51 protein-coding genes and 1 tRNA gene (2 of these 52 cut by a window edge) are annotated in these 56,212 nt (G+C 70.9%); 30 read left to right on the forward strand and 22 right to left on the reverse strand.

All coding sequences use genetic code 11. The annotated features are described in order from the left end of the window. A protein-coding gene (locus ACQPXS_RS24400) for a DUF5324 family protein (RefSeq protein WP_351802935.1) crosses the window boundary here: on the reverse strand, positions 1 to 276 show its 5' end (the start). 450 nt of this gene lie to the left of the window's left edge; 276 of the gene's 726 nt are visible here — the first part of the coding sequence; the start codon lies at positions 274 to 276; its stop codon lies off the left edge, out of view. Positions 277 to 558: 282 nt separating this feature from the next. On the opposite strand from ACQPXS_RS24400, the gene ACQPXS_RS24405 reads away from it, so the two are divergent. Next, the gene (locus ACQPXS_RS24405) at positions 559 to 1,089 is read left to right on the forward strand and encodes a peptidylprolyl isomerase (protein WP_351802937.1); all 531 of its coding nucleotides are present in this window, start codon (positions 559 to 561) and stop codon (positions 1,087 to 1,089) included. Positions 1,090 to 1,256: 167 nt separating this feature from the next. Next, positions 1,257 to 2,150, forward strand: a complete 894-nt coding sequence (locus ACQPXS_RS24410; RefSeq protein WP_433451383.1) for a rhomboid family intramembrane serine protease — start codon at positions 1,257 to 1,259, stop codon at positions 2,148 to 2,150. Between the two features lie 233 nt (positions 2,151 to 2,383). Here ACQPXS_RS24410 and crgA read toward each other — a convergent pair whose 3' ends face one another. Further along, positions 2,384 to 2,638: a cell division protein CrgA gene (gene crgA, locus ACQPXS_RS24415; protein ID WP_365720215.1), complete on the reverse strand. Its 255-nt coding sequence runs from the start codon at positions 2,636 to 2,638 to the stop codon at positions 2,384 to 2,386. Positions 2,639 to 2,789: 151 nt separating this feature from the next. On the opposite strand from crgA, the gene ACQPXS_RS24420 reads away from it, so the two are divergent. Genes ACQPXS_RS24420 through ACQPXS_RS24445 form a run of 6 tightly spaced genes read left to right on the forward strand, consistent with a single transcriptional unit; the run spans position 2,790 to position 7,183 of the window. Then, complete coding sequence (locus ACQPXS_RS24420; RefSeq protein WP_351802943.1) at positions 2,790 to 3,578, forward strand: DUF881 domain-containing protein; 789 nt, start codon at positions 2,790 to 2,792, stop codon at positions 3,576 to 3,578. Between the two features lie 43 nt (positions 3,579 to 3,621). Continuing rightward, positions 3,622 to 4,332: a class E sortase gene (locus ACQPXS_RS24425; RefSeq protein ID WP_433451384.1), complete on the forward strand. Its 711-nt coding sequence runs from the start codon at positions 3,622 to 3,624 to the stop codon at positions 4,330 to 4,332. A 52-nt stretch (positions 4,333 to 4,384) separates the two neighbouring features. Next, complete coding sequence (locus ACQPXS_RS24430; RefSeq protein ID WP_365324133.1) at positions 4,385 to 4,546, forward strand: hypothetical protein; 162 nt, start codon at positions 4,385 to 4,387, stop codon at positions 4,544 to 4,546. Then, a complete protein-coding gene (locus ACQPXS_RS24435; RefSeq protein ID WP_433451385.1) occupies positions 4,543 to 5,181 on the forward strand; it encodes an aminodeoxychorismate/anthranilate synthase component II in 639 nt (212 codons plus the stop codon). The genes ACQPXS_RS24430 and ACQPXS_RS24435 overlap by 4 nt, the downstream gene beginning before the upstream one ends. Continuing rightward, positions 5,178 to 6,395: a class E sortase gene (locus ACQPXS_RS24440; RefSeq protein WP_433451387.1), complete on the forward strand. Its 1,218-nt coding sequence runs from the start codon at positions 5,178 to 5,180 to the stop codon at positions 6,393 to 6,395. The genes ACQPXS_RS24435 and ACQPXS_RS24440 overlap by 4 nt, the downstream gene beginning before the upstream one ends. Before the next feature lie 29 nt (positions 6,396 to 6,424). Beyond that, the gene (locus ACQPXS_RS24445) at positions 6,425 to 7,183 is read left to right on the forward strand and encodes a class E sortase (protein ID WP_356300758.1); all 759 of its coding nucleotides are present in this window, start codon (positions 6,425 to 6,427) and stop codon (positions 7,181 to 7,183) included. A gap of 467 nt (positions 7,184 to 7,650) precedes the next feature. On the opposite strand, the gene pknB is transcribed toward ACQPXS_RS24445, so the two are convergent. The 6 genes from pknB to ACQPXS_RS24475 all read right to left on the reverse strand — a co-directional run bounded on the left by pknB (position 7,651) and on the right by ACQPXS_RS24475 (position 16,125). Then, positions 7,651 to 9,645: a Stk1 family PASTA domain-containing Ser/Thr kinase gene (pknB, locus tag ACQPXS_RS24450; RefSeq protein ID WP_433451388.1), complete on the reverse strand. Its 1,995-nt coding sequence runs from the start codon at positions 9,643 to 9,645 to the stop codon at positions 7,651 to 7,653. Between the two features lie 441 nt (positions 9,646 to 10,086). Then, the gene (locus ACQPXS_RS24455; protein ID WP_356300752.1) at positions 10,087 to 11,568 is read right to left on the reverse strand and encodes a peptidoglycan D,D-transpeptidase FtsI family protein; all 1,482 of its coding nucleotides are present in this window, start codon (positions 11,566 to 11,568) and stop codon (positions 10,087 to 10,089) included. Beyond that, positions 11,565 to 13,016: an FtsW/RodA/SpoVE family cell cycle protein gene (locus tag ACQPXS_RS24460; RefSeq protein WP_356300749.1), complete on the reverse strand. Its 1,452-nt coding sequence runs from the start codon at positions 13,014 to 13,016 to the stop codon at positions 11,565 to 11,567. The genes ACQPXS_RS24455 and ACQPXS_RS24460 overlap by 4 nt, the downstream gene beginning before the upstream one ends. Positions 13,017 to 13,043: 27 nt before the next feature. After that, positions 13,044 to 14,588: a Stp1/IreP family PP2C-type Ser/Thr phosphatase gene (locus ACQPXS_RS24465; RefSeq protein ID WP_433451390.1), complete on the reverse strand. Its 1,545-nt coding sequence runs from the start codon at positions 14,586 to 14,588 to the stop codon at positions 13,044 to 13,046. Between the two features lie 132 nt (positions 14,589 to 14,720). Next, a complete protein-coding gene (locus ACQPXS_RS24470; protein WP_351802965.1) occupies positions 14,721 to 15,251 on the reverse strand; it encodes an FHA domain-containing protein FhaB/FipA in 531 nt (176 codons plus the stop codon). A gap of 10 nt (positions 15,252 to 15,261) precedes the next feature. Beyond that, positions 15,262 to 16,125 (reverse strand): DUF3662 and FHA domain-containing protein, encoded by an 864-nt coding sequence (locus ACQPXS_RS24475; RefSeq protein ID WP_351802967.1) that lies wholly within the window; start codon positions 16,123 to 16,125, stop codon positions 15,262 to 15,264. A 618-nt stretch (positions 16,126 to 16,743) separates the two neighbouring features. On the opposite strand from ACQPXS_RS24475, the gene ACQPXS_RS24480 reads away from it, so the two are divergent. Next, positions 16,744 to 16,827 (forward strand) — tRNA-Leu (locus tag ACQPXS_RS24480). Positions 16,828 to 17,150: 323 nt separating this feature from the next. Here the strand turns inward: ACQPXS_RS24480 and ACQPXS_RS24485 are convergent. Next, a complete protein-coding gene (locus ACQPXS_RS24485) occupies positions 17,151 to 17,939 on the reverse strand; it encodes an Fpg/Nei family DNA glycosylase (protein ID WP_433451391.1) in 789 nt (262 codons plus the stop codon). Between the two features lie 521 nt (positions 17,940 to 18,460). Between ACQPXS_RS24485 and ACQPXS_RS24490 the strand changes: the two genes are divergently transcribed. The 3 genes from ACQPXS_RS24490 to ACQPXS_RS24500 all read left to right on the forward strand — a co-directional run bounded on the left by ACQPXS_RS24490 (position 18,461) and on the right by ACQPXS_RS24500 (position 21,247). Continuing rightward, a complete protein-coding gene (locus ACQPXS_RS24490) occupies positions 18,461 to 19,894 on the forward strand; it encodes a DUF2252 domain-containing protein (protein WP_433451392.1) in 1,434 nt (477 codons plus the stop codon). A 147-nt stretch (positions 19,895 to 20,041) separates the two neighbouring features. After that, entirely contained in the window at positions 20,042 to 20,848 is an 807-nt protein-coding gene (locus ACQPXS_RS24495) for a hypothetical protein (protein WP_365324151.1), read from the forward strand. 69 nt (positions 20,849 to 20,917) lie between these two features. Further along, positions 20,918 to 21,247: a rhodanese-like domain-containing protein gene (locus ACQPXS_RS24500; RefSeq protein ID WP_351803200.1), complete on the forward strand. Its 330-nt coding sequence runs from the start codon at positions 20,918 to 20,920 to the stop codon at positions 21,245 to 21,247. Positions 21,248 to 21,278: 31 nt separating this feature from the next. Here ACQPXS_RS24500 and ACQPXS_RS24505 read toward each other — a convergent pair whose 3' ends face one another. The 6 genes from ACQPXS_RS24505 to paaA form a co-directional block, all read right to left on the reverse strand. After that, positions 21,279 to 22,421 (reverse strand): acyl-CoA dehydrogenase family protein, encoded by a 1,143-nt coding sequence (locus tag ACQPXS_RS24505; protein ID WP_433451393.1) that lies wholly within the window; start codon positions 22,419 to 22,421, stop codon positions 21,279 to 21,281. A gap of 174 nt (positions 22,422 to 22,595) precedes the next feature. Further along, the gene (locus ACQPXS_RS24510) at positions 22,596 to 23,660 is read right to left on the reverse strand and encodes a 2Fe-2S iron-sulfur cluster-binding protein (protein WP_433451395.1); all 1,065 of its coding nucleotides are present in this window, start codon (positions 23,658 to 23,660) and stop codon (positions 22,596 to 22,598) included. Next, a complete protein-coding gene (gene paaD, locus ACQPXS_RS24515) occupies positions 23,660 to 24,202 on the reverse strand; it encodes a 1,2-phenylacetyl-CoA epoxidase subunit PaaD (protein WP_433451397.1) in 543 nt (180 codons plus the stop codon). The genes ACQPXS_RS24510 and paaD overlap by 1 nt, the downstream gene beginning before the upstream one ends. Further along, positions 24,196 to 24,927, reverse strand: coding sequence for a 1,2-phenylacetyl-CoA epoxidase subunit PaaC (gene paaC / locus ACQPXS_RS24520; RefSeq protein WP_433451398.1), 732 nt, complete (start codon positions 24,925 to 24,927; stop codon positions 24,196 to 24,198). The genes paaD and paaC overlap by 7 nt, the downstream gene beginning before the upstream one ends. Continuing rightward, a complete protein-coding gene (paaB, locus tag ACQPXS_RS24525; RefSeq protein WP_014673816.1) occupies positions 24,924 to 25,211 on the reverse strand; it encodes a 1,2-phenylacetyl-CoA epoxidase subunit PaaB in 288 nt (95 codons plus the stop codon). The genes paaC and paaB overlap by 4 nt, the downstream gene beginning before the upstream one ends. Further along, on the reverse strand, positions 25,208 to 26,248 hold the full coding sequence (gene paaA, locus ACQPXS_RS24530; RefSeq protein WP_365324163.1) for a 1,2-phenylacetyl-CoA epoxidase subunit PaaA: 1,041 nt from the start codon (positions 26,246 to 26,248) through the stop codon (positions 25,208 to 25,210). The genes paaB and paaA overlap by 4 nt, the downstream gene beginning before the upstream one ends. 357 nt (positions 26,249 to 26,605) lie before the next feature. Here paaA and ACQPXS_RS24535 point away from each other — a divergent pair, with 357 nt between their 5' ends. Genes ACQPXS_RS24535 through ACQPXS_RS24545 form a run of 3 tightly spaced genes read left to right on the forward strand, consistent with a single transcriptional unit; the run spans position 26,606 to position 29,543 of the window. Further along, complete coding sequence (locus ACQPXS_RS24535; RefSeq protein WP_433451400.1) at positions 26,606 to 27,571, forward strand: DUF5819 family protein; 966 nt, start codon at positions 26,606 to 26,608, stop codon at positions 27,569 to 27,571. Then, positions 27,568 to 28,791, forward strand: a complete 1,224-nt coding sequence (locus ACQPXS_RS24540) for an HTTM domain-containing protein (RefSeq protein ID WP_433451401.1) — start codon at positions 27,568 to 27,570, stop codon at positions 28,789 to 28,791. Before ACQPXS_RS24535 ends, ACQPXS_RS24540 begins: the two co-directional genes overlap by 4 nt. Next, entirely contained in the window at positions 28,788 to 29,543 is a 756-nt protein-coding gene (locus ACQPXS_RS24545; protein WP_433451402.1) for a TrmH family RNA methyltransferase, read from the forward strand. The genes ACQPXS_RS24540 and ACQPXS_RS24545 overlap by 4 nt, the downstream gene beginning before the upstream one ends. Here ACQPXS_RS24545 and paaN read toward each other — a convergent pair. Further along, entirely contained in the window at positions 29,540 to 31,231 is a 1,692-nt protein-coding gene (gene paaN, locus ACQPXS_RS24550; RefSeq protein WP_433451403.1) for a phenylacetic acid degradation protein PaaN, read from the reverse strand. The two genes, ACQPXS_RS24545 and paaN, sit on opposite strands and share 4 nt — an antisense overlap. Before the next feature lie 161 nt (positions 31,232 to 31,392). Between paaN and ACQPXS_RS24555 the strand changes: the two genes are divergently transcribed. Both ACQPXS_RS24555 and ACQPXS_RS24560 read left to right on the forward strand, forming a co-directional pair. After that, positions 31,393 to 32,910, forward strand: a complete 1,518-nt coding sequence (locus tag ACQPXS_RS24555; protein ID WP_433451404.1) for a 3-hydroxyacyl-CoA dehydrogenase — start codon at positions 31,393 to 31,395, stop codon at positions 32,908 to 32,910. Further along, entirely contained in the window at positions 32,907 to 33,494 is a 588-nt protein-coding gene (locus ACQPXS_RS24560) for a TetR/AcrR family transcriptional regulator (RefSeq protein ID WP_351802997.1), read from the forward strand. Before ACQPXS_RS24555 ends, ACQPXS_RS24560 begins: the two co-directional genes overlap by 4 nt. 36 nt (positions 33,495 to 33,530) lie before the next feature. Here ACQPXS_RS24560 and ACQPXS_RS24565 read toward each other — a convergent pair whose 3' ends face one another. Next, a complete protein-coding gene (locus ACQPXS_RS24565; protein ID WP_351803202.1) occupies positions 33,531 to 34,049 on the reverse strand; it encodes an Lrp/AsnC family transcriptional regulator in 519 nt (172 codons plus the stop codon). 190 nt (positions 34,050 to 34,239) lie between these two features. Between ACQPXS_RS24565 and pdhA (ACQPXS_RS24570) the strand changes: the two genes are divergently transcribed. From pdhA (ACQPXS_RS24570) to ACQPXS_RS24595, 6 genes are all read left to right on the forward strand, one after another. Next, positions 34,240 to 35,394: a pyruvate dehydrogenase (acetyl-transferring) E1 component subunit alpha gene (pdhA, locus tag ACQPXS_RS24570; protein ID WP_351802999.1), complete on the forward strand. Its 1,155-nt coding sequence runs from the start codon at positions 34,240 to 34,242 to the stop codon at positions 35,392 to 35,394. Further along, the gene (locus ACQPXS_RS24575; RefSeq protein ID WP_356300699.1) at positions 35,391 to 36,395 is read left to right on the forward strand and encodes an alpha-ketoacid dehydrogenase subunit beta; all 1,005 of its coding nucleotides are present in this window, start codon (positions 35,391 to 35,393) and stop codon (positions 36,393 to 36,395) included. The genes pdhA (ACQPXS_RS24570) and ACQPXS_RS24575 overlap by 4 nt, the downstream gene beginning before the upstream one ends. Beyond that, the gene (locus ACQPXS_RS24580; RefSeq protein WP_433451405.1) at positions 36,395 to 37,855 is read left to right on the forward strand and encodes a dihydrolipoamide acetyltransferase family protein; all 1,461 of its coding nucleotides are present in this window, start codon (positions 36,395 to 36,397) and stop codon (positions 37,853 to 37,855) included. The genes ACQPXS_RS24575 and ACQPXS_RS24580 overlap by 1 nt, the downstream gene beginning before the upstream one ends. Positions 37,856 to 37,967: 112 nt before the next feature. Next, entirely contained in the window at positions 37,968 to 38,858 is an 891-nt protein-coding gene (locus tag ACQPXS_RS24585; protein WP_433451406.1) for an NTP transferase domain-containing protein, read from the forward strand. Continuing rightward, complete coding sequence (locus tag ACQPXS_RS24590) at positions 38,855 to 40,204, forward strand: molybdopterin molybdotransferase MoeA (RefSeq protein ID WP_433451407.1); 1,350 nt, start codon at positions 38,855 to 38,857, stop codon at positions 40,202 to 40,204. Before ACQPXS_RS24585 ends, ACQPXS_RS24590 begins: the two co-directional genes overlap by 4 nt. Positions 40,205 to 40,304: 100 nt before the next feature. After that, on the forward strand, positions 40,305 to 41,285 hold the full coding sequence (locus ACQPXS_RS24595; RefSeq protein WP_433451408.1) for an NAD(P)H-quinone oxidoreductase: 981 nt from the start codon (positions 40,305 to 40,307) through the stop codon (positions 41,283 to 41,285). A gap of 284 nt (positions 41,286 to 41,569) precedes the next feature. Here ACQPXS_RS24595 and ACQPXS_RS24600 read toward each other — a convergent pair whose 3' ends face one another. Continuing rightward, complete coding sequence (locus ACQPXS_RS24600; RefSeq protein ID WP_433451409.1) at positions 41,570 to 42,319, reverse strand: hypothetical protein; 750 nt, start codon at positions 42,317 to 42,319, stop codon at positions 41,570 to 41,572. 230 nt (positions 42,320 to 42,549) lie between these two features. Here ACQPXS_RS24600 and ACQPXS_RS24605 point away from each other — a divergent pair, with 230 nt between their 5' ends. Further along, a complete protein-coding gene (locus tag ACQPXS_RS24605; RefSeq protein ID WP_433451410.1) occupies positions 42,550 to 43,095 on the forward strand; it encodes a bacterial proteasome activator family protein in 546 nt (181 codons plus the stop codon). 76 nt (positions 43,096 to 43,171) lie between these two features. Here ACQPXS_RS24605 and ACQPXS_RS24610 read toward each other — a convergent pair whose 3' ends face one another. Beyond that, positions 43,172 to 44,833 (reverse strand): protein kinase domain-containing protein, encoded by a 1,662-nt coding sequence (locus ACQPXS_RS24610; protein ID WP_433451411.1) that lies wholly within the window; start codon positions 44,831 to 44,833, stop codon positions 43,172 to 43,174. 343 nt (positions 44,834 to 45,176) lie between these two features. Here ACQPXS_RS24610 and ACQPXS_RS24615 point away from each other — a divergent pair, with 343 nt between their 5' ends. After that, on the forward strand, positions 45,177 to 46,826 hold the full coding sequence (locus ACQPXS_RS24615) for a protein kinase domain-containing protein (protein ID WP_433451413.1): 1,650 nt from the start codon (positions 45,177 to 45,179) through the stop codon (positions 46,824 to 46,826). 57 nt (positions 46,827 to 46,883) lie between these two features. Here the strand turns inward: ACQPXS_RS24615 and ACQPXS_RS24620 are convergent, their stop codons facing one another. Beyond that, positions 46,884 to 47,900 (reverse strand): phosphotransferase, encoded by a 1,017-nt coding sequence (locus ACQPXS_RS24620; RefSeq protein WP_433451414.1) that lies wholly within the window; start codon positions 47,898 to 47,900, stop codon positions 46,884 to 46,886. Positions 47,901 to 48,417: 517 nt separating this feature from the next. Between ACQPXS_RS24620 and pdhA (ACQPXS_RS24625) the strand changes: the two genes are divergently transcribed. From pdhA (ACQPXS_RS24625) to ACQPXS_RS24635, 3 genes are read left to right on the forward strand one after another with little or no spacing between them, the layout of a single operon-like run. After that, positions 48,418 to 49,653, forward strand: coding sequence for a pyruvate dehydrogenase (acetyl-transferring) E1 component subunit alpha (pdhA, locus tag ACQPXS_RS24625; protein ID WP_351803021.1), 1,236 nt, complete (start codon positions 48,418 to 48,420; stop codon positions 49,651 to 49,653). Position 49,654: 1 nt separating this feature from the next. Then, entirely contained in the window at positions 49,655 to 50,632 is a 978-nt protein-coding gene (locus ACQPXS_RS24630; RefSeq protein WP_433451415.1) for an alpha-ketoacid dehydrogenase subunit beta, read from the forward strand. Between the two features lie 10 nt (positions 50,633 to 50,642). Next, entirely contained in the window at positions 50,643 to 52,043 is a 1,401-nt protein-coding gene (locus ACQPXS_RS24635) for a dihydrolipoamide acetyltransferase family protein (RefSeq protein ID WP_433451417.1), read from the forward strand. A gap of 87 nt (positions 52,044 to 52,130) precedes the next feature. Here the strand turns inward: ACQPXS_RS24635 and ACQPXS_RS24640 are convergent, their stop codons facing one another. Further along, positions 52,131 to 53,129 (reverse strand): BRO-N domain-containing protein, encoded by a 999-nt coding sequence (locus ACQPXS_RS24640; RefSeq protein ID WP_433451418.1) that lies wholly within the window; start codon positions 53,127 to 53,129, stop codon positions 52,131 to 52,133. A gap of 179 nt (positions 53,130 to 53,308) precedes the next feature. After that, positions 53,309 to 54,220, reverse strand: coding sequence for a D-alanyl-D-alanine carboxypeptidase family protein (locus ACQPXS_RS24645; protein WP_351803030.1), 912 nt, complete (start codon positions 54,218 to 54,220; stop codon positions 53,309 to 53,311). 225 nt (positions 54,221 to 54,445) lie between these two features. On the opposite strand from ACQPXS_RS24645, the gene ACQPXS_RS24650 reads away from it, so the two are divergent. Both ACQPXS_RS24650 and ACQPXS_RS24655 read left to right on the forward strand, forming a co-directional pair. After that, entirely contained in the window at positions 54,446 to 55,120 is a 675-nt protein-coding gene (locus ACQPXS_RS24650; RefSeq protein WP_433451419.1) for a GntR family transcriptional regulator, read from the forward strand. Next, positions 55,117 to 56,212, forward strand: the 5' portion of a protein-coding gene (locus ACQPXS_RS24655) for an MFS transporter (protein WP_433451420.1). 215 nt of this gene lie beyond the right edge of the window; only the first 1,096 of its 1,311 coding nucleotides appear in the window; it begins with the start codon at positions 55,117 to 55,119; the stop codon falls past the right edge of the window. The genes ACQPXS_RS24650 and ACQPXS_RS24655 overlap by 4 nt, the downstream gene beginning before the upstream one ends.

The raw sequence follows: 56,212 nt of genomic DNA on the forward strand, positions 1-56,212 counted from the left end.
GGCGCGGACGGCGGCCTCCTGCGCCGCCAGGTCCACTTTCGGCGGCACATGCGCACGAGCCTGCTCCAGACGCGGGGCGAGCCGGGCGTCGTACTGCACGCGGGCTTGTTCGGCTGCCTGCGACACAACGGGGGCAAGCCGTACGCGTGCCTCCTGCGCGTAGAGCGCGGCACGCTCCTTGGCCGTGTCGGCGTAGGGCGCCACCACTTCCGCGGCGTGCAGCACGCTGTCCTTCGCCGAGCCGGTCGCGGCGCGCACGCTGTCGATGCGGGTCACGGGATCCTCCTCCTCGGTGGCGTACGGTATTTCGACTTTCCACCCTTTTACGGATCATGCCTGCCAACGGTCCGCGCGGCATGCGAGGGCAGGGCATATGGGTGCTGATTGCTCCCTTCGGAGCCACTCCGGCAATTCCCGGACAACCTGACCCTCCTCTCGACACTGCCACGAATCGCCGACGAGCGCTGCCTTCCGGGCGGAACTCGTGGCTGCCGGACGACGTACGCCCCCGACCGTGCGAGGATCGGGGAGTCACAGGAAGACAACGGAAGGCAGATCGTGGCTGAGCAGCTTTACGCCACCCTGAAGACCAACCACGGCGACATCGTGGTCCAGCTTTTCCCGAACCACGCGCCGGAAACGGTCAAGAACTTCGTCGAGCTGGCGCAGGGCGAGCGCGAGTGGACCCACCCCGGCACGGGTGAGAAGAGCAAGAAGCCGCTCTACAACGGCACGATCTTCCACCGTGTCATCAGTGGCTTCATGATTCAGGGCGGCGACCCGCTGGGCAGCGGCATCGGCGGCCCCGGATACAAGTTCGGGGACGAGTTCCACCCGGACCTGTCCTTCAACAAGCCCTACCTCCTCGCCATGGCCAACGCCGGCCCGGGCACCAACGGCTCGCAGTTCTTCATCACCGTCTCCCCCACGACGTGGCTGAACCGCAAGCACACCATCTTCGGCGAGGTCACCGACCCGGCCAGCCAGAAGGTCGTCGACGCCATCGCCGCCGTGCCCACCGGCCGCAACGACCGCCCGGCGAACGACGTGGTGATCAACGAGGTCGTCGTCGAGAAGCGCGAGGGCTGAGCCCACCGCTCCCCGCACCATCCCGCAGGAAAACGCCGGGACACCCCCACGGGAACACACCGGAACCCCCGCAGGGAACAAAACGCCCCGCTCGTCCGTACCAAGGATGAGCGGGGCGGGGCATTGCCGGGGCAGTCCAGTCCCACGACGACCGACAAGGGGAACCGATGGACCACGCCGAAGGCAGCACGCAGAACGCCGCCCACCGCGTGCCCGTGTGCTACCGACACCCGGACCGCGAGACGGGTGTGCGCTGCACCCGCTGCGAGCGCCCCATCTGCCCCGAGTGCATGGTCAGCGCCTCGGTGGGCTTCCAATGCCCCGAATGCGTACGCGGCAGCACCGGCACCGGACCCGCACCGGCGGCATCCCGGCCCCGCACGATCGCCGGCGGCTCCGTCACGGCCGACCCGCGACTGGTCACCAAGATCCTGATCGGCATCAACCTCGCCGTGTTCCTGGCGCAGCTCGCCGTCGGCAACAGCTTCACCGACCACTTCGAGCTGATCGGCCGAGCCCAGTTCTCCCTGTTCGGCCCGGTCGAAGGCGTCGCCGAAGGCCAGTACTACCGCCTGCTGACCTCGATGTTCCTCCACGGCGGCTACGCCCACATCCTCTTCAACATGCTCAGCCTGTGGTGGATCGGCGGCCCCCTGGAAGCGGCCCTCGGCCGCGCCCGCTACCTCGCGCTCTACTTCGTCTCGGGCCTCGCCGGCAGCGCCCTCACCTACCTGCTCGCCGACCCCACCCAGCAGTCCCTCGGCGCCTCCGGAGCGATCTTCGGCCTCTTCGGCGCGACCGGCGTGCTGATGCGCCGCCTCAACTACGACCTGCGCCCGCTCGTCGCCCTGCTGGTGATCAACCTGATCATCACCTTCACCCCGGCCATGCACATCGCCTGGGAGGCCCACATCGGCGGACTGGTCGCCGGTGTCGCCGTCGGCTATGCGATGGTCCACGCCCCGCGCCGGCGGCGGACGCTGGTCCAGTACGGCGCCTGTGCGGTCGTACTCGCCGTCGTGGTGGTTCTCACGCTGGTCAGGACCGGTCAGCTCACCTGATACCGAACCGTTGTCCACAGGCTGTGGCGGATCTTGTGCACGGTGTGCGGGCACAGCTGTGCCCCCTGTCGCTCGGATGTGTTTCCGCAGGTCGGACAGGGGGCCAACAGGTGTATGAGGGGTGGTGGGCCAGTCATACCGGCGTCAACGCCCGATGGGTTATCCACAGATCTTCTTTCTTTTCCCCATGTGGACAACCCTGTGGATAACTCAGTGGATAGCCCTGGGCAGAGCTACTTCCACTGGGTGGAGACACCGAAGCCGGCGGCGATGAAGCCGAAGCCGACCACGATGTTCCAGTTGTCCAGCGCATCGATGGGCAGCGAACCGTCGGTCACATAGAAGACGACGATCCAGGCCAGGCCGATGATGAACATGGCCAGCATGACAGGCGCGACCCAGCCGCGGCTGTTCAGCTTGATCGCCTGTGCCTGCTTCGCCGGCGGCGGCGTGTAGTCGGCCTTCTTGCGGATACGTGACTTCGGCACGAGGGTCTCTCCTGTCGATGCGCTGCGTGGCCGCGCAGGTAACCGGTTCGGGGCTCGGGCAGCGTACAAGGGGCCAACATGGCGACTCTGTGTGCTCCCCCGGCGTCCGTTAGCGTAGTGCTTCCGTGGCGCCGAAGGAGATAAGGGTACGTTGAGCAATTCTGCCGACTCCCCCGGGACGCAATCAACGGGCTCCGGCCCTGGCCGTCGCCTGCGTGTCCGCCCCGCGCGGATTCTGACGGCGGCCGTCTTCGCGCTCGCGGGACTGATCTTCTTCACCAGCTTCAACACGGCCAAGGGCACCGACATCCGTCAGGACGGCTCCCTGCTGAAGCTGTCCGACCTGATCCAGCAGCGCAGCCGCAAGAACAAGGGGCTGGACGAGTCCAACGCGGCCCTGCGCGGGAGCGTGGAGTCCCTCGCCGAGAGCGACGACGGCAGCAGCAAGGCCCAGGATCGCAGGCTCAGCGGGCTGGAGAAGAGCGCCGGCACGCAGAAGCTCACCGGGCACGCCATCACCGTCACCCTGAACGACGCCCCGCCCAACGCCACTGCCAAGCTGCCCGGCTATCCCGAGCCGCAGCCCGACTATCTGGTGATCCACCAGCAGGACCTGCAGGCCGTGGTGAACGCTCTGTGGCAGGGCGGCGCCCGGGGCATCAAGGTCATGGACCAGCGGTTGATCTCCACCAGTGCGGTGCGCTGTGTCGGCAACACGCTGATCCTTCAGGGCCGGGTCTACTCGCCGCCGTACAAGATCACGGCGGTCGGTGATCCGGACAGGCTGCAGCAGGCGTTGGCGGCGAGCAAGGCGATCCAGACCTACATGGTGTACGTCAATGTCTACGGCCTCGGCTGGAAAGTCACCGATGACGGGACGGTGACTCTTCCCGGCTACTCGGGCACAGTGGATCTGCACTACGCCAAGCCCGTGAAGTAGCCGGCAGTAGCCATTCGTCGGCCGTCCGTCAACGGAGGCGCCGGTGCGCGTGATCGTCCGGACCGTCAGCGAGTTGTGCATCACCGTCGGCGCCCTGATCGTGCTGTTCGTCGCTTATGTGCTGTTCTGGACGGGCGTGCGGGCCGACGGTGCCATGAGCGATCAGATCGACCAGTTGCACCGGCAGTGGTCGCAGGGGAGCGTGCGGCCGACGGCCGTGCCGGGCAGGAAGGCGGCCGCAACGGGCGAGCAGACGGTGGCCGTGGCGAAGCCGGCGCCGTACCGCTACGGCAAGGCCTTCGCGATCATGTACATCCCTCGGCTCGGTTTCACGTGGAACAAGCCGGTTCTGGAGGGCACCGGCCGGGATGTGCTGGCGAAGGGGCTCGCCCACTACGCGGGCACCGCGCAGCTCGGCCAGGAGGGGAACTTCGCGGTGGCCGGTCACCGGCGCACGTACGGCGACCCGTTCAAGGACTTCCCCAGGCTGCGGCCCGGGGACGCCGTCGTCCTCACGGACGGGACCACCTGGTTCACGTATCGGATCGACAAAGGGCCCTACAAAACCGTGCCGACGGACGTTGAGGTGATCGACCCTGTGCCACGTAAGTCCGGGTATACGCGTCCGGGCCGGTATCTGACGCTGACCACGTGCGATCCGGAATGGGGGCACAGTCACCGGTTGATCGTCTGGGCGCACCTGGACTCCGCACAGTCCGTGGAGGCAGGCGAACCGAGGGCTCTGCGCCGTTAGTCTGGTGGCGTACGGCGTGAGTCAGGTGCCGTGGGGATACGGAAGGAACGGCATGTACGGCTGGATCTGGCGGCATCTGCCGGGAAACGTGTGGATGAAGGCGCTGATCTCCCTCGCCCTGATCCTGGCCGTGATCTACATCCTCTTCCAGTACGTCTTCCCCTGGGCCGAACCGCTGCTGCCCTTCAACGATGTGACGGTGGACAACCAGTGAGTGCGCGGATTCTCGTCGTCGACAATTACGACAGCTTCGTCTTCAACCTCGTCCAGTACCTGTATCAGCTGGGGGCCGAGTGCGAGGTGCTGCGCAACGACGAGGTGTCGACGGCGCATGCCCAGGACGGCTTCGACGGGGTGCTGCTCTCGCCCGGGCCGGGGACGCCGGAGGAGGCGGGCGTCTGTGTGGACATGGTCCGCCACTGCGCGTCGACCGGTGTGCCGGTCTTCGGCGTCTGTCTGGGCATGCAGTCGATGCAGGTGGCGTACGGCGGTGTGGTGGACCGGGCGCCGGAGTTGCTGCACGGCAAGACGTCGCTGGTGGAGCATGAGGGCAAGGGGGTTTTCGCGGGCCTGCCCTCGCCTTTCACGGCGACCCGGTACCACTCCTTGGCCGCCGAGCCGGCGACGGTGCCGGCCGAGCTGGAAGTGACCGCCCGTACCCACGACGGCATCATCATGGGTCTGCGGCACCGTGAACTTCCGGTCGAGGGCGTGCAGTTCCACCCTGAGTCGGTACTGACCGAGCACGGGCACCGGATGCTGGCCAACTGGCTGGTGGAGTGCGGCGATCAGGGTGCCGTGGCGAGATCGACGGGGCTGGCCCCGGTGGTGGGCAGGGCCACGGCGTGACCGCGCTGCGCCCGGAGCGCGAGACCGATGCCTCGTACGGGGATCAGTCGTACGGGGCTTCCGGTGCGCTTGGGGACTGGGACGCGGCGGGCGCGGCGCACCAGGAGCAGTACGGTGCGCCGTACGGCGAGTCGCGCGGTGAGCCGTACGGTGGGGCCTACGAGGCGTCGTACAGCGATCAGTACGCCGATCAGTACGGGGATCGGGGTGAGGAGCGGTACGGCGATCGGTATGACGATCCGTACCGGCCTGTTCCGGATGACGAGACGATGGCGCTGCGGATCCCTGGTGATCCGCGGCCGGGCACCGACGGGAAGTCCGTGAGTGCCGCCTCTGCGGCCTCTGGGGGCTCTTCTGCCTCCTCCGCCACCGTTCCTGCGGGCGGTGGCCGTGCGGCCCGCAGAAAGGCCGCCAAGCGCCGTGGGGGGCGTCATGGCGGTGGACGGGAGGCGGTGGCCGAGGAGACGGCGGAGACCGGGGAGCCCGGCCGGCCGCTGTCCCGGATGGAGGCGCGGCGGCAGGCGCGGCTGCGCAAGCCGAGTCCGGGGGTCATCGCGAGCCGGGCGATCGGTGAGGTGTTCATCACCACCGGCGTGCTGATGCTGCTGTTCGTCACTTATCAGCTGTGGTGGACCAATGTCCGTGCCAACGCGCAGGCGGGCAGCGAGACGCACCAGCTGCAGAACGACTGGGCGAGCGGCAAGCGCAATCCGGGGGTCTTCGCACCCGGGCAGGGTTTCGCCATCCTGCACATTCCCAAGCTGGACGTGGTCGCGCCGATCGCGGAGGGTGTGAGCACCGAGAGGGTGCTCAACAAGGGCATGGTCGGGCACTATGGCGAGGCCCCGTTGAAGACGGCGATGCCCGATGCGAAGACCGGCAACTTCGGTCTCGCGGCCCATCGCAACACGCATGGCGAACCGTTCCGGTACATCAACAGGCTCAATCCGGGTGACGCGGTCGTGGTCGAGACGCAGGACTCGTACTTCGTGTACAAGGTGACCTCGACGTTGCCGGTGACCTCGCCGTCCAACACGAGCGTGCTGGATCCGATCCCGAAGGGTTCGGGCTTCACCAAGCCCGGCCGCTACATCACCCTCACCACGTGCACGCCGGAGTTCACGAGCAAGTACCGGCTGATCGTCTGGGGCAAGATGGTCGAGGAACGCCCGCGCAGCAAGGGCAAGCCGGACGCGCTCATCGAACAGGGCTGACGCGAGTAAGGGCAGAGGCAGAGGACACTGTGGCAGCGACCGCCGACGACACCGAAGAACACACGGACGCGTCCGATTCGAGTTCCGCCCGGCGGGGCCGGCGTCCGGGCCGTATTGCGACGGTGGTGAGCGTCCTCGGTGAACTGCTCATCACGGCCGGGCTGTTGCTCGCCCTGTTCGTCGTGTACTCGCTGTGGTGGACGAACGTGATAGCGGATCGCAAGGCGGACAAGCAGGCCGAGAAGGTGCGTCAGCACTGGGCGCACACCACCCCGGACTCCGGGCCGGGCGCACTGGACACCAAGGACGGCATCGGCTTCCTGCACGTGCCGGCCATGAAGAACGGCGAGGTCCTGGTCGAGAAGGGCACGGGCACGGACGTCCTGAACGACGGTGTGGCCGGCTACTACACGGACCCCGTCAAGGCGGCCCTGCCCATGACCGGCAAGGACGGCAACTTCACCCTCGCCGCCCACCGGGACGGGCACGGGGCGAAGTTCCACAACATCGACAAGCTGAAGAAGGGCGACCCGATCGTCTTCGAGACGCGGGACGACTGGTACGTCTACAAGGTCTACTCGATCCTGCCGGAGACCTCGAAGTACAACGTCAAGGTCATCGACCAGGTCCCGAAGCAGTCCGGCAAGAAGAAGCCGGGGCACTACATCACGCTGACGACCTGCACGCCGGTGTACACCTCGGAGTACCGGTATGTGGTGTGGGGCGAGCTGGTCCGGGTGGAGAAGGTGGACAGCGAGCGGACGCCGCCGGCGGAGTTGCGGGGCTGACAGGCGCCCTCGAATGCGCGGCCGTTCATGGCGTCCATGGAGGCCATGACTCCGACGGCGGATCGGTCGTCTCGCGTCCCTTCGAGTCGCTCCAGCCGGGCATGGTGTTGGTGGAGCCGTCGCCCGATGCGCTGAACTCCCACCCGCAGGGCGACCAGCTCCTTGCGGTGCTCGCCCGACGTTTCGATCAGGGCGTTGAACATCGGCACGACCGTCTTGCCGTGATGCGGATGATGCGCTGGTCGATGCGGTCGTCGAGGGACAGCGGCGCTGTGTGGGCCGGGTTTTCCACAGGCTGGGTACGGGCGAGTGCCTTGGAGCGGGACTGGCTTCCAGCTTGCTCCGGTGCTCCTCCACCTCGATCGGCAGGGGCACTGCACGCGGCAAGGTCCCGCGGCATCGCCCATACGCATACGGGTCAGCCCAGGAACCCGGTTCCTGGGCTGACCCGTATGTCGGTGGCGGGGTCAGCCGTTGATGCCGCCGAAGATGCCGCCGTTGTCGTTGCCGCCGTTTCCGCCGAAGTCCGCGGTGGTCAGGACGATCGGGGTGTTGCTCGGGTCGGCCGTGGTGCCCTGTGCCGGGTTCTGCTGGACGACCCGGGCCTTGTCGTCGCTCGGGCCGTTGGTCTGGATGTTCGTGAAGCCCTTCTGACGCAGGATGTCCTGGGCCTGCTTCAGGGGCTGGCCCGTGACGTTCGGCACCTGTGTCTGCTGTGGGCCTTGGAACTGGCCCACGTTGACCGTGACGGGTGTGTTCTTGTTTACCGACTGGCCCACCGGCGGGTTGGTCGAGAGGACCTTGCCGTCATCGTCCTGGTTGGGAGTGGGGGTCGGGGTGCAGGTGGAGCTGGGTGCCAGGCCCAGCTGCTGCAGCTTGGCCCTCGCGTCGTCGCAGGACATGCCGACGATGTCGTTGGGGATGGTGACCTTGTCCTCGGGCTTGGCGACCGTGAGGGTGATCACGGTGCCCTTCTGCTTGCTTGTGCCGCCCTCCGGGTCCTGGTCGATGACCACGTTGGGTGTCTGGGAGGACACCTGGGTCTTCTTCTCGACCTTGAAGCCCTTGTCCGTCAGCTGGGACTGGGCCTGGTCGAACTGGATGCCGCGGACGTCCGGCACGGTGACCTTCGGTGCGCCCGTGGACACCGTCAAGTTGACCGTGCTGCCCTTGTCCACTTCCGTCTTGGGCTGCGGGTCCTGGGTGCAGACGTTGCCCTTGGGCTGGTCGTCGCAGGGCTTCCGGGTGATGGACACCTTCAGGTCGACGTTCTCGGCCATCTTTCTGGCCGTGTCCGCCGACTGGCCGACGAACGTCGGCACCGGCACCTTGCCGTTGCCCGTGTTGCCGCCGCTGGCGACCCACTTTCCGATCAGGATCGCGCCGATCAGGACGAGGATGCCCGCGACCACGAGGAGGATCGTGGAGGTGTTGGACTTCTTCGGCTGCTGGCGGCGGCGGCCGGTGGGTTCGTCGTAGCCGTAGCCGCCGTCGTCCGGGTTCATGGGCGGGAGCATGCTGGTCGCTCCCGCGCCGGCGTCCGGGCGCAGGGCCGTCGTCGGCTGGTCGTCGGGGTAGCCGCCGTAGCCCACCGCGCCCAGCGCGGCCGTCGCGGCGACCGGCTGGCCGTCCAGGCAGGCCTCGATGTCGGCGCGCATCTCGTCGGCCGACTGGTAGCGGTAGTTCGGGTCCTTGACCAGCGCCTTCAGGACGATCGCGTCCATCTCGGGGGTGATCTCGGGGTCGAAGACCGACGGGGGCTGCGGTTCCTCGCGGACGTGCTGGTAGGCCACCGCGACGGGGGAGTCGCCCACGAAGGGGGGTCGTACCGTCAGCAGCTCGTACAGGAGGCAACCCGTCGAGTACAGGTCCGAGCGGGCGTCGACCTGCTCGCCCTTCGCCTGTTCCGGCGACAGGTACTGGGCCGTGCCGATCACCGCCGCCGTCTGGGTCATGGTCATGCCGGCGTCGCCCATGGCGCGGGCGATGCCGAAGTCCATCACCTTGACCTGGCCGTTGCGCGTGAGCATGACGTTGGCCGGCTTGATGTCGCGGTGGACGATGCCGTTGCGGTGGGCGTACTCCAGGCCCTGGAGGATGCCGATGGTCATCTCCATCGCGCGCTCCGGCAGCAGCTTGCGGCCACTGTGAAGAAGCTCACGCAGGGTGGAGCCGTCGACGTACTCCATCACGATGTACGGGATGGAGACCCCGTCGATGTAGTCCTCGCCCGTGTCGTAGACCGCGACGATCGCCGGGTGGTTGAGCGAGGCGGCCGACTGGGCCTCCCGGCGGAACCGAGCCTGGAAGGAAGGGTCGCGGGCCAGGTCGGCGCGCAGGGTCTTCACTGCCACGGTGCGGCCCAGGCGGGTGTCATGCGCGAGGTAGACCTCGGCCATGCCACCACGGCCGAGCACCTGGCCCAGCTCGTACCGGCCGCCGAGGCGACGCGGCTCTTCCATAGCTACCTACCAGCCCTCTCCGTCGGTCCCGACCACACCCACGTGTGGTCCGGCGGTGTGCTGTCCCCGGCATACGCTACCGGGCGTCACCCTCGTGCTTGGCACGGCAGGGAAAGCTGATACCGGACCGGTACAGCTCATTCGGCTGGTGGTCGTCGGGCAAAACGGTAGATGTCAGCGGATTTCCGAGTCAATCTCGGCGCTTTTGCAGGTCCACCTCAACTGTGTGCGATGTCTCGGCGTACAAGGACCACGGGCAGCCCGAGCTTGCGATGCGTGTCGGTCGTCGCGGAGCCGAACGTGTACGACGTCGTGAGGAGGACGACCAGGAAAGCGGGACCGTACTTCTTGTTCCTGAAAAAAGCCCCGCCCCGGAATCCGGGGCAGGGCATCGGTGGACATTCTCCCGCGGTCGGCCGGGAGGCGGGAACCGGCCGTATGTCAGGAACCCGACTTGCTCTTGATGACCGCCTGCATCACGTTCTTGGCGATGGGCGCGGCCAGGCCGCCGCCGGAGATGTCGTCGCGGTTGGCGCTCTCGTCCTCGATGACCACGGCCACGGCGACCGGCGAGCTGCCGTCGGGCAGCTTGGCGTAGGAGATGAACCACGCGTACGGGTTGGCGCTGTTCGCCACACCGTGCTGGGCGGTACCGGTCTTGCCGCCGACGGTGACACCGTTGATCTGCGCGTTCGTACCGGTGCCCTTCTCGACCACCGTCTGCATCATCGACTGCAGGATCTGCGCGTTGGCCGGCGACAGCGGCCGGCTCATCTCCTCCGGCTGGGTCTTCTCGACCGGGTCGAGGTTGGAGGACTGCAGCTCGTCGACCATGTACGGCTTCATCAGCTTGCCGTCGTTGGCGACCGCGGAGGCGACCATGGCCATCTGCAGCGGGGTCGCGGCGGTGTCGAACTGGCCGATCGAGCTGAGCGCCGTCTGGGGGCGGTCCATTTCCTTGGGGAAGACGGACGCGTTCGACCGCACCGGGGTGAACTGCTCGGCGTTGAAGCCGAACTTCTCGGCCTCCTTCAGCATCTTGTCCTTGCCGAGCTGGTCACCGATGTGACCGAAGACCGTGTTGCAGGAGATGCGCAGCGCCTCCCGCAGCGACACGTTCTTGCACTGGATGCTGCCCTCGTTCTTCAGCTCGCGCGTGGTGTTCGGCAGCGTGTAGGGCTGCGGGGAGTCGGTGGCCTGGTCCGCCGAGTTGTACAGCCCGTTCTCCAGCGCCGCCGCGGCGGTGACCACCTTGAACGTGGAGCCCGGCGGATAGGTCTCGCGCAGCGCGCGGTTGAGCATCGGGTCGGAGGGGTTGTTCTTCTTCTGGAGCTTGTTCCACGCCTTGGAGTCGCTGTCGCGGTCGCCCGCGAAGGACGAGGGGTCGTACGACGGGTAGGAGGCCAGCGCCAGGATCTTGCCGGTGGAGGGCTCCAGGGCGACGACCGCGCCCTTGCCGCCCTGCCGGGCCAGCCCGTTGTACGCCGCCTTCTGCGCGGCCGCGTTCAGCGTGGTGACGACGTTGCCGCCCTGCTTGGGCTTGCCGGTGATCATGTCGAGGGTGTTGCGGAAGAAGAGCCGGTCGTCGTTGCCGGTGAGGATGCCGTCGTCGAGCTTCTCCAGCTGGCTGCCGTCGAAGGCCTGGGAGGAGTAGCCGGTGACCGGCGCCCACATGGGCCCGTCCTTGTAGGTGCGCCGGTACTTGAACTGCCGGCCTTTGGACTCGGCGGAGCCGGTTATCGGGTTGCCGTCGACGATGATGTCGCCGCGCGGGTGGGAGTAGCGCTCGATGCGGACCCGGAGGTTGTCCTGGTCGCCGGCGAGCTGGTCGGCCTTGACGTACTGGAGGTAGTTGTCCCGGATCAGCAGGGCCAGCACGAGGAGGCCGCAGAAGATCGCGATCCGGCGCAGGGGCTTGTTCATGACGGGCGGACCACCTGGGTCATCTCGGCGTCGGGGTTCGTGGCGGGTGCGGGCGCCGGGCGGCGGGCGGTGTCGCTGATGCGGATCAGGATGCCGATCAGGGCCCAGTTGGCCAGCACGGAGGAACCACCGGAGGCCAGGAACGGCATGGTCATACCGGTCAGCGGGATGAGTCCCATCACACCGCCGGCCACCACGAAGACCTGGAGGGCGAACGCCCCGGACAGGCCGACGGCGAGCAGCTTGCCGAACGGGTCGCGGGCGGCGAGGGCGGTGCGCACGCCGCGCTCCACGATCAGGCCGTAGATCAGCAGGATCGCCATGATGCCGGCGAGCCCCAGCTCCTCGCCGAAGGTCGCGAGGACGAAGTCGGAGTTGGCGGCGAACTTGATCAGGTCCGAGTGGCCCTGGCCCCAGCCCGTGCCGAGGGTGCCGCCGGAGCCGAACGCCCACAGGGACTGCTGAAGCTGGTCGGAGTGGAGGATGCCGTCGTGGGTGACCTGGCGGCTGAGCTGGTACTCGCGCATCGGGTTGAGCCAGGCCTGCACACGCGTCTGGATGTGCGGTTCGAAGCTCGCCACGCCGACGGCGCCGACCGCGGACATCAGCAGACCGAAGACGATCCAGCTGGTCCGCTCGGTGGCGACGTACAGCATGATGACGAACATTCCGAAGAACAGCAGCGAGGTGCCGAGGTCGGTCTCGAAGACCAGGATGAGGATCGAGATCGCCCAGACGACCAGAATGGGGCCGAGGTCGCGGCCGCGCGGCAGGTACAGGCCCATGAAGCGGCGGCTGGCGAGGGCCAGGGCGTCGCGCTTGACCATCAGGTAGCCGGCGAAGAAGACCGCGAGGATGATCTTCGCGAACTCACCGGGCTGGAGGGAGCCCAGGCCGGGGATCCTGATCCAGATCTTGGCGCCGTAGATGTTGGCCCCGAGGCCCGGCACCAGCGGGAGGATGAGCAGGATCAGAGCGCAGAACATCGAGATGTAGGTGTAGCGCTGCAGGACCCGGTGATCCTTCAGGAAGATCAGCACCGCCGCGAACACGGCGATGGCCAGCGCCGTGTACAGCAGCTGACGGGGCGCGGCCGGGGAGAAGCCGCGCAGCGACTGCAGCAGCTTCGACTGGTCCAGCCGCCAGATGACGACGAGCCCGAGCCCGTTGAGCAGCGTGGCCAGCGGCAGCAGCAGCGGGTCGGCGTACGGGGCGAACTTCCGTACGGCGAGATGGGCGACGCCGGCCAGCAGACCGAGACCGAGGCCGTAGCTCAGCAGCCCGGCGGGCACCGAGTCGTTGATGGCCAGGCCCACGTTGGCGTAGGCGAACACCGGGATGGCCACGGCGAAGACCAGCAGGGCCAGCTCGGTGTTGCGGCGGCTCGGCGCGCCGATCGCGCCGATCGTGGACGTGTGGTGCGTCGGCGAGTTAGTCGTACTGCTCATCGTGTGACAGGGCCTCTCGCGGCTTCGCTACTGCTTGCCGCACTGATCGACGACCTTCTGCTCATCCTCGGAGAGGCTCGGGCCGGGGTTCGGAGTGGCGGATGCGGACGGGGGCTTCGAAGGGTTCTTCGTAGCGGGCGCCGAACCGGACGGGTGCGGTGTCGGTGATGCCTTGGACGTGAAGGCGGTACGGGTGGTTCCCGTGGTGCCTCCGGCCTCGCCCTGGCCCGTCTTCGCGTTCTGCTGCGACTCGGCGGCCGTGCGTTCCGCCTGCTTCTTGCACGCGGAGGCCTGCACCGACAGTGCCTCGATCTTCGCCTGGGCCTGCTGCAGACCGCCCGCCGCGATCGTGTTCTTGACCTGCTTCTGCTGGTAGGGCGGCAGGTACTTGAGTTCGATCTCGGGGTGGTCCTTCTCCACCTTCGACAGCGACACCCAGGCCAGGTCCTGGCTGATCCCGCGGTACAGCGCCACGTGCTCGCCCTTGGCGCCGACGTAGTACTGCGTCTGCGTCCACCGGTAGCCGCCGTACAGGCCGCCGCCGACGACGGCCAGGGCGAGGGCGCCGTAGAGGGATCTCTTCAGCCACTTGCGCCCGCCGCGCGGCTTGGTGAAGTCGCCGTCGGCGTAGTCGTCGAAGCTGCCCGCCGGGACGTACCCGGTGGTGTCGCCGGAGCCGGGCGGGCCGAACTCGCCGCCGCCGTGCCCGGGTCCCCGGCGGCCCAGGTGGGAGGCGCGGCCGGCCGGGGTCTGCATGATGCCGTTGTCGTGCAGATGGTGCTGGTTCTCGGCGACCGCGCCGACCACGACCGGCTGGTCGGACAGCTGCCCGGCGAGGGTGTCTCCGGTGTCCAGGTCCAGGACGTCGGCGACGATGACGGTGATGTTGTCGGGGCCGCCGCCGCGCAGCGCGAGCTGGATCAGGTCCTGCACGGTCTCCTGCGGGCCCTGGTAGCTGGCGAGGGTCTCCTCGATCGTCTGGTGGGAGACGACCGCGGACAGACCGTCGGAGCAGATCAGATAGCGGTCGCCGGCCCGGACCTCGCGGATCGACAGGTCGGGCTCGACGTGGTCGCCGCTGCCGAGGGCGCGCATCAGCAGGGAGCGCTGGGGGTGGGTTGTGGCCTCTTCCTCGGTGATCCGGCCCTCGTCGACGAGCCGCTGCACCCAGGTGTGGTCCTGGGTGATCTGGGTGAGGACTCCGTCCCGCAGCAGATAGGCGCGGGAGTCGCCGACGTGCACCAGGCCGAGCCGCTGGCCGGTCCACAGCAGGGCGGTGAGGGTCGTCCCCATGCCCTCCAGCTGGGGGTCCTCCTCGACCATGGCGCGCAGCTGGTCGTTGGCGCGCTGCACGGCCGCGCCGAGGGAGGTGAGGATGTCGGAGCCGGGCACGTCGTCGTCGAGCGTGACCAGGGTGGAGATCACTTCGGAGGAGGCGACCTCGCCGGCCGCCTGCCCGCCCATGCCGTCGGCGATCGCGAGCAGCCGCGGGCCGGCGTAACCCGAGTCCTCGTTGCCCTCCCGGATCATGCCTTTGTGCGATCCGGCGGCAAAGCGCAGTGACAGACTCATGCGCACCTCGCCCGTCGGCTCCGAATGCAGCCGGTCGTGTCGAGCCACACTGCCCACCCTCCGGTCGGGAGCGCGCCGGAGGCCGGGGTGCGGCCTGCTTCTGCGTGCTCGCTCCGCTCGCTCATTGTCGTACTACTTCCGCAGCTCGATGACGGTCTTGCCGATGCGGATCGGCGCGCCCAGCGGGATCGGCGTGGGGGTCGTCAGCCGGGACCGGTCCAGGTAGGTGCCGTTGGTGGAGCCGAGGTCCTCGACGATCCATTGGCCGTCGCGGTCCGGGTAGATCCTGGCATGACGACTGGAGGCGTAGTCGTCGTCCAGCACGATCGTCGAGTCGTGCGCCCGGCCCAGCGTGATCGTCTGGCCCTGCAGCGCGACCGTCGTGCCGGTCAGTGTGCCCTCGGTCACCACCAGCTTGGTGGGGGCGTTGCGGCCGCGCCGGCCGCCGCCCTGCTGGGCACGCTGCTGCGGGGGCGCGGACTGCTGCCGGGCCGCCTGCTGCCGGCCCGGCGCCTGCGCACGCCCGGCCTCCCTGCGCGCTCCGCGCTGGGTGACGCGCGTACCGAACAGGTCGCTCCGGATGACCTGCACGGCCACGATCACGAACAGCCACAGTACGGCCAGGAAACCCAGCCGCATGACCGTGAGGGTCAGCTCTGACATTGCCCCCGCTTCACCCTTCGGCTTGCCTATAGATAACGGTGGTGCTGCCCACGACGATCCGCGAGCCGTCGCGGAGCGTAGCGCGGGTGGTGTGCTGCCCGTCCACCACGATGCCGTTGGTGGAACCGAGATCCTGGATCGTCGAGGGCGTTCCGGTCCGGATCTCGCAGTGCCGGCGGGAGACGCCGGGATCGTCGATCCGCACGTCGGCGTCGGTGCTGCGGCCCAGCACCAGCGTCGCGCGGGAGATCTGGTGGCGGGTGCCGTTGATCTCGATCCAGTAGCGGGTGCGCCCGCCGCTCATCGGAGCGGCCGCGGGCCGCTGGGTGGCGGGCTGGGGGTAGCCGTAGCCGCCGGGGCGGGCGCCGGGCGGCGGCGCGGACGGCATCGGGGGCGCGCCTGCGGGCGCGGCGGGCGGGTAGCCGTAGCCGCCCTGGGCGCCCTGCCCGGGACGGCCGGGGGCCGGGGCCGCCGGGGCCTGCTGACCCTGCTGGCTGCTGGAGGAGGCGAGAGTGCGCGAGCGCACCCGGTACAGGCCGGTGTCGAGGTCGTCGGCCTTCTCCAGGTTGACCTTGATCGGACCCATGAAGGTGTAGCGCTGCTGCTTGGCGTAGTCACGCACCATGCCGGCCAGCTCGTCGCCGAGCTGCCCGGAGTAGGGGCTGAGGCGCTCGTAGTCCGGCGCGCTCAGCTCCACGATGAAGTCGTTCGGTACGACGGTCCGGTCGCGGTTCCAGATCGTGGCGTTGTTGTCGCACTCACGCTGGAGCGCGCCGGCGATCTCCACGGGCTGGACCTCGGACTTGAACACCTTGGCGAAGGTGCCGTTCACCAGACCTTCGAGACGCTGCTCGAACTTCTTCAGGACTCCCATGGGGCACCTCCTCCATCCTTGCCGTTGCCTTGCCCTGCTGTGTGGCCGTTGCCTTGCCTGTACTGCTGCTTCCGCTGGTACTGCTACTGATCGTATCTACGCGCCCGGCAATCAGCCGGTTCCCCCAGCGGCTCCCCTTCGAACTCGCGGCGCCCACTCCTGCTGCCATGGATCGTAGAGGGGGGCGTAGACCAGTGTCCCGCACCCGGCTGTGGACCCGGCCCGCCTCCTGGGGAGATGCCGGGGACCGGTACGAGGTTGATACGTGAAGCAGGTCTCCTTGAGACGTGGGGAGTGGAGGGGGTGGGTAGGAGGGGGCGGCTTTGGGGGGTTGAGTTTCCTTGGGCTTCGGCTTCGGCTTCGGCTTCGGCTTCGGCTTCGGCTTGGGCTTGGGCTTGGCCGCGGGTGCGGGTGCGGGTGCGGGTTGGGGGTGTGGTGGCGGTGGCGTGCCGGGGTCGGCGGGACTGGGGCGTCTCGGGTGTGGGGCGGTCTCCGGCTCGGGTTGGGCGGTCTCGGGCCGGGCGGAAGGGATGTGAACCCACCCCGTACGACGTGCTAATGTTCTGGGTGTCGGAAGGGGCCAGCCCGAAAGGGCCGGAACCGGAAGACACACCCAATGCGCGGGTGGCGGAATAGGCAGACGCGCTGGATTCAGGTTCCAGTGCCCGCAAGGGCGTGGGGGTTCAACTCCCCCCTCGCGCACAGAGACGAGACGGGTCTCTGCCGGTGACGGAAGTCACGGCAGGGGCCCGTTTCGCGTTTCACGCCGAGTCGTGAGGGATCGCACAGGCTGTGGACGGACGGACGGACGCACGGAGGGACGGACGAGCCGGGCCGTCGGTGAGCTATCTCACGGAAGGGGGCCGGCCGGGTCTCCGGGGCGGGCTGGGTGTTCGGGACCGGCTGGACGTTCGGGGTTGGCTGGATCTTCGGGGCTTGTGAACGCTGTGCGGAGCCGGCCCGGGTTGTACGGCGGGGGATGAGGTGGCGGCCGGTCGGGAGCGGATCCTCGGCTTTCACGAGGCTCAGGACTCGCTCGGCTGGCACCGCGGGCACCACACCGTGCCGCGGCCTCCCAGACGGGAGCGGCGCAGGTGGGTGTGGCAGCGGGGACATACCGGGTCGGGGTCGTCCCGGTGGCCGGTGAGCCAGGCATCGCGCGGTGGCACACAGCCGGCGGTGACCGCGGAACGCAGCGTGCGCCGCATCTGCGTGTACAGGTGCCGACGTTCGCTCTCGGTCAGCTCGCCGGCCCGGGTGCCGGGGTGCAACCCGGCACGCCACAGGACCTCGTCGGCGAGCAGATTGCCGAGACCGGCCAGGACGGACTGGTCGGTCAGCGCCGTCTTGATGTGACCGCGGCGGGCACCGAGCGCGGCCTCGAACTCCTCACGGTCCACCGCCAGTGCGTCGGGACCCTGACGGTCCAGCAGCCGTGCGACGCCGGAGTCGTCGTCGGCCAGCCACAGGCCCTGGAGCTTGCGCTGGTCGCGATAGCGGAGCTGGCGGTCGCCACTCAGGTCGAACAGGACGCGATCGTGGGCCTCGACGGCGTCGTCGGGACGGGCGCAGAGCAGCCGGCCGGTCATGCCGAAGTGCAGCAGGAGGGTGGGGCCGCCGGTGTGGGCGAGCAGCCACTTGCCGTGCCGCTCCGGCTCCGTGAACCGCCGCCCCTCCAGCGCGTCGCGCAGCCGCCGAGCGCTCATACCGTGCAGGACGCCCGCGTCGCGTACGTCGACGCGGCGGATGGTCCTGCCCTTCGCGCAGGACACGAGCACCCTGCGGAATCCCTCGACGTCCGGCAGTTCAGGCATGGCGGACGTCCCTGCGGAGGCTTACGACGCCTGGCGGGTGACAGGGGAGAAACGTCGGAGCGGGTGTGGATGTGGGTGTGGGTACGGGTGCGGGAGCCGGAGCGGGCGTGGTCGCGGACGCTCGTTCGTGCCTCAGGTCCATGGCAGCCTCCTCGCTGCGCTGGGCCGATGCCGATGCCGAAGGTGGGTGTGGATGTGCGGCGCGGCACGTGCTTCCGAGTGCCCGGCGCGTCGCCGTTCGTACCGTTCGCTTTCCCTGCCCCACCCGCCTCGTGCGACAGAGCCGGGCACCTGCCGCACGCGCACTGATGGGGCGAGAGCTTCCTCACATGCCGGTGGGAGCCTCGCTGCGCGGCGCGGGCTGCCCACGAGGACCATCCACAGGCCGCCATCCACAGACCGTTGTCCACAGACCGTCATCCACAGGGTCTGACGCGTCACGGGCGCCGGTTGTACGGTCTGCACGAGTTGATGTTCGTGCCGATGTTCGCGCCGAAGGGCGTTCGGGGGAGGCGGTCGCGGTGACCGGAACCGGTGGGGAAGTGCTGGCGGACGCGGTGGACCGGGAGACACGGCGGCTGCCGTGGGTGCGCGGGTTCGCCCAGTGGCCGCAGCAGGGCTCGCCCAAGGACGAGGGCAAGGCGCTGCGGACGAGCGTGCCGCGCGGCGCGCACCGCACGCTCGACCTGGACGGCTCCCGCCCCGACGCGGTGAGCGCGGTCATCGAGTCCAACGCCGGCCGTATAGAGGAGCTGACCCCCATCCGCGTCGGACGGATGGCCGCGAGCCCCTTCGCCTTCCTGCGCGGTTCGGCCGGACTCATGGCGTACGACCTGGCCCGCACCCCCATGACCAGGATCGGCACCCAGATATGCGGAGACGCGCACGCGGCCAACTTCGGCCTGTACGGCGACCACCGCGGCGACCTCGTCATCGACCTCAACGACTTCGACGAGACCGTGCACGGCCCCTGGGAGTGGGACCTGAAGCGGCTCGCCGCGTCGCTGGTGCTCGCCGGGCGCGAAGCCGGCGCCGACGAGGACACCTGCCGCGCGGCCGCACGGGACGCGGCCGGCGCCTACCGCCGCACCATGCGCCTGCTCGCCAAGCTGCCGGTGCTGGACGCGTGGAACGCCATCGCGGACGAGGAACTGGTCTCCCACACCGACGCCCACGATCTGCTCGGCACCCTGCAGCGGGTCTCGGAGAAGGCCCGCGCCAACACCAGCGGCCGGTTCGCGGCGAAGTCGACCGAGGCGGCGGCGGACGGCGGACGCCGCTTCGTGGACGCCTCACCGGTCCTGCGCCGCATCCCGGACGCCGAGGCGGCGGCGGTCGCGGCGTCCCTGGAGGAGTACCTGACGACGCTGTCCGAGGACCGGCACCCTCTGCTCGCCCGGCACGCCGTGCACGACGTGGCCTTCCGGGTGGTCGGCACCGGCAGCGTCGGCACCCGGTCCTACGTCGTCCTGCTCCTCGACCACCGTGAGCAGCCGCTGGTCCTCCAGGTGAAGGAGGCCCGCCCCTCGGCGCTCGTCCCGCATCTGGCCACGGCCGGCTTCGAGGCGCCGCCGGTGGAACACGAGGGCCGCCGGGTCGTCCTCGGCCAGAAGCGGATGCAGGTGGTCAGCGACATCCTCCTCGGCTGGACCACGGTCTGTGGCCGTCCCTTCCAGGTCCGCCAGTTCCGCAACCGCAAGGGCAGCGTCGACCCCGCCGCCCTCGCCGCCGACCAGATCGACGACTACGCCCGCATGACCGGCGCGCTGCTCGCCCGCGCCCACTCCCACAGCGCCGACCCCCGTCTGATCGCCGGCTACTGCGGCAAGAACGAGGAGCTGGACGAGGCGATAGCCGCCTTCGCCGTCACCTACGCCGACCGCACCGAGGCCGACCACGCCGACCTGGTCACGGGGATACGGGCGGGACGGATCGCGGCGGAGCTGGGCGTGTGAGACAGGGGCGGGGCCCTTCCAAGGCGGAACCACAGGGCCCCGTCGTGGGCGCGGGGAGCTGCCCGGGAAGCCACGACGGCTCGCGCCCGGCGGACGACCGGTAGCCCTCCGGCGCCCTGCCGCGTCCGTACCGCCTACCCTGTTCGCGTGACGACCCCGGATGCCGAACAGTCCCCGCGCCCCGAGGAGCGGCTCGAACAGGCCGTACGGGCCGCCGAGCAGGCGTTGATCGAGTACGAGATCGCCGTGGAGACGTTCCGCGTCGAGGTCGAGAACTTCTCCCGGCTGCACGAACAGCGGCTCGGCCCGCTCTACGCCCGCATCGAGGTGCTGGACGCCGAGATCGCCGAGGCCAGGGCCGCCCGCACCGGGGACCCGGAGGACCTCCGCCGTGCCGAGGAGGCCCGCGCACGGATCCTGCCGATCCCAGGGGTGGAAGAGCTGCTGCACGGCTGGATGGACGGCCACGGCCTGTTCCCCGAAGCCGCCGCCATGCTCACCGACCAGGCCGTACGGCCCCCGGAGCGGGTGCGGCCCAGCGAGGAGGCCCGCAAGCTCTACCGGGAGCTGGCCCGCAAGGCGCACCCCGACCTCGTCCAGGAGGAAGAGGAGCGGCAACGGCGTGAGGAGTTCCTCACCCGCCTCAACGCCGCCTACGCCCGTGGCGACGAGACGCTGCTGAAGGAGCTGGCCGAGGAGTGGGCGGCCGGCCCGGTGCCGCCCGAGCGGCGCCCGAGCCCGGCCGAGGAGCTGTACGCCCGCCTCGAATGGCTCGCCGAGCGCAAGGAACTGCTCACCCTCGTCGCCCGTGAACTGGAGGAGGGCGCGATCGCCGGCATGCTCCGGCTCGCCCCGGACGACCCCGACGGGCTGCTCGAGGAGATCGCCGCCCAGCTGCGCTCCGACATCGCCCAGCGGGAGGCGGAGCTGGCGGCCCTGCAGGAGCAGGGCTGAGCCGAGGCTCGCTTCGGCAGACTTCGGGGGCCTTCGGGTAGCGTCGGAGACATGAGTTTCGGAGCTGGTGTGCCCACGGTCGAGGTCACGGACCTCAAGGACGGCGACTTCCTGCTGGACGTCCGCGAGGACGACGAGTGGCAGGCGGGCCACGCCGAGGGAGCGCTGCACATCCCCATCAGCGAGTTCGTGGCCCGCTACGGCGAGCTGACCGAGGCCGCCCCGCAGGACGGCCGCGTTCACGTCATCTGCCGCTCCGGTGGCCGCTCGGCGCAGGTCACCATGTACCTGGTCCAGCAGGGCATCGACGCGGTGAACGTCGACGGCGGCATGCAGGTCTGGCAGGCCGCGGGCCGCCCCGTGGTCGCCGACGACGGTCGGCCCGGCTTCGTCCTGTAGCCCGACTTCCCGCAGCCCCGGGGCAGCGCGGTCAGCCCAGCGGATGGGCGGCCAGCAGGTCCCCGAGCCTCTCCTCGTACGCCGCCGCCGGGCCGAGCGCCAGCTCCAGGTGCTTGGCCCAGGCGTGATAGCGGTGCAGCGGGTAGTCGGTGTCGGCGCCGAACCCGCCGTGCAGATGCTGTGCCGTCTGCACCACCCGGCGCACCCCCTCCGCCGCCCAGATCTTCGCCACCGCGACATCGCCGGCGGCGGGCAGCGCCCCCGGTGCTCCCGAAGCGATCCGCCAGGCGGCCTGCCAGAGGGTGGCCTCCATGGCGCGCAGATCGATGTACCGGTCCGCGGCCTGCACGGCCACCGCCTGGAATGTCGCGATCGGATGCCCGAACTGCTCGCGCTTTCCGGTGTACTCGGCGGTCATCCGCAGCACCCGTTCGCCCAGTCCGAGCGCCAGCGCGCAGCTGCCGGTGACGAGCAGGGCGTGCAGCCACTCCCAGGCGCCGTCGGCCTCGATGACGTCGTCCGCGTCGATCCGCGCGGACGCGAGCCGCAGCTCGGCCAGCCGCTCCCCGCTGGTGGACACCTGCTCGGCGAGCACCACCCCGTCCTGCTCACGCGGTACCAGCGCGAGCACGGTCCGCTCGGCGCCCGTGCCCTCGAGGTGCGCCGGTACGACGACGAAGTCCGCGTCGTACGCCCACGGCACCGCCGTCTGCACCCCGTCCAGCATCCACACCGGGCCGTCCCGCCGTGCTCCGACGGCCAGTTCGGCCGCGTCATGGCCACTGCGGCCGTTCGCCGCGACGGTCAGCACCAGCTCACCCCGCCCGGCCCGCGCGAGCACGCGGTCCGCGAGCCGCGCGCCGCCATAGGCCTGCACGGTCGCTGCCGCCGCGCTGTGCTCCAGCAGCGGCACCCGGGCGAGCACCTTGGCGGACTCCCGCAGCACCAGGCACAGCGCGATCGCGTCCAGCCCGGAACCGCCGTGCGCCTCGCCGAGCAGCAGACTCAGCAGATCCGCCTCGGCCAGCCGGGACCACAGCTCCCGGTCGAAGCCCTCGGCCACGGCACCCGTGGTGAGCGCCGGGCTGGGCACCGCGTCCGGTGTCACGCCGGCGAACACCCCGCGCGCCGCCTCGGCCGCCGCCCGCTGCTCCTCGCTGAAGGTGAAGTCCACGGCCTGTCCCTCCGACTGGGTCGGTGATCTGACGGGGCGTCAAGATAGAACAGGTTCTAGGAGAAGGGAATGGCGCCGGAGTCTTCGGTGTTCCGGGGGTCTCTCCCCCTCCCTCCCCCTCCCTCCCCCACCCCCGGCTGAATTGGCCCCCCCCGAGTCGGCCCCGTGCACCCCTCAGCGGTCGAAGTCCAGCTCCACCTGCTCCGTCAGCGGGTGCGACTGGCAGGCCAGTACATAGCCGGCTTCCGTCTCCTCCGTCTCCAGGGCGAAGTTGCGGTCCATGCGGACCTCGCCGGAGACCAGGAAGGCACGGCACGTCCCGCACACGCCGCCCTTGCAGGCGTAAGGCGCGTCGGGGCGGTTGCGCAGGACCGTCTCCAGCAGCGTCTCGCCGTCGCGCACCGGCCAGGTGCCGCTGCGTCCGTCGAGCCGGGCGGTGACCGTGCTGTGTGCGAGAGCCTGGGCGGCGGCGGCCGGGGGCGAGCCCGCGTCCACGTGGAAGATCTCCTGGTGGATCCGGGACCGGTCCACGCCCAGCTCGCGCAGCGCCTGCTCCGCGCCCAGCACCAGCCCGTACGGCCCGCACAGGAACCATCCCGAGACCTCGCCGACCGGCAGCAGCGCGGGCAGCAGCCCGGTGAGCCGCTCGCGGTCGAGCCGGCCGGACGGCAGACCCGCCTGCTGTTCCTCGCGGGAGAGCACGGTCACCAGCTGGAGCCGCTCCGGATAGCGGTCCTTCAGGTCGGCGACCTCCTCCAGGAACATCGTCGAGGCGGCCGTGCGGTCGCTGCGTATCAGGCAGAACCGGGCCTCCGGCTCGCGGGCCAGCAGTGTGGAGACGATGGACAGCACCGGGGTGATGCCGCTGCCGCCGACGATCGCCGCGTACAGCCCCGGCGCCGGTTCCAGGGTGAAGCGGCCGGCCGGGGTCATCACCTCCAGCACGTCGCCGGCATTGATCTCCTTCAGCGCGTAGGCGGAGAAGGCTCCTCCCTCCACCAGCCGCACGCCCACCCGCAGGGTGTCGGGACCGGCGCCGGACGGGTCGGGCGCGGGGGAGCAGATCGAGTAGGTGCGCCGTATCTCGGTGCCGTCGACCTGCCGGCGCAGCGCCAGGTGCTGGCCGGGTGCGTGCCGGTACTCCTCGCGCAGCTCGGGCGGGACGGTGAAGGTCAGGGCGACGGAGTCGTCGGTGATGCGCTCGACCTCGGCCACCGGGAGCGGGTGGAAGCGCGCCATCACAACTCCTTGAAGTGGTCGAACGGTTCACGGCAGGCGAGGCAGCGGCGCAGTGCTTTGCACGCGGTGGAGGAGAACCTGCTGAGCAGCTCGGTGTCGGCGGAGCCGCAGTGCGGGCAGTGGACGGGCTCGGTGGGCGCGTCCGCGGTGGGCGTGTCCGCGGTCCGGGTCGGGCCGAGGGTCAGCGGGACCGGGGTGGAAGTGGCGCGCACGCGCGGGGGAGCGATGCCGAACTCCCGGAGTTTGCGCCGCCCTTCGGCGCTGATGTCGTCGGTCGTCCAGGCGGGGCTGAGCACCGTGCGGACCGTGACCTCGCGCATGCCGTGGGCGCGCAGTACCCGTTCGATGTCCACGCTCATCGCCTCGATGGCGGGGCAGCCGGTGTAGGTGGGGGTCAGGTCGACCTCGACGGTGTCGTCGTCGTGCATATGCACCGCGCGCACCACGCCCAGCTCCTGGAGCGTGAGTACCGGCAGTTCGGGGTCGGGTACCGAGCCGGCCAGCTCCAGCAGCTCCGTCTCCAGGGCGGTGGCGGTCACCATGTCGCCCCCGGGTGGCTGCGGTGCAGATGCTGCATCTCGGCGAGCATCCGCCCGAACGGTTCGGTGTGCAGGCCCTGCCGGCCGGCGCCGGCCGACCAGGCGCCGGTGCGCGGTCCTTCGGGGAGGGGGAGCGTGGCACGGCCGAGGACGTCCTGGACGGACTCCTGCCAGTGCTTGTCCAGGCGGGTCCAGTCGGCCTCGAGGCCCTCCACCGGCTGGAACATCTCACCGGTGAACTTCCACAGGGCCTCACAGGCGCTGCGCATCCGCTCGTGGCTGGTCTTGGTGCCGTCGCCGAGGCGGAGCGTCCACTGTTCGGCGTGGTCGCGGTGGTAGGCGACCTCCTTGACCGCCTTCGCGGCCAGGGGTGCGAACGGGCCGTCCGTCGACGCGAGTTCGGCGTAGAGCAGGTGCTGGTAGGTGGAGAAGTACAGCTGGCGGGCGATGGTGTGGGCGAAGTCGCCGTTGGGCTGCTCGACCAGCTGGAGGTTGCGGAAGGCCCGCTCCTCGCGCAGGTAGGCCAGTTCGTCCTCGTCGCCGGCCATGGACAGCAGCACCCGGGCCTGGCCGAGCAGGTCGAGGGCGATGTTGGCGAGGGCGACCTCCTCCTCCAGGACGGGGGCGTGCCCGGCCCACTCCCCCAGCCGGTGGGAGAGCACCAGGGCGTCGTCGCCGAGGGCGAGGGCGGCGGTCACCGGGACGGTGGCGGGGCCGGTGGTGGTCACAGGTGCTTCACCCCTTCCGGGATCTCGTAGAAGGTCGGGTGCCGGTAGGGCTTGTCGGCGGCCGGCTCGAAGAAGGGGTCCTTCTCGTCCGGTGAGGACGCGGTGATCGCGGCGGCCGGGACGACCCAGATGGAGACGCCCTCGCCGCGGCGGGTGTAAAGGTCGCGGGCGTTGCGCAGGGCCAGCTCCGCGTCGGGGGCGTGCAGGCTGCCGGCGTGGGTGTGGGAGAGGCCGCGCCGGGAGCGCACGAAGACCTCCCACAGGGGCCAGTCGGTGGTGCTCATGCTCGGTCCGCTCCTGTCGCGTGTGCTGTCTCGTTGCCTGTCTCACCGGTGCCGCCGGTGTGCTTGGCCGCGTAGGCGGCGGCTGCTTCGCGCACCCACGCGCCTTCGTCGTGGGCGCGCCTGCGCTGGGTGATCCGCTGTTCGTTGCACGGGCCGTTGCCCTTGAGGACCTCCCAGAACTCCGTCCAGTCGATCGGGCCGAAGTCGTAGTGCCCGCGTTCCTCGTTCCACCGCAGGTCCGGGTCGGGGAGGGTGAGGCCCAGGGACTCGGCCTGGGGGACGCAGATGTCGACGAAGCGCTGGCGCAGCTCGTCGTTGGAGTGGCGCTTGATCTTCCACTCCATCGACTGCGCGGAGTGCTGGGACTCGTCGTCGGGCGGGCCGAACATCATCAGCGAGGGCCACCACCAGCGGTCGACCGCGTCCTGCGCCATCGCGTGCTGTTCGGGTGTGCCTTTGCTGAGGGCCAGCAGCAGTTCGTATCCCTGGCGCTGGTGGAAGGACTCCTCCTTGCAGATCCGCACCATCGCGCGGGCGTACGGGCCGTAGGAGCAGCGGCACAGCGGGACCTGGTTGGTGATCGCGGCGCCGTCCACGAGCCAGCCGATCGCGCCGACGTCGGCCCAGGTCAGCGTCGGGTAGTTGAAGATCGAGGAGTACTTCTGGCGGCCGCTGTGCAGCTTGTCGAGGAGCTCGTCCCGGCTGGTGCCGAGGGTCTCGGCCGCGCTGTACAGGTACAGGCCGTGGCCGGCCTCGTCCTGGACCTTGGCCATGAGGATCGCCTTGCGGCGCAGGGAGGGCGCTCGGGTGATCCAGTTGGCCTCCGGCTGCATGCCGATGATCTCGGAGTGCGCGTGCTGGGCGATCTGCCGGACCAGGGTGGCGCGGTAGGCGTCGGGCATCCAGTCGCGCGGTTCGATGCGCTCGTCGGCGGCCACGGCCGCGTCGAAGGCGTGCTGGAAGGCGGCCGTGTCGGCGGTGTCCGGTGCGCCGTCCGTCTCTGTGCGGGCCGTGCGCTGCGCGGCTGCTGTGGCCATGCGGTCCCCCTGACCTCGGGCTCTGCGATTGGGACTGTCCCGACCGATCGTTCGGTCCGTGCGCATCAATGGTGTGCTGGGGCGCCGCAGGGTGTCAACCGCTGTGGAAAACTCCGGCGGGCAGCCTGTGGACAACGCGCGGAAGAGCCGGTAGGGCGGGGTGCCGGGCCGTACCGCGTGGCGAGCACCACGGCCCTGGCCCGTACCCGGGGCTGCGCCCGGGGGGCGGGGCTGAGTACCGTTCCGTGCGTATCGCCGAGAGTGGCGTGCGTGAACGGTGAGGTGCCCGTGGCGGGCGTCGCATCGCTGAGCCGGACCACTGACCGAACGACTGAGTGAAACGGGGGACGGGGCGGAATGGACGCGTACGACGAGGACCCGGGGGCCCGACCCGACCCCGGCGGGTCGGCCCGGGCGCGTCTCCCGGAGGCCTCCCCGACCGATGCGGACTCCTCAGCGGATGCGGATTCCCGGGCCGACGTGGACGCCTCGGCCCAGGGGCGGTCTCCGGCCGATGTGGACTCCCGGGCCGGCATACAGTCCCCGGCCGGCGCGGATTCCCGGGCCGGTATACAGTCCCCGGCCGGCGCGCATCCCCAGGCGGGCGCGGCTGCCGTCCGAGGTGCGGGTTCCGCGGCCCCCCGGGCCGACGCCCCCGTGCCGCCCACCGCGCCCCGTACCGGTGTGGCCGCTCTCTCCCCCCGCTACCAGGTCGCCGCGGCGCTGGCGCTCGCGGTGGTCGGTGTCGCCGCCTGTGTGCATCTGCTGATGGTGTTCCTCAGCCTCGCCCCCGCGAACACGGTGACCAAGCAGCACGGCAAGGCCGTCGAGGAGTGGGTGTTCCCGGAGTTCGAGCAGAACTGGAAGCTGTTCGCGCCCAACCCGCTGCAGCAGAACATCGCCGTCCAGGTGCGTGCCGTGGTGCGGGCGAAGGACGGCGGACTGCACACCACCGGCTGGACCGACCTCTCCGCCCAGGACGGCGCCGCCATCGACGGCAACCTGGTGCCGAGCCATACCCAGCAGAACGAGCTGCGCCGCGCCTGGGACTTCTTCACCGCCACGCACAGCACCGACAACCGCCCGGTGGGCATGCGCGGCTCCCTCTCCGAGCAGTACCTGCGCCGGATCGTGGTGATGCGCCTGTACCGGACCTATCCGGCCGACCGCGACGGCGTCATACAGCGCGTGCAGATCCGGTCCAGCACCACCAATGTGCAGCCGCCCGAGTGGAGCCGTGAGCGCGTGTCCGACAAGCCGATCTACCGCGTGCTGCCCTGGTGGACCGTGACGGCCGACGAGACAGCGGGAGGTGTGCGGTGAACACGCTCTCCCTGACCCTCTCGCGGGGTATCGCCAAGGTCACCGAGTCCGCTCTCGGGCCGTACCAGAGCGCCGTGATCCGCATCGGGTTCGCCGGGACCTGGCTGCTGTTCCTGCTGCGCGAGTTCCCGCACCGCCAGGAGCTGTACGGCCCGGCCGGGCCCTGGGGCTGGAACCTCGCCAAGGACCTGACCGACGACAACCACGCCTTCACGGCCCTGCTGTGGTCCGACGGACAGCTGTGGTTCGAGTGCTTCTACGCGCTGGCGATCCTCGCCAGTGCCGCCTTGCTGCTCGGCTGGCGCACCCGGACGGCGTCCGTGCTGTTCATGGTCGGTGTGCTGTCGCTGCAGAACCGCAGCGTCTTCATGGGCGACGGCGGCGACAACGTCCTGCACCTGATGTCCTTCTACCTCGTGTTCACGCGCTGCGGACAGGTGTGGTCCCTGGACGCGCGGCGGGCGGCGCGCGCCGAGGCGGCACGCGCGCGTGGGGCGCGGGTCCCCGCCGACCGGACGGGCCCGGCCCTGTGGGCGGTGTCCGGACTGGCGCTGTTCATGGCGACGTTCACCGGCCGGTTCGACAACGGCTGGCTGATCCCCGCGCTGCTGTGGACGGCCTGGGTGGTGCTCGGCCTGTGGTGGGCCGTCGGCCGCTCGGCGAAGTCGCAGCAGCCGCGGATCCTGCTGGACGTCGTCGCCAACGTCCTGCACAACGGCGGCCTGTTCGTGATCATGGCGGAGGCCTGCCTGATCTACGCGACGGCCGGCTGGTACAAGATCCAGGGCTCGCGCTGGCAGGACGGCACCGCCGTCTACTACCCGCTCCACCTGGACTACTTCTCGCCCTGGCCCCAACTCGCCGACCTGATGTCCTCCAGCGGCACGATCATGATGGCCGCCGCCTACGGCACGGTCATGGTGCAGGTCGCCTTCCCGTTCACCCTGTTCAACCGGCGGGTCAAGAACGTCCTGCTGGTGTTCATGATGCTCGAGCACGCGGTGATCGCGGTGGTGCTCGGCCTGCCGTTCTTCTCGCTGGCGATGATCACCGCGGACGCGGTCTTCCTGCCGACGTCGTTCCTGCGCCGGCTCGGTGCGCTGGTCGTACGCGCGCGTGGGCGGTTCGTGCGGCATGAGGACCGTACGGTGCCCGCACCGCGATCCCCCGAAGCCGACTCCGAGGAGAACGCGCAGGGCCGCGTAGGGTTCAGGGCATGACCGACCCGCTGACCCGCTGGCGCGAGCACGCCGACGACGGTGTGCTGCTCGACGGCTTCCACGCCCTCAAGCACGCGCTGCGCTTCGGCGCCGAGGTCCCGGTGGCGGTCACCACCGACCGGCCTGCCGCGCTCGTCCTCGCCGAGGAACTGGCCGGGGACGTACGGGACGCGCTGGACGCGCTGCTCACCCAGGTGCCGGCGGAGACGTACGCCTCGCTCGTCGCGCGGCCCCACCCGACCGGGGTGGCCGCCCTCGCCGTACGGCCCTCTCGCGAGGCCAACCTGCGCAGGCTCGCCCACACGCCCCGCACCGCACCCGTCGTGGTCCTGGACAACCCCCGCAACCTGGGCAACGCCGGTGCCGTGATCCGGCTGGCCGCCGGTTTCGGGGCGACCGGCGTGGTCACCACGGGCACCCTCGACCCCTGGCATCCCACCGTGGTGCGCGGCGGCGCCGGCCTGCACTTCGCGACCGCCGTGGAGCGGCTGGGCGCCGCCGAGCTGCCGCCGGGGCCGGTGTTCGCGCTGGACCCCGAGGGCGACGACATCCGGGGCGTGAAGCTCCCGGACGACGCCGTCCTCGCCTTCGGCTCCGAGCGCAGCGGTCTTTCGGCCGGCCTGCGCGCGCGTGCCGACCAATTGCTGGCCCTGCCGATGCGCCCCCAGGTCTCCAGCTACAACCTCGCCACGAGCGTGGCGATGACGCTGTACCACTGGAGCGCGACCGGGGGCGCGCCTGCGGCTTCCTAGGCCTCGCGGCGGACCTCGACGACCCGGAACCGGTTGGCCACGAACGCCCCGTCGCACAGCGCGGCGTTCGCCGCCGGGTTGCCGCCCGAGCCGTGGAAGTCGGAGAACGCGGCCGTCTGGTTCACGTACACCCCGCCGGTCAGGTTGAGCGACAGCTGGGCCGCCTCCTCCAGGCACACCTCCTCGACGGCCCGCTCCACCTCGCTGTCGGTGGTGTAGGCGCCGACCGTCATCGCGCCCTTCTCACGGACCGTGCGGCGCAGCAGCCCGACCGCGTCGTCCGCCGAGTCGACCGCGACGGCGAAGGAGACGGGGCCGAAGCACTCGCTCATGTAGGCGGCCTCGTCGTCCGGCTTGGCGCCGTCCAGCTTGACGATGACCGGGGTGCGCACGACCGCGCCCGGGAAGTCCGGGTTGCTGATCTCCCGCGAGGCGAGGGCCACTTCGCCGAGGCCGGCGGCGGCTTCCAGACGGGCCTTGACGTCGGGGTTGACGATCGCGCCCAGCAGGGCGTTCGCGCGCGCGTCGTCACCGAGGAGGCCGTCGACCGCGCGGGCGAGGTCGGCGGTGACCTCGTCGAAGGTCTTGGGGCCCTCGTCGGTGCGGATGCCGTCCCGGGGGATGAGCAGGTTCTGCGGGGTGGTGCACATCTGGCCGCTGTACAGGGACAGCGAGAACGCCAGGTTGGACAGCATGCCCTTGTAGTCGCCGGTGGAGTGCACGATCACCGTGTTGACGCCGGCCTTCTCCGTGTAGACCTGCGCCTGGCGGGCGTTGGCCTCCAGCCAGTCGCCGAAAGACGTCGACCCGGTGTAGTCGATGATCCGAACCTCCGGGCGAGTGGCGAGGGTCTTGGCGATGCCCTCCCCGGGGCGCTCGGCGGCCAGCGCGACCAGGTTCGGGTCGAAGCCCGTATCGGCGAGCACCTGGCGTGCGATCTGGACGGTGAGCGCGAGCGGGAGTACTGCGCGCGGGTGGGGTTTGACCAGGACCGCGTTGCCGGTGGCGAGGGAGGCGAACAGGCCCGGGTAGCCGTTCCACGTCGGGAAGGTGTTGCAGCCGATCAGCAGGGCGAGGCCGCGCGGGACCGGCGTGAACTGCTTGGTGAGGGCCAGCGGGTCGCGCTTGCCCTGGGGCTTGGTCCACTCGGCCGTGTCGGGCGTGCGGACCTGCTCCGCGTACGCGTACGCCACCGCTTCCAGGCCGCGGTCCTGGGCGTGCGGGCCGCCGGCCTGGAACGCCATCATGAAGGCCTGGCCGCTGGTGTGCATGACGGCGTGCGCGAACTCGTGCGTCCGGTCGCTGATCCGCTTGAGGATCTCCAGGCACACCAGCGCCCGGATCTCCGCACCCGCGTCCCGCCAGGCCCGCTGCCCCGCCTTCATCGCGGGGATCAGCACGTCCACGTCCGCGTGCGGGTAGCCGACGCCCAGCTCGATGCCGTACGGCGAGACCTCGTCGCCCACCCAGTCGTCGGTGCCGGGCTGGCCGAGGTCGAGGCGGGTGTTCAGCAGGGCGTCGAAGGCGGCCTTGCCCGCCGCCGCGTCCAGGCTGCCGTTCTCGCCGTAGGCCTTGGGGTGCTCGGGGTGCGGGGACCAGTATGCACGCGTGCGGATCGCTTCCAGCGCCTGGTCGAGCGTGGGCCGGTGCTTGGCGATCAGCTCGTCGGCGGTCAGTTCGGCGGCCATACGGGACCAACTCCTCGTCGTGAGAACTCTTCGTCGAGTTCATTGACCTGGGCAGAAACATGGGCAGGGACGGCCGGTCAGAGCTAGAGTAACCGAACGATCGGTCGGGACAAGGGGGCCTGCCGCATCTGTGGAAAACGCCGTGCGGGAGGATCGCGCACATGACAGCACTCGACCTCAGCAGCCCTGTGGCCGTCGTCGGCACCGGCACCATGGGCCAGGGCATTGCCCAGGTCGCTCTGGTCGCCGGCCACCCGGTGCGGCTCTACGACGCCGTCGCGGGGCGTGCCCGGGACGCGGCGGCGGCGATCGGTGCCCGCCTCGACCGGCTCGTGGACAAGGGCCGGCTCGGCGCCGCCGACCGGGACGCCGCCCGCGCCCGCCTCCGGCCCGCGGAGAGCCTCACGGAGCTCGCGGACTGTGCCCTGGTCGTCGAGGCGGTCCTCGAGCGGCTGGACGTCAAGCAGCAGCTCTTCGGCGAGCTGGAGGACATCGTCGCCGAGGACTGCCTGCTCGCCACCAACACGTCCTCTCTGTCGGTGACGGCCATCGGCGGTGCCCTGCGCCAGCCCGGCCGCTTCGTGGGCCTGCACTTCTTCAACCCGGCACCGCTCATGCCCCTGGTCGAGGTCGTCTCCGGGTTCGCCACCGACGTCACGTCGGCCACGCGCGCGTACGAGACCGCCCGAGCCTGGGGCAAGACCCCGGTGGCCTGCGCCGACACCCCGGGTTTCATCGTCAACCGGATCGCCCGGCCGTTCTACGCAGAGGCCTTCGCCGTCTACGAGGCCCAGGCCGCCGACCCGGCCACCATCGACGCCGTCCTGCGCGGGTCCGGCGGGTTCAGGATGGGCGCCTTCGAGCTGACCGACCTGATCGGGCAGGATGTCAACGAGTCCGTCACCCACTCGGTGTGGCAGTCCTTCTTCCAGGACGTGCGCTTCACCCCGTCCCTCGCCCAGCGCCGGCTGGTGGAGTCCGGCCGTCTCGGCCGCAAGACCGGACACGGCTGGTACGACCACGCCGAGGGCGCCGAGCGGCCCGAACCGCACACCGCCGACAAGGAGCAGCCGCCCGCCTACGTCGTCGCCGAGGGCGGCCTCGGCCCGGCGGCCGAGCTGCTCACGCTGATCCGCGAGGCGGGCATCCAGGTCCGCGAGGACGACGAGGACAACGGCACCCGCCTGGTGCTGCCCGGCGGCGGCCAGCTGGTGCTCGCCGACGGCCAGACCTCCGTGGAGTTCCGCGACGTCGTCTACTTCGACCTCGCCCTCGACTACCGCGCGGCCACCCGGATCGCGCTGTCCGCCTCACAGGACACCTCGACGCGCACCCTCGCCGAGGCCACCGGCCTCTTCCAGGCGCTCGGCAAGGACGTCAGCGTCATCGGCGACGTCCCCGGCATGATCGTTGCGCGCACGGTCGCCCGGATCATCGACCTCGCGCACGACGCCGTCGCCAAGGGCGTCGCCACCCAGGAGGACATCGACACCGCCATGCGCCTCGGGGTGAACTACCCGCTCGGCCCGTTCGAGTGGGACCGCAGGCTCGGCCGCGAGTTCGCCTTCGACGTCCTGGACGAGATGCATGAGCGCGACCCCTCCGGACGCTACGCGCCCTCCCTCGCGCTCTACCGCCACGCGTACGCCATCGACGACAAGCGGGAGGGCACCTCATGACCACGGCCAAGCGCGACACGTACACGCCGGAGACGCTGCTCTCCGTGGCCGTCCAGGTGTTCAACGAGCGCGGATACGACGGCACCTCCATGGAGCACCTGTCCAAGGCGGCCGGCATCTCCAAGTCGTCGATCTACCACCACGTCAGCGGCAAGGAGGAGCTGCTGCGCCGGGCCGTCAGCCGCGCCCTGGACGGCCTGTTCGCCATCCTGGACGAGGAGCACGCGCGCGTGGGGCGGGCCGTCGACCAGCTGGAGCACGTCGTACGGCGCATGGTCGAGGTGCTCATAGGCGAGCTGCCGTACGTGACGCTGCTGCTCCGGGTGCGCGGCAACACCGCCACCGAGCGGTGGGCGCTGGAGCGGCGGCGCGACTTCGACCACCGGGTCGCGGAACTGCTGAAGGCCGCGGCGGCCGACGGGGACGTGCGCGGCGACGTCGAGGTCCGGCTGGCCACCCGGCTGGTCTTCGGAATGATCAACTCGATCGTGGAGTGGTACCGGCCGGACCCGCGGGGCGTCGGCGAACGCGAGGTGGCCGACGCCGTGGTCCAGCTGGTCTTCTCGGGCCTCAAGCAGAGCTGAGGCCAGGCCTCCGGCACGCCTGCGGCGCACCTTTCGTCACGCCTCCGGCTCCAGGTCCTCCTCCTCGAACACCAGCAGCGTGCGAGTGCTGAGCACCTCGGGGATCGCCTGGATCCGGGTGAGCACCAGCTCGCGCAGCGCCCGGTTGTCGGGCGTGTGCACCAGCAGCAGCACATCGAAGTCGCCGCCCACGAGCGCGATGTGGGAGGCGCCGGGCAGCAGCCTGAGCTGCTCGCGGACCGTGCGCCAGGTGTTCTGGACGATCTTCAGCGTGATGTACGCCGAGGTGCCGTGCCCCGCGCGCTCGTGGTCCACGCGCGCGCTGAAACCCCGGATCACCCCGTCCTCGACGAGCCGGTTGATGCGGGCGTAGGCGTTGGCGCGCGAGACGTGGACGCGTTCGGCGACGGACCGTATCGAGGCACGGCCGTCCGCCTGGAGGATTTTCAGGATGTCCTGGTCGATGGCGTCCAGCGGGCGCGGCGGCGGCAGTGCTGCTCCGTCCGGCGGGCGCGGTGACGAAAGCGCGGTGCCATCCTGCGGCCCGTCGGCCATTTGTTCAGCTGGCATTGCCCCCCGCTCCCTCGCTGTGGACGTCCTGCGTTCATTCCAGGTTGTGGAGAACCGTTTGTCCACAGCCTGGAGGCGGCTGTAGCCAAAATGTGCCAACGACCGAACAATCGGTTGGTGAGGCGCCTCACAGCCGACGCGCCTCCCGTAGCCGCTCCCACGAGGAGGTGCCGTCATGACGGTCATGGAGCAGCGGGGCGCGTACCGGCCATCGCCGCCGCCCGCCTGGCAGCCCCGCATGGACCCCGCGCCGCTGCTGCCCGATGCCGAGCCCTACCGCGTCCTCGGCACCGAGGCGGCCACGAAGGCCGACCCGGACCTGCTGCGCCGGCTCTACGCCCAGCTGGTGCGCGGCCGCCGCTACAACACGCAGGCCACCGCGCTCACCAAGCAGGGCCGCCTCGCCGTCTACCCCTCCAGCACCGGCCAGGAGGCCTGCGAGGTCGCCGCCGCCCTGGCCCTGGAAGAGCGGGACTGGCTCTTTCCCAGTTACCGCGACACCCTCGCCGTCGTCGCCCGGGGCGTGGACCCCGTCGAGGCCCTCACCCTGCTGCGCGGCGACTGGCACAGCGGCTACGACCCCTACGCCCACCGGGTCGCCCCTCTCAGCACCCCGCTGGCCACCCAGCTGCCGCACGCCGTCGGCCTCGCCCACGCCGCCCGCCTCAAGGGCGACGACGTCGTCGCGCTCGCCATGGTCGGCGACGGCGGCACCAGCGAGGGCGACTTCCACGAGGCGCTGAACTTCGCCGCCGTCTGGCAGGCGCCGGTCGTCTTCCTCGTGCAGAACAACGGCTTCGCCATCTCCGTCCCGCTCGCCAAGCAGACCGCAGCGCCGTCCCTGGCCCACAAGGCCGTCGGCTACGGCATGCCGGGCCGGCTGGTCGACGGCAACGACGCGGCCGCGGTGTACGAGGTCCTCAGCGACGCGGTACGGCACGCGCGGGCGGGCGGCGGACCGACCCTCGTGGAGGCGGTGACCTACCGGATCGACGCCCACACCAACGCCGACGACGCCACCCGCTACCGCGGTGACGCCGAGGTCGAGGCCTGGCGCGCCCACGACCCGATCGAGCTGCTGGAGCACGAGCTGACCGAGCGCGGGCTGCTCGACGAGACCGGAATCGAGGCCGCCCGGAAGGACGCCGAGACGATGGCCGCCTCCTTGCGCGAACGCATGAACCGCGACCCCGAACTGGACCCCATGGCCCTCTTCGACCACGTCTACGCCGAGACCACCGCCCAGCTGCGCGAACAGCGCGCCCTGCTCAGGGCTGAGCTGGAAGCCGAGCAGGAGCGCCACGGCGAGCAGGAAGGCGGCGCCCGATGACCACCGTCGCCGTCAAGCCCGCCACCATGGCGCAGGCCCTCACGCGCGCGATGCGCGACGCGATGGCCGCCGACCCGGCCGTCCACGTCATGGGCGAGGACGTCGGCACCCTCGGCGGTGTCTTCCGGGTCACCGACGGACTCGCCAAGGAGTTCGGCGAGGACCGCTGCACCGACACCCCGCTCGCCGAGGCCGGCATCCTCGGCACCGCCGTCGGCATGGCCATGTACGGCCTGCGCCCGGTGGTGGAGATGCAGTTCGACGCGTTCGCCTATCCGGCGTTCGAGCAGCTGATCAGCCATGTCTCCCGGATGCGCAACCGCACGCGCGGCCGGATGCCCCTGCCCATCACCGTCCGCGTCCCCTACGGCGGCGGCATCGGCGGCGTCGAGCACCACAGCGACTCCTCCGAGGCCTACTACATGGCCACGCCGGGACTGCACGTGGTCACACCCGCGACCGTCGCCGACGCCTACGGCCTGCTGCGCCAGGCCATCGCCTCCGACGACCCGGTCGTCTTCCTGGAGCCCAAGCGGCTGTACTGGTCGAAGGACTCCTGGAACCCCGAGCAGCCCACGGACGTGGAGCCCATCGGCCGCGCGGTGGTGCGCCGGCCGGGCCGCAGCGCCACGCTGATCACCTACGGCCCCTCCCTGCCGGTCTGCCTGGAGGCCGCCGAGGCCGCGCAGGCCGAGGGCTGGGACCTGGAAGTGATCGACCTGCGCTCGCTGGTGCCGTTCGACGACGAGACGGTCTGCGCGGCCGTGCGGCGCACCGGACGCGCGGTCGTCGTCCACGAGTCCACCGGGTTCGGCGGGCCGGGCGGCGAGATCGCGGCCCGGATCACCGAGCGCTGCTTCCACCACCTGGAGGCGCCGGTGCTGCGCGTGGCAGGCTTCGACCTCCCCTACCCGCCGCCCATGCTGGAGCGGCACCACCTGCCCGGCGTCGACCGCATCCTGGACGCCGTGGCCCGGCTGCAGTGGGAGGCCGAGGGCTGATGGCACAGGTGCTGGAGTTCAAGCTCCCCGACCTCGGCGAGGGACTCACCGAGGCGGAGATCGTCCGCTGGCTGGTCCAGGTCGGTGACGTCGTCGCCGTCGACCAGCCGGTCGTCGAGGTCGAGACGGCCAAGGCGATGGTCGAGGTGCCCTGCCCGTACGGCGGCGTGGTCACCGCCCGCTTCGGCGAGGAGGGCACCGAACTGCCGGTCGGCGCGCCCCTGCTGACGGTGGCGGTGGGACCGCAGGCCCCGGCGGGGGACGGCGAGGGGTCGGGAAACGTCCTGGTCGGATACGGCACCTCGCAGGCCCCGGCCCGGCGCCGGAGGGTGCGGCCGACGACGCCGGCGGGGGGTGCCGCGCACGGCGGCACCGGCGCGGACAGCACACGGACCACAAGCGCGTCCTCCGGCACGAGCCCGGACGGGCGGCGCAGCCCGGCCGCGGCCTCCGGGCCGGCGCGCCCGGACGGACCGGCCGCCGTCAACGGTACGGCGACCACCGGGACGGCCCACGCGCGCGTGGCCGCCCTCCACGCCGAGGGGCCGGTGCCCGTGATCTCCCCGCTGGTCCGCCGGCTGGCCCGCGAGGGCGGTGTGGACCTGCGGCAGCTGGCGGGCTCGGGCCCGGACGGGCTGATCCTGCGCGCGGACGTCGAGGGCGCCCTGCGGGCCAAGGCGGCTGCCGCCCCCGCCACGGCGGCACACGCCACCGTCCCGTCGGCACCCGTCGCGACCCCGTCGGCCTCCGCCGCCTCGGGCACGCGCGCCGGGGGCACCCGCATCCCGCTCAGGGGCGTGCGCGGTGCCGTGGCCGACAAGCTCTCCCGCAGCCGCCGGGAGATCCCGGACGCCACCTGCTGGGTCGACGCCGACGCGACCGAACTCATGCGCGCGCGTGCGGCGATGAACGCGGCCGGCGCACCGAAGATCTCCCTGCTCGCGCTGCTCGCCCGCATCTGCACGGCGGCGCTCGCCCGGTTCCCCGAGCTGAACTCGTACGTCGACACCGAGGCCCGCGAGGTCGTCCAGCTCGACCACGTCCACCTCGGGTTCGCCGCGCAGACCGAACGCGGGCTCGTCGTGCCGGTCGTCCGCGACGCCCACGCGCGCGACGCCGAAGCGCTGACCGCCGAGTTCGCCCGGCTCACCGAGGCCGCCCGCACCGGGACGCTCACCCCCGGGGAACTCACCGGCGGGACCTTCACGCTGAACAACTACGGCGTCTTCGGCGTCGACGGCTCCACGCCGATCATCAACCACCCCGAGGCGGCCATGCTCGGCGTCGGCCGGATCGTCCCCAAACCCTGGGTGCACGAAGGGGAGCTGGCTGTGCGTCAGGTCGTGCAGCTCTCGCTCACCTTCGACCACCGGGTGTGCGACGGCGGCACGGCGGGCGGCTTCCTGCGGTACGTGGCGGACTGCGTGGAACAGCCGGCGGTGCTCCTGCGCACGCTGTGACACACGCGGGGCCTGAAGGAAGGGCCCCCGGGGCCTTGAGGAAGGGCACCTGGGGCCCGAAGAAGGACCTCGCGGAAGACATGAGCGAAGCCCCTCGGGACATACTCGGGGGGTGACCGACAACGCCCCCGCCGCTCCCGCGACGCCCGTGCCGTACGACGCCGTCGTGCTGGCCGGTGGTGCCGCCCGGCGGCTCGGCGGGGCCGACAAGCCCGGTCTGCGGGTCGGGGGCCGGGCCCTGCTCGACCGGGTGCTCACGGCCTGCGCGGGCGCCGGGACCACCGTCGTGGTGGCCGACCGGCGGCCCACCGCGCGGCCGGTGCGCTGGGCGCGCGAGGCACCGCCCGGCGGTGGACCGGTCGCCGCGCTGGAAGCCGGCCTGCGGCACACCACCGCCGAGCACGCGGTCGTCCTCTCCGCCGACCTGCCCTTCCTGCGGCCGGACACGCTGCAGCGCCTGCTGACCGCCCTCGGCGACACCGGCGCCGACGGCGCGCTGCTCACCGACGCCGACGGCCGAGACCAGCCGCTCGTGGCTGCCTACCGCACCGCCGTGCTCCGCCGCGAGCTGACCGCCCTCGCGGCCGGACCCGACGGCCTGACCGGACTGCCCCTGCGCCGGCTGACCGGCGCCCTCAGCCTCACCCGCGTCCCGGACCCGCTCGCGTCCTTCGACTGCGACACCTGGGACGACCTCGTCAACGCCAGGGCACGCATCAGGGAGCATGGTCACGTGTTGGATGAATGGATCTCCGCAGTCAAGGACGAGCTGGGCATCGACCTGGACGTCGACACCGGCGTCCTGCTCGATCTCGCCCGTGACGCCGCGCACGGCGTGGCCCGGCCCGCCGCCCCGCTGACCACCTTCCTCGTCGGCTACGCCGCAGCCCAGGGCAAGGGCGGCCCCGACGCGGTCGCCGAAGCCGCCCGCAAGGCAGCCGCACTCGCGCTGCGCTGGGAGGAAGAGAACAGCGGGGGCCCGAGCGCCCCGGACGCCGGATGACCGCCCCCGGAACCCGGGCCGGAGCGCCCGCCGAGGACAGCGACGACCTCGACGTCGAGGAGGCCCTGGCCCTCGTGAGGGAAGCCAAGGACGACCGCGCGGGCCAGGTCCCCGCCCCGGCAGGTCAAGCGCACGGCGAGCGGCACCGGGCCACTCCGTGGGCCCAGGCCCGCGAGACCGCCGCCCGCGCCGCACGCGCCCGGCTCCGCCGCACCCCTGTCTCCGTGCCGCTCGGCGACGCCCTCGGCCTGGCCCTGGCAGCCCCGCTCGACGCGCTCACCGACCTGCCCTCCTTCGACACCTCCGCGATGGACGGCTGGGCGGTCGCCGGGCCCGGACCCTGGGACGTCCGGGACGAGGGCGTGCTCGCCGGGCACGCGCAGCCCGAGCCGCTCACCGACGGCGAAGCGATCCGTATCGCCACCGGCGCCCGCATCCCCGCCGACACCACCGCCGTCCTGCGCAGCGAGCACGGCCGTACCGACGCGCAGGGGCGGCTCCACGCCACGCGGGAGATCGTGCACGGCCAGGACATCCGCCCGCGCGGCCAGGAGTGCCGCAGCGGCGATCAGCTGCTGCCCGTCGGCACCCGGGTGACCCCCGCCGTCCTGGGGCTCGCCGCGGCGGCCGGATACGACACCGTCACCGCCGTACCGAGGCCCCGTGTCGAAGTCCTCGTGCTCGGCGACGAGCTGCTGACCGAGGGGCGGCCGCGCGACGGGCTGATCCGGGACGCGCTCGGCCCCATGCTGCCGCCCTGGCTGCGCGCGCTCGGCGCCGAGGTCGTCGCGGTGCACCGGATCGGCGACGACGCCAAGGCCCTGCGCCGGGGCGTCACCGGCTCCACGGCGGACCTCGTCGTCACCACGGGCGGCACCGCGGGCGGACCCGTCGACCATGTCCACCCCATCCTGGAAGGCATCGGCGCCGAACTCCTCGTCGACGGCGTCAAGGTGCGCCCCGGCCACCCCATGCTGCTGGCCCGCATCAAGGACGACCAGCACCTCGTCGGCCTGCCCGGCAACCCCCTCGCCGCCGTCTCCGGCCTGCTCACGCTCGCCGAGCCGCTGCTGCGCACCCTGGCCGCCCACCCGGCCCCCGAGCCGTACACGCTGCCGCTCAGCGAGGCGGTGCAGGGGCATCCGTACGACACCCGGCTGATCCCCGTGGTGCTCCGCGGCGACCGCGCCGTACCGCTGCACTACAACGGTCCGGCCATGCTCCGCGGCATCGCCGCCGCCGATGCGCTGGCCGCCGTACCGCCTGGCGGGGCCCGGCAGGGTGAGGAGACGGAACTCCTCGACCTGCCGTGGGCGACCGCCGGAATCGAGGTGTGTTTTACCTGAAACGGCGTGTTTCACGTGAAACACGGGTGGCACCAGCCTGCGGCCCCGAGCGAGCGGGTCTGCCCCGAAGACGCCATGTGCGGGGAGTAGCGTCACGGGCATGCATGCGATCACGATTCCCGAACCTGGTGGTCCCGAGGCGCTGGTGTGGGCGGAGGTCCCCGATCCGGCGCCCGGCGAGGGCGAGGTGCTGGTCGAGGTGGTGGCCAGCGCCGTCAACCGTGCCGACGTCCTGCAGCGGCAGGGCTTCTACAACCCGCCGCCCGGTGCCTCCCCCTACCCCGGCCTGGAGTGCTCCGGCAGGATCGCCGCGCTCGGTCCCGGAGTGTCCGGCTGGGCCGTCGGCGACGAGGTGTGCGCGCTGCTCTCGGGCGGCGGGTACGCCGAGAAGGTCGTCGTACCGGCCGGGCAGCTGCTGCCCGTGCCCGAGGGGGTCGACCTCAAGCAGGCGGCCGCGCTGCCCGAGGTCGTCTGCACGGTCTGGTCCAACGTGTTCATGATCGCCCATCTGCGGCCCGGCGAGACGCTGCTCGTGCACGGCGGGTCCAGCGGCATCGGCACCATGGCGATCCAGCTCGCCAAGGCCGTCGGGGCCAAGGTCGCGGTGACGGCCGGCACGAAGGAGAAGCTGGAGCGGTGTGCCGAGCTGGGCGCGGACATCCTGATCAACTACCGCGAGCAGGACTTCGTCGCCGAGATCGAGCAGGCCACCGGGGGTGCGGGAGCGGACGTCATCCTCGACAACATGGGCGCGAAGTACCTGGACCGCAACGTCCGGGCGCTCGCCGTCAGCGGTCGGCTCGCGATCATCGGCATGCAGGGCGGGGTGAAGGGAGAGCTGAACATCGGCACGCTGCTGAGCAAGCGGGCCGCGATCAGTGCGACCTCGCTGCGGGCGCGGCCGCTGAGCGAGAAGGCGGCGATCGTGGCGGCCGTGCGGGAGCATGTGTGGCCGTTGCTGGCCGGGGGGCACGTGCGGCCGGTGGTGGATCGGGAGGTGCCGATGGCGGAGGCTGCCGAGGGGCATCGCGTGGTGGAGGCCAGCGGACATGTGGGGAAGGTGCTGCTGATCACGTCGTAGCGCCGGGAGTCTTAGCGCCGACGAGCTGGAGCGGTGCGGGTGCCGGGTGCCGGTGCCACATGAGTGACCGGTGCTGGTGCGGTCCGGGGTGTGGTGGGTCGCTTGCCGGCGCTGCACGGGTGCCGCTGCGCCCACCCGTGCCGCCCCAGCGGCACGACTGCCCGCAGATACGCGGGATACGAGAGCCGCTGCTGAGTGGATGGGGGGTCCGGCGGCGCGTCTGTTCGTAGCTCGACGGGGAGAGGAGAGCCGGGCCGGTGGTGCGGTCGGCTGTGGCTGGTCGGTCAGTCTCTGCGGAGTCTTAGGCCCAGGAATGCCAGGGCCAGGCCTATGCCTATGAGAACCAGACCGCTGCCCAGGGGGAGGATCTGCAGGACCGGCTCGGAGGCGTTCCCGTCCTCGGGGGCGTTCTGGGGCGGGGGGTGGTTGAGGCCGGCCTCGTCGGGGACGGTCGAGGCCGTCGGCGTCGTGGTCGGAAGGTCCGCGGTCTCCGGTTCCTTCGCCTCGCCGGTGTCGGGAGCCGGGGTGGGCACGGGGTCGTCGTCGCCCTCCACCTCGGCCGCGGGGCCGTCCGGTCGGCCCGGCCGCATCCGCCCTTCGCCGGCCCGGCTGCCCGCACGGGTCGGCTCGACGGCCGTCGGGTGATACGAGGCGGACGCGGAATCCGAGGGTATGGGCGGCATGGGGGAGCTGGGTGAGGGCCCGGTGGCCTGGGAGCGGCTGTATCCGTGACTGTGACTCTGACCGTGATCGTGATGGTGATCGTGATCGGGTCCGGTGGTGTCCCGGGGCTCCGGAGCGGCGCTGTCCCTGGGTTCGCGACCACTGTGCGCCGGGTGTTCCGGGTGGCCGGGGTGGACCGGGCGGTCCGTGTCCCAGGAGGCGAGGTGGTTCGCGTCGCCGGGGGTCGGCCGGTCCGGGGGGCCGGGGTCGGTGCTGCTGGGGCCAGGGTCGGTGGAGCTCCTCGGGCCGGGGGCGCCGATGTGCGCCGTCGTGGCGTGGTCGGTGACGGCGTCGTACGCGGGCACGGCCACCGCGAGGACGAGCAGCAGCGGTATACAGCGGCGTGTGATGCGCAGCCATGGAGTCACGTCGGTGACCTCCCGGAGCCCGGATGTGTGATCGGCGGATGACCAACAGAAATAACCCTCACATTCGTAGGCGAAAAGGGCATTTCAGATTGGGCCGTCGGGTCTAAACGGTGGATCAGCCCCATGAGGGGGCACCACGGTGATGAGGTGTACGGGTGCGAGAGAATGGCGGCATGGAGATGCCGAGGAACGAACGGTTGCCGGAGAACCCCCAGATCCTCGTCGTGGGCCAGGACGGGATGGCGCTCGGCGGTGGTAACGGGGAGGACGAGTCCCGTGAGACCCCGGTGACGGAGCAGGTGGAACAGCCGGCCAAGGTCATGCGGATCGGCAGCATGATCAAGCAGCTCCTGGAGGAGGTGCGCGCGGCTCCTCTGGACGAGGCGAGCCGGGTGCGGCTGAAGGAGATCCACGCCAGCTCGGTGAAGGAGCTGGAGGACGGCCTCGCGCCGGAGCTGGTCGAGGAACTCGAGCGGCTCTCCCTGCCGTTCACCGACGACGTCACCCCCAGTGACGCGGAACTGCGCATCGCGCAGGCGCAGTTGGTCGGCTGGCTGGAAGGCCTCTTCCACGGGATCCAGACGACGCTGTTCGCCCAGCAGATGGCCGCGCGGGCCCAGCTGGAGCAGATGCGCCGCGCGCTCCCGCCGGGCGTGACCGGCCACGAGGGCGGCGACGACCACCGCACCGCGGGCCGCTCGGGCGGGCCGTACCTGTAACCGATCCAGGCCTACTTGAAACAACCGGGGCCCGGCACGAGGAGTGCCGGGCCCGACCTTTGTGCGAGAAGCCTGTTCAGCTGGGATTGCCCGTCGAGACGCTCAGCTCGATGGTGCCCGGGTTCTTCGGGTCGATGCTCGTGCCCGCGGCGGGGAACTGGTCCAGCACGGTGCCGTCGCCCCAGGTGTTGTCGGGCTCGGGCTTGACCTTGTACTGCCATTTCGCGGCCTGGAAGCAGGCCTTCACCGAGTTGATGTCCTTGTACCGGAAGTCGGGCAACTGCACCTTGCTCTCGTCGTTCCAGGACTCCGTCGGGTCCGTGCACTTGGACTTGTCGATCACCCGGGTCCGGTCCGGCCCGCGGTAGCCCGCCTGATGGGAGGCGGACGCCGAGGCGCTCGCGCCGCCGCCCCCGCCCTTGTCGTCACCGCCGCCCTTGTTCATCGTCAGCGCGACGATCAGGGCGACGACCGCGACGATCGACACCACGACCGAGCCGATGATCACCGGCCTGTTGCTCTTGCCCCCGCCGCCCGGAGCGGACGGCGGCGCGGCCGTCTGCGGCGAGACCGCGTACGGCGGCGGGGTCGTCGCGGCCTGCGGAGCCTGCGGGCCGTACCCCATGGGTGGCGGCGTCTGGTAGCCGGTCGGCTGTCCCTGCTGCGGATAGCCGTATGCCGGGGCGGGCGTCTGCGGAGGGGTCTGCGGGGCGCCGTACGGCCCCGGCTGGTACGGCGTCTGGACCGGCCCGGGGGCCGCTTGGGCGGTCCGGTCGACCGGCGGGAACACCGCGGAGCCGACCCCCGCACCGCTCTGCGTCGGCCCGGCGCCCGGCACGATGCTCGGCGCGGCCGCCTGGAGGGACGCGGCGACGCGCAGGCACTCGTCGTGCATGGCCTCGGCGGTCGGGAAGCGCTCGTTCGGGTTCTTCTTCAGCGCGCGGGCGACCAGCGCGTCCACCGCGGGCGGCAGCGCACGGTTGATCGAGGAGGGCGCGACCGGCTCCTCCTGCACATGCGCGTACGCGATGGCCAGCGGGGAGTCCGCGTCGAACGGCAGTCGCCCGGTGACCAGCTGGAACAGCATGATGCCGACCGAGTACAGGTCGGAACGGGCGTCCACGCCACGGCCGAGGGCCTGCTCGGGTGAGAGGTACTGCGGGGTGCCGACGACCATGCCGGTCTGCGTCATCGACGTCACACCGGACTGCATGGCGCGGGCGATGCCGAAGTCCATGACCTTGACCACGCCGCGCTTGGTCACCATCACGTTGCCCGGCTTGATGTCGCGGTGGACCAGCCCCATCTCGTGGCTGATCTCCAGCGCGGCCAGCACGTCCGCGGTGACCTTCAGCGCCTTGTCGGCGGGCATCGCGCCGTACTGGCGGATGTCCTGCTCCAGGACCGAGCCCAGCGGGCGGCCCTCGACGTACTCCATGACGATGTACGGAGTGGTCAGGCCACCGAGATCGTCCTCGCCGGTGTCGAAGACCGAGACGATGTTGGTGTGCGTGAGCTTCGCCACGGCCTGGGCCTCGCGGCGAAAGCGCTCGCGGAAGGCCTGCTCCCGGCCGAGTTCCGTGTGGAGGGTCTTGATCGCGACCTGGCGGTCGAGCACGGCGTCGTACGCGAGGTGTACCGAGGCCATGCCGCCCTCGCCGAGCAGGTCCCGCAGCTGGTACCGGCCGCCGGCCAGCGACTGCCCCGAGTACCGGCCGTGTGCGCCGTCCTGGCTCATCTCTCCGTGTCCCCCACTGGCCGTCCGGCGCCTTCGCTCATCGCACGGACCTTGATCGAATGTGTCATTCCCGGCCAAGTCTGCCCCAGGGCACTGACACGTCAAGCGCGGTGCCCGTTCCGTGACCGTACGGGCAGGAAGCGTCGCGCAAGCGTTACAGGGGGCGTACGGCCGCCACACAGAATTTGCACGACAGCGCGTGCTAGAGGTTTCATGGCCGGTCCGGCTTCGGCCGGTCCCGGTTCCGGTTCCGAACCGGTGGCTCGCGTGGAGGCTGTAGCGTGGCCGACGGAGACCGTGACAACACCGCGCGCACCGCGGGCAGAAACGACGGCGAGGACTGATGGCACAGACGCAGCGCGCCCAGGGCCCGTCCGACCCCGAGGCGAGTGGCGGCGGCATGTCGGACGCGCCGGAGGCATGGGGCAACGGCGGGCTCGTCGGCGACGGCCGGTACCGGCTGACGCACCGGCTGGGCCGGGGCGGCATGGCCGAGGTGTTCGCGGCCGAGGACGTCCGTCTCGGCCGTACCGTCGCGGTGAAGCTGCTCCGCGCGGACCTGGCGGAGGACCCGGTCTCCAAGGCCCGTTTCACGCGTGAGGCGCAGTCCGTCGCCGGCCTCAACCACCACGCGATCGTCGCCGTGTACGACTCCGGCGAGGACTTCGTCGGCGGTCAGTCCGTGCCGTACATCGTGATGGAGCTGGTCGAGGGCCGCACCATCCGCGACCTGCTGCTGAACGCCGAGGCGCCGGGCCCCGAGCAGGCCCTGATCATCGTCTCCGGGGTGCTGGACGCGCTCGCCTACTCGCATCAGCACGGCATCGTGCACCGCGACATCAAGCCCGCCAACGTGATCATCACGAACAGCGGCGCCGTCAAGGTGATGGACTTCGGCATCGCGCGTGCCCTGCACGGCGCGTCGACCACGATGACGCAGACCGGCATGGTCATGGGCACGCCGCAGTACCTCTCCCCGGAACAGGCGCTCGGCAAGGCCGTCGACCACCGTTCCGACCTGTACGCGACCGGCTGCCTGCTGTACGAACTGCTGGCGCTGCGGCCGCCGTTCACCGGCGAGACCCCGCTGTCGGTGGTCTACCAGCACGTCCAGGACATCCCGACCCCGCCCTCGGAGGCCTCCGAGGGCTGCCCGCCGGAGCTGGACGGCCTGGTCATGCGCTCGCTCGCCAAGGAGCCGGACGACCGGTTCCAGACGGCCGAGGAGATGCGCGGCCTGGTCCAGTACGGCCTGCAGATGCTGTACGAGCAGGGCGGGCACACCGGCACCTGGAACACCGGTCCGGTGGATGTGCACGACGGCCGGCACACTCCTGCGGGCGGTTTCGCGGGGACGACCGCGATGCAGCACCCGGGCGACTTCGGTCACGGGACCGCGCAGATCCCCCAGCCGATCCTGCCGCAGGGCTACGGAGGCGGCGACGACGGCGGCTTCGAGGGACACGGCAACAGGGGAAGCGGCCGCGGCAAGCTGTGGATCCTCGCCGTCCTCGCGGTCATCGCGATCGCGGCGGGCGTCGCGTTCGCGCTCCAGCACACGGGCAACGGCACCGGGAACGACACCGACACCAAGCCGCCGGCGACGCACTCGACGTCCACGAAGGACCACTCGGACTCCCCGGCCCCGTCGGACGACACCACCGACCAGCCGTCGGACACCGCCACCGACGACGGCTCGGACCAGGGTTCGGGCGGTTCCGGCTACACCCCGTCGGACCCGCAGACGTCGCAGTCGCAGTCCACGGGCCCGACCGACGAGCCCACGGACCCGCAGACCTCCCCGTCGCAGTCCTCGGGCACCACGACGGACGGCGGCACGAGCACCGGTACGACGGACGGCGGCACGGGCAGCACGACGGACGGCGGCACGGACACCGGCGCCACGACGGACGGTGGCACGGGCAGCACGACGGACGGCGGCACGGACACCGGCGCCACGACGGACGGCGGCACGGGCCTGCCCACCGGTTGAAGCACCCCGGCCTCGCCGCTGACGGCGTCCCCCTGAGCGGTTGTGCCAGGGGCGCCGTCACTCGGTGAACGCCTCGCGCACCGCCTCGTACGCGCGCGTCCACCACACCACGAGCGCCGACGCGGCCGGGAACTGGCAGTCCGCGCGCCTGTCGCCCCGTTCGTAGTGCCAGCGCAGCATCCAGAAGTCGTTCAGCCGCTCCCACCACACCCGGTGCACCGCCGCCGCCAGCTCCGCGGCCCCGGCACCGGCCGTGCGCCGGTACGCGCGCGCGTAGGCGCGTACCTTCGGCAGGTCCAGGGCGCCCGCGGGGCGCACGAAGAAGATCGCCGCGGCGCGCACGGCCTCTTCGGCGCGGGGCTGCACGCCGAGCCGGTCCCAGTCGACGATGGCCGCCGGGGCGTCGTCCTTGTAGAGCACGTTGAACGGGTGGAAGTCGCCGTGCACCCAGCCCACGGAGCCGCCGCGCGGCGGGCGCCGGTCCGCGTGCTGCTCCAGCAGCGCCCGGCGTTCCAGCAGCCGGTGCCGGGCCAGCTCGTCGAAGGCGTCCGCGGGGCGGTGCCGGCGCACATGGGCGAGCAGGTCGTCGATGAGCGCGAAGGTGTCGGAGGGGTCGGCGCTCTCCACGGGGTGGGGGCTCGTGGCCGGGCGCGTGCGCCCCTTGGGTGGCATCACGCGCTCCAGACAGGCGTGCACGGCGCCCAGGAGCGCCCCGAGGCGTGCGCTCTCCCCGCGTGTGAGCTGCCCGCCGTGGCGGTGCCTGCCGTCGATCCACGGGTGCAGGGCGTAGGCGTGGCCGCCGACGACGGCGACCGTACGCCCCTCGCGGTGCGCGAGCGGTACGGCGACCGGGACGCCGAGGTCGGCCAGGCGCTGGGTGGCGCGGTGCCGGCGCTCGATGGCGGCCGGGTCGGCGGTGTCGGGGTCGAAGTGGTGCTTGAGGAAATAGCGGCCGCGGGTGGTGCGCAGTCGGTAGCCGCGGTTCAGCAGTCCCTGGTCGACCGGCTCACAGGCGAGGGCGGTACCGGCGGCGTACAGGCGCAGCAGGGCGCCCAGAGGGGGCGCGTGGGACACAAGGAGTGGTACACATGAGCGCGGCACGCCGCAGATGTTAGGGCACGAAAAACCGCCGTGAGCTGGGGCTTGTCACAGGCGGTCGCCGGCGATCGCTTTCGGTCACGCGATGATCATGCCGAGGGCTTTATCAAATGGTCCGCCACTTCCGTTCTTCTCGGCCGGGATACGGACGGCATAAGCGGCGCAGCCCATGGCACACGCAAACAATTCGACTCTTCCCGTGACCCGGGTGAGCGGGTTAACGTTCCGTTGCTTCGGCGTTGAAGCAGGGCTGTGACCAGCACGCTTGCACTCTTCCTCGATTTACTTGGAAATCCAAGCAAAATCGCAGGTCAGGTGGGGTTTCACAGAAATGTGGAGCACTGGGTAACGTGATGGTTGCAGGGCGCTCGCCGGGGCACCTGTCACGCCTGTTCCCGGCCGAGTGGCACCCACCCCGTGCCCGGTGGTCGAAACAGGTGAGCCGCACTGGCCTACCGGCAACCCCGGGGGCCGGAACGACGGAGGAGCACACGTGACCGTGGACAGCAGTGCCGCGCGCAAGCCGCGACGCAGCGCCGCAGGCAAAGCCGGCACCACCGGCAGCAAGACCGGCACGACCGGTACCAAGTCCGGAGCCACCGGCACCCGGCGCACCACCCGCGCCGCCGCCCAGCAGGGCACCGAACCGCAGCTCGTACAGCTGCTGACGCCCGAGGGCAAGCGGGTCAAGAACGCCGAGTACGACGCCTACGTCGCCGGCATCACCCCCGAAGACCTGCGCGGCCTGTACCGCGACATGGTGCTGACCCGCCGCTTCGACGCCGAGGCCACCGCCCTGCAGCGCCAGGGCGAGCTGGGCCTGTGGGCCTCGCTGCTGGGACAGGAGGCCGCCCAGATCGGCTCCGGCCGGGCGCTGCGCGACGACGACTACGTCTTCCCGACCTACCGGGAGCACGGCGTCGCCTGGTGCCGCGGGGTCGACCCGACCAACCTGCTCGGCATGTTCCGCGGCGTGAACAACGGCGGCTGGGACCCCAACGGCAACAACTTCCACCTGTACACGATCGTCATCGGCTCCCAGACGCTGCACGCCACCGGCTACGCGATGGGCGTGGCCAAGGACGGCGCCGACAGCGCGGTCATCGCCTACTTCGGCGACGGCGCGAGCAGCCAGGGCGACGTCGCCGAATCGTTCACCTTCTCCGCCGTCTACAACGCCCCCGTCGTGTTCTTCTGCCAGAACAACCAGTGGGCGATCTCCGAGCCGACCGAGAAGCAGAGCCGCGTACCGCTCTACCAGCGCGCGCAGGGCTTCGGCTTCCCGGGCGTACGCGTGGACGGCAACGACGTGCTGGCCTGCCTCGCCGTCACCAAGTGGGCGCTGGAGCGCGCCCGCAGCGGCGAGGGCCCCACCCTGGTCGAGGCGTACACCTACCGCATGGGCGCCCACACCACCTCCGACGACCCCACCCGCTACCGCGGCGACGAGGAGCGGCTGGCCTGGGAGGCCAAGGACCCGATCCTGCGCCTTCGCCGGTACCTGGAGGCCGCAAACCACGCGGACGAGGGATTCTTCGCGGAACTCGAGGCCGAGTCCGAGGCGTTGGGCAAACGAGTGCGCGAAGCGGTCCGCGCCATGCCCGACCCGGACCACTTCGCCATCTTCGAGAACGTGTACGCGGACGGGCACGCGCTCGTCGACGAGGAACGAGCGCAGTTCGCCGCCTACCAGGCGTCGTTCGCGGACGCAGCTGAAGGGGGTCGCTGAGATGGCCGAGAAGATGGCGATGGCGAAGGCCATCAACGAGTCGCTGCGCCGCGCCCTGGAGGAGGACCCCAAGGTCCTCGTCATGGGTGAGGACGTCGGCAAGCTCGGCGGCGTGTTCCGGGTGACGGACGGCCTCCAGAAGGACTTCGGCGAGAGCCGGGTCATCGACACCCCGCTGGCGGAGTCCGGCATCGTCGGCACCGCGATCGGTCTCGCGCTGCGCGGCTACCGCCCGGTGGTGGAGATCCAGTTCGACGGCTTCGTCTTCCCGGCCTACGACCAGATCGTCACCCAGCTCGCGAAGATGCACGCGCGCTCGCTGGGCAAGGTCAAGATGCCGGTCGTCGTCCGCATCCCCTACGGCGGCGGCATCGGCGCGGTCGAGCACCACTCGGAGTCCCCCGAGGCCCTGTTCGCGCACGTGGCGGGCCTGAAGATCGTGTCTCCCTCGAACGCGTCGGACGCGTACTGGATGATGCAGCAGGCCATCCAGAGCGACGACCCGATCATCTACTTCGAGCCGAAGCGCCGTTACTGGGACAAGGCCGAGGTGGACCTCGAGGCGATCCCCGCCCCGCTGCACAAGGCCCAGGTCGTCCGCGAGGGCACCGACCTCACCCTGGCGGCGTACGGCCCGATGGTGAAGCTGTGCCAGGAGGTCGCGGCGGCTGCGGCCGAGGAGGGCAAGTCCCTGGAGGTCCTGGACCTGCGCTCGGTCTCCCCGCTGGACTTCGACGCCATCCAGGCCTCGGTGGAGAAGACCCGCCGCCTGGTCGTGGTCCACGAGGCCCCGGTGTTCTTCGGCTCCGGTGGGGAGATCGCCGCCCGGATCACCGAGCGCTGCTTCTACCACCTGGAGGCACCGGTCCTGCGAGTGGGCGGATACCACGCCCCCTACCCGCCGGCCCGCCTGGAGGAGGAGTACCTGCCGGACCTGGACCGCGTGCTCGACGCCGTCGACCGCTCGCTGGCGTACTGAGGAGAAGGTCGTGACGACGATGACGGAAGCGTCCGTACGCGAGTTCAAGATGCCGGACGTCGGCGAGGGACTCACCGAGGCCGAGATCCTCAAGTGGTACGTCCAGCCGGGTGACACGGTCACCGACGGCCAGGTGGTGTGCGAGGTCGAGACCGCCAAGGCGGCCGTCGAACTGCCCATCCCCTACGACGGCGTGGTCCGCGAACTCCACTTCCCCGAGGGCACCACGGTCGACGTGGGCACGTCCATCATCGCGGTGGAGGTGGCCGGCGCGGCACCCGCCGAGGCCCCGGCGGAGCAGCCGAAGCCGGCACCGGCGGCCGCCGGGGAGCCGGAGCCCGAGGCCAAGCCGGAGGGCCGCCAGCCGGTTCTGGTCGGCTACGGCGTGTCGACGTCCTCCACCAAGCGCCGGCCCCGCAAGGGCCCCGAGGTGAGCGTCCCGGCGCCGGCCCAGGCGGTCCAGGCGGAGCTGAACGGCCACGGTCACGCCGCGCTCGCCGAGAAGCCCCGCCCGCTGGCCAAGCCGCCGGTGCGCAAGCTGGCCAAGGACCTGGGCGTCGACCTCGCCACGATCACCCCGTCCGGCCCGGACGGCATCATCACCCGCGACGACGTCCACGCGGCGGCCGCGCCGAAGCCGGCGGAGCCGGCACCGACCCCGGTCACCGCTGCCCCGGTGACACCGGCACCGGTCGCGTCCTACGACGGCGCGCGCGAGACCCGTATCCCGGTCAAGGGCGTCCGCAAGGCCACGGCGGCGGCGATGGTCGGCTCGGCGTTCACCGCGCCGCACGTGACCGAGTTCGTGACGGTCGACGTGACCCGCACGATGAAGTTGGTCGAGGAACTGAAGCAGGACAAGGAGATGCAGGGCCTGCGGGTCAACCCGCTGCTGCTGATCGCCAAGGCCCTGCTGGTCGCCATCAAGCGCAACCCGGAGATCAACGCGTCCTGGGACGAGGCCAACCAGGAGATCGTGCAGAAGCACTACGTCAACCTGGGCATCGCGGCGGCCACCCCGCGCGGTCTGATCGTGCCGAACATCAAGGACGCGCACGACAAGACGCTCCCGCAACTGGCCTCCGCGCTCGGCGAGCTGGTCGCGACGGCCCGCGAGGGCAAGACGTCCCCCGCGGCCATGCAGGGCGGCACGGTGACCATCACCAACGTCGGTGTCTTCGGCGTCGACACCGGCACGCCGATCCTCAACCCCGGTGAGTCGGCGATCCTCGCGGTCGGCGCGATCAAGCTCCAGCCCTGGGTCCACAAGGGCAAGGTGAAGCCGCGTCAGGTGACGACCCTGGCGTTGAGCTTCGACCACCGCCTGGTCGACGGCGAGCTGGGCTCGAAGGTGCTGGCGGACGTGGCGGCGATCCTGGAGCAGCCGAAGAGGCTGATCACCTGGGCATGACGGCCCCGGGGCGGGTAGCCTCGACGCGTTGAGGGGACGGCCGCAAACACGCATTGCGACCGCCCCCTCTTCTTCGAGGTCCGGCTCTCACGCCTGGTTGAGCACGTACACGGGCGCACCGTCCCCGGCTCCGCCGCGGGAGCGGATGCAGGCGTGCTTGCGCAGCAGCCGCAGACATTCGTTGACCCGGTGCACCGAGAGCCCGGTGCGGGCCGCGATGGATTCCAGCGGCTCGCGCAGCTCACCCTTCTCCACGAGAACGGGCGCGATCGCTACGGCCACGGTCCATACGTCGGCCGTGACGGACAGCCGTTGCCGCCAGTCGGCCAGGACGGATGCCGTGGTGGGCAGCGCCTTGACGTGCTCACGAGGCGTCCGGCCTTCCATCACCAGCGCGTCGAGCCGGTCCGCGATCCGTTCCAGCGCCCGGACCATGGCCTGCTGCACGGCGAGCGTGGCCTTCTGCGTGGCCAGCATCTCGCGCTGCAGGGCCACGGTTTGCTGCTGCAGGACCAGCGTCTGCTGTTGCAGTTCGATCGATTTGCGCTGCCCGTTCGCCAACTCCTCGTCCAGCTCAAGGTTGTGCGCCTCCAGCCGGACGATGGCCTCGGCGACCTGCTCGGGCATGGCGTACGCGATCGGGGCGCCCGGTTCGGTGGGCTGTACCTCGGCCTTTTCCAGGGTGTAGGAACCTTCCCTTTGGATCGTCTCGATCACCTCGGCGACCCACTGCTTGAAGGGGGCGCAGGCGGGCTTCGTACAGGCCTGCACGAGCAGGATGAGACCTTGCAGATCAATGAGTTGCAAGTCTCGGCGCCACTCCCTACCTGCGGGAATGCTGAGACAGTGACTTCCAGTCACTGTCTCGAGACTTTCTCGATTGCCCTCCGGGACATGGTCCGTCAGTGCCTTTCGGGGCGTGGTGTAGCCGAGTTCCTTGCACACATCCACCGCCGGAAACCAGTGACTCCCGTCCGGCATGATCACCCTCCGCACACGGGCTCCGGTCGCCGCGTACACGAAGTCGCTGATGTCGATCGCCTCGTGCCGTTCGGACGAGTCGGGTCGCTTGCTGGGTTCGCTCATGTGAACCACCTCCGCTGCGGAACGTAGAGCGGAGGAATCCGAATATGCCAACCGCAAGGGTGAAGTTCACGATTCAGGGTGAAGATCGCCGAAAACGCCGGACGACGCGGGTCCCCGCCGTCCGTAACAGAACGGGCCCGCCGCTGTGTGCGACGGGCCCGTGTGTGCCTGGGGGTGTGTCAGCCGAGCTTGGCGAAGCCGTAGTTGAGGAGCTTCTTCGCGTCCGACTCCCGGTTCGGGATGGAGGTGGAGGCGAGGACGGTGCCGATGACGGTCTTGTTGTTGCGGGTGGCGGCGAAGACCAGGCAGTAGCCGGCCTCCGGGCCGGAGCCCGTCTTCACGCCGATGGTGCCGCTGTAGCTGCTGAGCAGACCGTTGGTGTTGGTCCACGGGGCCATCGTGCGGGTGCTGCCCGTCTTGGTGATCGTCTTCGCCGTGTACGACTTCGTCTTGACGATCGTGCGGAACATCGAGTTCTTCATCGCGCTGCTGGCGATCTTGGTGAGGTCGCGCGGCGTCGAGTAGTTGCTGCCGTTGCCGATGCCGTCGAAGGAGTCGAAGTGCGTGTTCGTCAGGTTCAGGCTCTTGGCGGCGGCGTTCATCTTGCTGATGAAGTTGCTCACGCGCGCGGCGCGGGTGGTGCCGGTGCCGTAGGTGTCGGCGAGCGCGTAGGCGGCGTCGCAGCCCGACGGCAGCATCAGGCCGTACAGCAGCTGGCGGACGGTGACCTGGTCACCGACGATCAGGTGGGCCTGGGAGGCGTTGTGGGAGACGACGTAGTCGCTGTACGCCTTCTGGATCGTCACCTTTTTGTCGAGGTTGAGGTTCGACTGCGCGAGCACGACCTTGGCGGTCATGATCTTGGTGGTGGAGCCGGTGGAACGCCGGGTGTCCGCCGCCTTGGTGTAGAGCGTCGTGCCGCTCGCGTTGTTCATCGCGAAGCCGCCCTTGGCGATGATCGAGGGCGTGGTGACGGCCTGAGCGGGCGCCGCGGTGAGGGCACCGGTCGCGACCAGCGCGCCGGAGCTGACGGCGACGGCGACGGCTCTGCGGATGCGCGTGCTGCGGATGCCCTTGATACCGGTAATCAAAGTGATGTACCCCGATTGTCGTGAATGCCCCTGAAGTGCGGCCAAGTTGAGGTGGCAAGAGCAGAGGGCCGCACGTGTGGGACACGTAAGTAGCACAGAAGGTTGTGCGGTCGCTGGGTGCGATCTCCGTCACACCGCCTGCCATGCGTTCCGGCGCGCCGTCCATGAGGTCCGGATGCTGGACGTCACCGCCGCATGCGTACGTGTTGTATCTATGCTGTGGACATGCAGACGGCCGTACAACAGCACACCCGCCGGGACCCCAAGCCCCCGCCCGCCGCCGACCGCGTGTACGCCCACGTCAAGCAGGGCGTCCTGGACCGCCGCTACGAGGGCGGCACCCTGCTCACCGAGGGGGAGCTGGCCGAGGCCGTCGGGGTCTCCCGCACGCCCGTGCGGGAGGCGCTGCTGCGGCTGGAGGTCGAGGGGCTGATCCGGCTCTACCCGAAGAAGGGCGCGCTGGTGCTGCCGGTCTCCGCGCAGGAGATCGCGGACGTGGTGGAGACCCGGCAGCTGGTCGAGGAGCACGCCGCCCGCAAGGCCGTACCCGCTCCGCCCGGTCTGCTGGCGAGGCTGACCGAGCTGCTGGAGCTGCAGAAGGCGCAGGCCGCCGCCGGTGATCTGGCCGCGGCCGCGGTGACCGACCGCAACTTCCACGCCGAGATCGTGCGCAGCGGCGGCAACGAGATCCTGTCCCGGCTCTACGACCAGCTGCGCGACCGGCAGCTGCGGATGGGCGTCGCCGTGATGCACTCCCACCCCGACCGGATCGCCAAGACGCTCGCCGAGCACGAGGAGATCCTCAACGCGCTGCGCGCCGGGGACGCGGAGGCGGCCGTGGGGGTCGTGCACCGGCATGTGAGCTGGTTCGAGCACCTCGCGCGGGGTGAGGTCCGATGAGCGGTCCGGAGCGGAACCTCACCCTTCCGGGTGATCCGCCGGGCGGCCGACGCGCCGTCACCGTGTGGTGCATCGGCGTCGCCGTCTACTTCGTCGCCGTCATCTTCCGTACGTCGCTGGGCGTGGCGGGACTGGACGCGGCGGACCGCTTCCACGTCAACGCCTCCGCACTGTCGACGTTCTCCATCCTCCAGCTGCTGGTCTACGCCGGCATGCAGATACCCGTCGGCCTGCTGGTCGACCGGCTCGGCACGAAGAAGGTGCTGAGCATCGGCGCGGTCCTGTTCACCGCCGGGCAGCTGGGCTTCGCCTTCTCCCCCTCGTACGGCACCGCCCTCGCCTCCCGCGCCCTGCTGGGCTGCGGGGACGCGATGACCTTCATCAGCGTGCTGCGGCTCGGCACCCGCTGGTTCCCGGCCCGGCGCGGGCCGCTGGTCGCGCAGCTCGCGGGGCTGGTCGGCATGGCGGGCAACCTGGTCTCCACGCTGGTCCTCGCCCGGCTGCTGCACGGCGTCGGATGGACCTGGGCGTTCGCCGGGAGCGCGCTCGCGGGTGTCGTCGTCCTCGTGCTGACCCTGCTGTTCCTGAAGGACCACCCCGAGGGGCACGAGCCCGAGCCGGCTCCGCACCAGGGCGCGGCGTACGTCCGCCGGCAGATCGCGGCGGCCTGGCGGGAGCCGGGGACGCGCCTCGGGCTGTGGGTGCACTTCACCACCCAGTTCCCGGCGATGGTGTTCCTGCTGCTGTGGGGCCTGCCGTTCCTGGTGCAGGCGCAGGGGCTGAGCCGGGCCACGGCCGGTGAGCTGCTCACCCTCGTCGTGCTGGCCAACATGGTGATCGGGCTGGTCTACGGCCAGATCGTCGCCCGGCACCACGCGGCGCGGCTGCCGCTGGCGCTGGGCACCGTGGGGGCGACCGCGACCGTGTGGGCGGTGACGCTGCTGTATCCCGGTTCGCATGCGCCGATGTGGCTGCTGGTGGTGCTGTGTGCGGTGCTGGGGGCGTGTGGGCCGGCCTCGATGCTCGGATTCGACTTCGCGCGGCCGGCCAACCCGCCCGAGCGACAGGGGACCGCGTCGGGGATCACCAACA

This window comes from Streptomyces sp. CA-142005, from assembly GCF_050942335.1.
Classification (GTDB): Bacteria; Actinomycetota; Actinomycetes; order Streptomycetales; family Streptomycetaceae; genus Streptomyces.

Bases quoted from the DNA above. Each gene is read 5' to 3' on its own strand.
- ACQPXS_RS24410 (WP_433451383.1), top strand. From the start codon at position 1,257: ATGGACCACGCCGAAGGCAGCACGCAGAACGCCGCCCACCGCGTGCCC.
- ACQPXS_RS24430 (WP_365324133.1), top strand. From the start codon at position 4,385: ATGTACGGCTGGATCTGGCGGCATCTGCCGGGAAACGTGTGGATGAAG.
- pknB (WP_433451388.1), bottom strand. From the start codon at position 9,645: ATGGAAGAGCCGCGTCGCCTCGGCGGCCGGTACGAGCTGGGCCAGGTG.
- ACQPXS_RS24455 (WP_356300752.1), bottom strand. From the start codon at position 11,568: ATGAACAAGCCCCTGCGCCGGATCGCGATCTTCTGCGGCCTCCTCGTG.
- ACQPXS_RS24460 (WP_356300749.1), bottom strand. From the start codon at position 13,016: ATGAGCAGTACGACTAACTCGCCGACGCACCACACGTCCACGATCGGC.
- ACQPXS_RS24465 (WP_433451390.1), bottom strand. From the start codon at position 14,588: ATGAGTCTGTCACTGCGCTTTGCCGCCGGATCGCACAAAGGCATGATC.
- ACQPXS_RS24470 (WP_351802965.1), bottom strand. From the start codon at position 15,251: ATGTCAGAGCTGACCCTCACGGTCATGCGGCTGGGTTTCCTGGCCGTA.
- ACQPXS_RS24475 (WP_351802967.1), bottom strand. From the start codon at position 16,125: ATGGGAGTCCTGAAGAAGTTCGAGCAGCGTCTCGAAGGTCTGGTGAAC.
- ACQPXS_RS24485 (WP_433451391.1), bottom strand. From the start codon at position 17,939: ATGCCTGAACTGCCGGACGTCGAGGGATTCCGCAGGGTGCTCGTGTCC.
- ACQPXS_RS24510 (WP_433451395.1), bottom strand. From the start codon at position 23,660: ATGGCGCGCTTCCACCCGCTCCCGGTGGCCGAGGTCGAGCGCATCACC.
- paaD (WP_433451397.1), bottom strand. From the start codon at position 24,202: ATGGTGACCGCCACCGCCCTGGAGACGGAGCTGCTGGAGCTGGCCGGC.
- paaB (WP_014673816.1), bottom strand. From the start codon at position 25,211: ATGAGCACCACCGACTGGCCCCTGTGGGAGGTCTTCGTGCGCTCCCGG.
- paaA (WP_365324163.1), bottom strand. From the start codon at position 26,248: ATGGCCACAGCAGCCGCGCAGCGCACGGCCCGCACAGAGACGGACGGC.
- ACQPXS_RS24535 (WP_433451400.1), top strand. From the start codon at position 26,606: ATGGACGCGTACGACGAGGACCCGGGGGCCCGACCCGACCCCGGCGGG.
- ACQPXS_RS24545 (WP_433451402.1), top strand. From the start codon at position 28,788: ATGACCGACCCGCTGACCCGCTGGCGCGAGCACGCCGACGACGGTGTG.
- paaN (WP_433451403.1), bottom strand. From the start codon at position 31,231: ATGGCCGCCGAACTGACCGCCGACGAGCTGATCGCCAAGCACCGGCCC.
- ACQPXS_RS24555 (WP_433451404.1), top strand. From the start codon at position 31,393: ATGACAGCACTCGACCTCAGCAGCCCTGTGGCCGTCGTCGGCACCGGC.
- ACQPXS_RS24560 (WP_351802997.1), top strand. From the start codon at position 32,907: ATGACCACGGCCAAGCGCGACACGTACACGCCGGAGACGCTGCTCTCC.
- ACQPXS_RS24565 (WP_351803202.1), bottom strand. From the start codon at position 34,049: ATGGCCGACGGGCCGCAGGATGGCACCGCGCTTTCGTCACCGCGCCCG.
- pdhA (WP_351802999.1), top strand. From the start codon at position 34,240: ATGACGGTCATGGAGCAGCGGGGCGCGTACCGGCCATCGCCGCCGCCC.
- ACQPXS_RS24575 (WP_356300699.1), top strand. From the start codon at position 35,391: ATGACCACCGTCGCCGTCAAGCCCGCCACCATGGCGCAGGCCCTCACG.
- ACQPXS_RS24580 (WP_433451405.1), top strand. From the start codon at position 36,395: ATGGCACAGGTGCTGGAGTTCAAGCTCCCCGACCTCGGCGAGGGACTC.
- ACQPXS_RS24590 (WP_433451407.1), top strand. From the start codon at position 38,855: ATGACCGCCCCCGGAACCCGGGCCGGAGCGCCCGCCGAGGACAGCGAC.
- ACQPXS_RS24595 (WP_433451408.1), top strand. From the start codon at position 40,305: ATGCATGCGATCACGATTCCCGAACCTGGTGGTCCCGAGGCGCTGGTG.
- ACQPXS_RS24605 (WP_433451410.1), top strand. From the start codon at position 42,550: ATGGAGATGCCGAGGAACGAACGGTTGCCGGAGAACCCCCAGATCCTC.
- ACQPXS_RS24610 (WP_433451411.1), bottom strand. From the start codon at position 44,833: ATGAGCCAGGACGGCGCACACGGCCGGTACTCGGGGCAGTCGCTGGCC.
- ACQPXS_RS24615 (WP_433451413.1), top strand. From the start codon at position 45,177: ATGGCACAGACGCAGCGCGCCCAGGGCCCGTCCGACCCCGAGGCGAGT.
- ACQPXS_RS24630 (WP_433451415.1), top strand. From the start codon at position 49,655: ATGGCCGAGAAGATGGCGATGGCGAAGGCCATCAACGAGTCGCTGCGC.
- ACQPXS_RS24640 (WP_433451418.1), bottom strand. From the start codon at position 53,129: ATGAGCGAACCCAGCAAGCGACCCGACTCGTCCGAACGGCACGAGGCG.
- ACQPXS_RS24650 (WP_433451419.1), top strand. From the start codon at position 54,446: ATGCAGACGGCCGTACAACAGCACACCCGCCGGGACCCCAAGCCCCCG.